The organism is Pseudomonas sp. GW821-FHT09E04 (assembly GCF_059416185.1).
The window spans coordinates 511865-567481 of record NZ_JBWKOR010000003.1 but is presented as its reverse complement, the minus strand read 5'-3'; the positions used below and the strand labels follow the sequence as shown (position 1 = coordinate 567481).

At 58.7% G+C, this 55617-nt stretch carries 54 protein-coding genes, 2 tRNA genes and 2 pseudogenes (2 of these 58 only partly in view); 45 read left to right on the top strand and 13 right to left on the bottom strand.

From position 1 onward, the window contains the following. The 4 genes in view from AC07N4_RS13770 to AC07N4_RS13755 are tightly spaced (at most 2 nt apart) and all read left to right on the top strand, a layout consistent with a single transcriptional unit that may run on beyond the window. Positions 1–1548: the 3' portion of a xanthine dehydrogenase family protein molybdopterin-binding subunit gene (locus AC07N4_RS13770; protein WP_493066648.1), read on the top strand. The gene continues 1284 nt to the left of window position 1, outside the view; the window shows 1548 of its 2832 coding nt (coding positions 1285–2832); its start codon lies beyond the left edge, outside the window; it ends in the stop codon at positions 1546–1548. Continuing rightward, positions 1541–2080, top strand: coding sequence for a (2Fe-2S)-binding protein (locus AC07N4_RS13765; protein WP_096821208.1), 540 nt, complete (start codon positions 1541–1543; stop codon positions 2078–2080). The genes AC07N4_RS13770 and AC07N4_RS13765 overlap by 8 nt, the downstream gene beginning before the upstream one ends. A 2-nt stretch (positions 2081–2082) precedes the next feature. Continuing rightward, positions 2083–3318, top strand: coding sequence for a c-type cytochrome (locus AC07N4_RS13760; protein WP_493066649.1), 1236 nt, complete (start codon positions 2083–2085; stop codon positions 3316–3318). Between the two features lie 2 nt (positions 3319–3320). Next, entirely contained in the window at positions 3321–4292 is a 972-nt protein-coding gene (locus AC07N4_RS13755) for an XdhC family protein (protein ID WP_273539242.1), read from the top strand. 52 nt (positions 4293–4344) lie between these two features. On the opposite strand, the gene AC07N4_RS13750 is transcribed toward AC07N4_RS13755, so the two are convergent. Beyond that, a complete protein-coding gene (locus AC07N4_RS13750; protein WP_273539243.1) occupies positions 4345–5628 on the bottom strand; it encodes an NAD(P)/FAD-dependent oxidoreductase in 1284 nt (427 codons plus the stop codon). A 184-nt stretch (positions 5629–5812) separates the two neighbouring features. Between AC07N4_RS13750 and AC07N4_RS13745 the strand changes: the two genes are divergently transcribed. The 4 genes and pseudogenes from AC07N4_RS13745 to AC07N4_RS13730 all read left to right on the top strand — a co-directional run. Further along, positions 5813–5889: transfer RNA gene (locus AC07N4_RS13745), tRNA-Val, on the top strand. A 381-nt stretch (positions 5890–6270) separates the two neighbouring features. Continuing rightward, a pseudogene (locus tag AC07N4_RS13740) lies at positions 6271–7410 on the top strand (polymorphic toxin type 44 domain-containing protein). Beyond that, the gene (locus tag AC07N4_RS13735; RefSeq protein WP_102621542.1) at positions 7397–7807 is read left to right on the top strand and encodes a hypothetical protein; all 411 of its coding nucleotides are present in this window, start codon (positions 7397–7399) and stop codon (positions 7805–7807) included. Before AC07N4_RS13740 ends, AC07N4_RS13735 begins: the two are co-directional and overlap by 14 nt. 204 nt (positions 7808–8011) lie before the next feature. Beyond that, positions 8012–8156: pseudogene (locus AC07N4_RS13730) on the top strand (integrase core domain-containing protein); the annotation flags it as partial. A 738-nt stretch (positions 8157–8894) separates the two neighbouring features. Here AC07N4_RS13730 and AC07N4_RS13725 read toward each other — a convergent pair. Further along, the gene (locus AC07N4_RS13725) at positions 8895–9152 is read right to left on the bottom strand and encodes a hypothetical protein (protein ID WP_493066650.1); all 258 of its coding nucleotides are present in this window, start codon (positions 9150–9152) and stop codon (positions 8895–8897) included. Positions 9153–9610: 458 nt separating this feature from the next. Here AC07N4_RS13725 and AC07N4_RS13720 point away from each other — a divergent pair, with 458 nt between their 5' ends. Beyond that, positions 9611–10066: a DUF2214 family protein gene (locus AC07N4_RS13720; RefSeq protein ID WP_102621543.1), complete on the top strand. Its 456-nt coding sequence runs from the start codon at positions 9611–9613 to the stop codon at positions 10064–10066. A gap of 218 nt (positions 10067–10284) precedes the next feature. Here AC07N4_RS13720 and csrA read toward each other — a convergent pair whose 3' ends face one another. Beyond that, complete coding sequence (gene csrA / locus AC07N4_RS13715) at positions 10285–10479, bottom strand: carbon storage regulator CsrA (RefSeq protein ID WP_003179932.1); 195 nt, start codon at positions 10477–10479, stop codon at positions 10285–10287. Between the two features lie 250 nt (positions 10480–10729). Between csrA and AC07N4_RS13710 the strand changes: the two genes are divergently transcribed. Further along, positions 10730–11098, top strand: a complete 369-nt coding sequence (locus AC07N4_RS13710; protein ID WP_102621544.1) for a penicillin-binding protein activator LpoB — start codon at positions 10730–10732, stop codon at positions 11096–11098. 87 nt (positions 11099–11185) lie between these two features. Beyond that, entirely contained in the window at positions 11186–12097 is a 912-nt protein-coding gene (locus tag AC07N4_RS13705) for a siderophore-interacting protein (protein ID WP_493066651.1), read from the top strand. A 54-nt stretch (positions 12098–12151) separates the two neighbouring features. Here AC07N4_RS13705 and AC07N4_RS13700 read toward each other — a convergent pair whose 3' ends face one another. From AC07N4_RS13700 to AC07N4_RS13690, 3 genes are all read right to left on the bottom strand, one after another. Beyond that, positions 12152–12841 (bottom strand): endonuclease, encoded by a 690-nt coding sequence (locus AC07N4_RS13700; RefSeq protein ID WP_493066652.1) that lies wholly within the window; start codon positions 12839–12841, stop codon positions 12152–12154. A 4-nt stretch (positions 12842–12845) separates the two neighbouring features. After that, positions 12846–13136, bottom strand: coding sequence for a DUF1654 domain-containing protein (locus tag AC07N4_RS13695; protein WP_273538191.1), 291 nt, complete (start codon positions 13134–13136; stop codon positions 12846–12848). 179 nt (positions 13137–13315) lie between these two features. Next, positions 13316–14404: an asparaginase gene (locus AC07N4_RS13690; protein WP_085712019.1), complete on the bottom strand. Its 1089-nt coding sequence runs from the start codon at positions 14402–14404 to the stop codon at positions 13316–13318. 348 nt (positions 14405–14752) lie between these two features. On the opposite strand from AC07N4_RS13690, the gene AC07N4_RS13685 reads away from it, so the two are divergent. The 8 genes from AC07N4_RS13685 (at position 14753) to AC07N4_RS13650 (ending at position 22386) form a co-directional block, all read left to right on the top strand. Further along, the gene (locus AC07N4_RS13685) at positions 14753–15202 is read left to right on the top strand and encodes a hypothetical protein (RefSeq protein WP_102621546.1); all 450 of its coding nucleotides are present in this window, start codon (positions 14753–14755) and stop codon (positions 15200–15202) included. A gap of 202 nt (positions 15203–15404) precedes the next feature. Next, the gene (locus AC07N4_RS13680) at positions 15405–16364 is read left to right on the top strand and encodes a sugar ABC transporter substrate-binding protein (protein ID WP_085712021.1); all 960 of its coding nucleotides are present in this window, start codon (positions 15405–15407) and stop codon (positions 16362–16364) included. A gap of 55 nt (positions 16365–16419) precedes the next feature. After that, on the top strand, positions 16420–17973 hold the full coding sequence (locus AC07N4_RS13675) for a sugar ABC transporter ATP-binding protein (RefSeq protein ID WP_085732496.1): 1554 nt from the start codon (positions 16420–16422) through the stop codon (positions 17971–17973). Continuing rightward, positions 17970–18947 carry an ABC transporter permease gene (locus tag AC07N4_RS13670; protein ID WP_102621547.1) on the top strand — a complete coding sequence of 326 codons (978 nt, stop codon included), beginning with the start codon at positions 17970–17972 and terminating at the stop codon, positions 18945–18947. Before AC07N4_RS13675 ends, AC07N4_RS13670 begins: the two co-directional genes overlap by 4 nt. Positions 18948–18950: 3 nt before the next feature. Continuing rightward, positions 18951–19970: a LacI family DNA-binding transcriptional regulator gene (locus AC07N4_RS13665; protein WP_102621548.1), complete on the top strand. Its 1020-nt coding sequence runs from the start codon at positions 18951–18953 to the stop codon at positions 19968–19970. A gap of 24 nt (positions 19971–19994) precedes the next feature. Further along, positions 19995–20912, top strand: coding sequence for a ribokinase (gene rbsK / locus AC07N4_RS13660; protein ID WP_102621549.1), 918 nt, complete (start codon positions 19995–19997; stop codon positions 20910–20912). After that, positions 20909–21313: a D-ribose pyranase gene (rbsD, locus tag AC07N4_RS13655; protein ID WP_096821273.1), complete on the top strand. Its 405-nt coding sequence runs from the start codon at positions 20909–20911 to the stop codon at positions 21311–21313. The genes rbsK and rbsD overlap by 4 nt, the downstream gene beginning before the upstream one ends. 44 nt (positions 21314–21357) lie before the next feature. Beyond that, positions 21358–22386, top strand: coding sequence for a nucleoside hydrolase (locus tag AC07N4_RS13650; protein WP_096821274.1), 1029 nt, complete (start codon positions 21358–21360; stop codon positions 22384–22386). Positions 22387–22419: 33 nt separating this feature from the next. Here the strand turns inward: AC07N4_RS13650 and AC07N4_RS13645 are convergent, their stop codons facing one another. Then, positions 22420–22632 carry a hypothetical protein gene (locus AC07N4_RS13645; RefSeq protein ID WP_085712027.1) on the bottom strand — a complete coding sequence of 71 codons (213 nt, stop codon included), beginning with the start codon at positions 22630–22632 and terminating at the stop codon, positions 22420–22422. A gap of 131 nt (positions 22633–22763) precedes the next feature. Between AC07N4_RS13645 and AC07N4_RS13640 the strand changes: the two genes are divergently transcribed. Both AC07N4_RS13640 and AC07N4_RS13635 read left to right on the top strand, forming a co-directional pair. Then, entirely contained in the window at positions 22764–23069 is a 306-nt protein-coding gene (locus tag AC07N4_RS13640) for a hypothetical protein (protein WP_493066653.1), read from the top strand. A 166-nt stretch (positions 23070–23235) separates the two neighbouring features. After that, the gene (locus AC07N4_RS13635) at positions 23236–23553 is read left to right on the top strand and encodes an I78 family peptidase inhibitor (RefSeq protein ID WP_102621551.1); all 318 of its coding nucleotides are present in this window, start codon (positions 23236–23238) and stop codon (positions 23551–23553) included. A gap of 72 nt (positions 23554–23625) precedes the next feature. Here the strand turns inward: AC07N4_RS13635 and AC07N4_RS13630 are convergent, their stop codons facing one another. Together AC07N4_RS13630 and AC07N4_RS13625 are read right to left on the bottom strand one after the other, a co-directional pair. Continuing rightward, positions 23626–23838: a cold-shock protein gene (locus AC07N4_RS13630; RefSeq protein ID WP_003179963.1), complete on the bottom strand. Its 213-nt coding sequence runs from the start codon at positions 23836–23838 to the stop codon at positions 23626–23628. 292 nt (positions 23839–24130) lie between these two features. Then, positions 24131–24430 (bottom strand): hypothetical protein, encoded by a 300-nt coding sequence (locus AC07N4_RS13625; protein ID WP_096821277.1) that lies wholly within the window; start codon positions 24428–24430, stop codon positions 24131–24133. 382 nt (positions 24431–24812) lie between these two features. On the opposite strand from AC07N4_RS13625, the gene thrS reads away from it, so the two are divergent. The 9 genes from thrS (at position 24813) to AC07N4_RS13580 (ending at position 32266) form a co-directional block, all read left to right on the top strand. Further along, positions 24813–26735 (top strand): threonine--tRNA ligase, encoded by a 1923-nt coding sequence (gene thrS / locus AC07N4_RS13620; RefSeq protein WP_096821278.1) that lies wholly within the window; start codon positions 24813–24815, stop codon positions 26733–26735. Next, on the top strand, positions 26735–27286 hold the full coding sequence (gene infC, locus AC07N4_RS13615) for a translation initiation factor IF-3 (protein WP_170929410.1): 552 nt from the start codon (positions 26735–26737) through the stop codon (positions 27284–27286). Before thrS ends, infC begins: the two co-directional genes overlap by 1 nt. Positions 27287–27346: 60 nt before the next feature. After that, complete coding sequence (gene rpmI / locus AC07N4_RS13610) at positions 27347–27541, top strand: 50S ribosomal protein L35 (RefSeq protein WP_002553160.1); 195 nt, start codon at positions 27347–27349, stop codon at positions 27539–27541. A gap of 28 nt (positions 27542–27569) precedes the next feature. Further along, entirely contained in the window at positions 27570–27926 is a 357-nt protein-coding gene (rplT, locus tag AC07N4_RS13605) for a 50S ribosomal protein L20 (RefSeq protein WP_007913489.1), read from the top strand. Between the two features lie 109 nt (positions 27927–28035). Further along, positions 28036–29052 (top strand): phenylalanine--tRNA ligase subunit alpha, encoded by a 1017-nt coding sequence (gene pheS, locus AC07N4_RS13600; protein WP_085712031.1) that lies wholly within the window; start codon positions 28036–28038, stop codon positions 29050–29052. A gap of 26 nt (positions 29053–29078) precedes the next feature. Then, the gene (pheT, locus tag AC07N4_RS13595; protein WP_493066654.1) at positions 29079–31457 is read left to right on the top strand and encodes a phenylalanine--tRNA ligase subunit beta; all 2379 of its coding nucleotides are present in this window, start codon (positions 29079–29081) and stop codon (positions 31455–31457) included. Between the two features lie 3 nt (positions 31458–31460). Further along, positions 31461–31763, top strand: a complete 303-nt coding sequence (ihfA, locus tag AC07N4_RS13590) for an integration host factor subunit alpha (protein WP_002553164.1) — start codon at positions 31461–31463, stop codon at positions 31761–31763. Continuing rightward, positions 31744–32100 carry a MerR family transcriptional regulator gene (locus AC07N4_RS13585; RefSeq protein WP_003179985.1) on the top strand — a complete coding sequence of 119 codons (357 nt, stop codon included), beginning with the start codon at positions 31744–31746 and terminating at the stop codon, positions 32098–32100. The genes ihfA and AC07N4_RS13585 overlap by 20 nt, the downstream gene beginning before the upstream one ends. 89 nt (positions 32101–32189) lie before the next feature. Next, positions 32190–32266 (top strand) — tRNA-Pro (locus AC07N4_RS13580). A gap of 143 nt (positions 32267–32409) precedes the next feature. Here the strand turns inward: AC07N4_RS13580 and AC07N4_RS13575 are convergent. Then, positions 32410–33531 (bottom strand): Gfo/Idh/MocA family protein, encoded by a 1122-nt coding sequence (locus AC07N4_RS13575; protein ID WP_493066655.1) that lies wholly within the window; start codon positions 33529–33531, stop codon positions 32410–32412. Positions 33532–33651: 120 nt separating this feature from the next. Further along, positions 33652–34572, bottom strand: coding sequence for a MurR/RpiR family transcriptional regulator (locus AC07N4_RS13570; protein WP_102621554.1), 921 nt, complete (start codon positions 34570–34572; stop codon positions 33652–33654). A 321-nt stretch (positions 34573–34893) separates the two neighbouring features. On the opposite strand from AC07N4_RS13570, the gene AC07N4_RS13565 reads away from it, so the two are divergent. The 11 genes from AC07N4_RS13565 (at position 34894) to AC07N4_RS13515 (ending at position 48913) form a co-directional block, all read left to right on the top strand. Next, positions 34894–36831, top strand: coding sequence for a bifunctional 5-dehydro-2-deoxygluconokinase/5-dehydro-2-deoxyphosphogluconate aldolase (locus AC07N4_RS13565; protein WP_493066656.1), 1938 nt, complete (start codon positions 34894–34896; stop codon positions 36829–36831). A 43-nt stretch (positions 36832–36874) separates the two neighbouring features. Continuing rightward, positions 36875–37768 (top strand): myo-inosose-2 dehydratase, encoded by an 894-nt coding sequence (gene iolE, locus AC07N4_RS13560; protein ID WP_102621556.1) that lies wholly within the window; start codon positions 36875–36877, stop codon positions 37766–37768. Continuing rightward, complete coding sequence (gene iolB, locus AC07N4_RS13555; protein ID WP_102621557.1) at positions 37765–38574, top strand: 5-deoxy-glucuronate isomerase; 810 nt, start codon at positions 37765–37767, stop codon at positions 38572–38574. The genes iolE and iolB overlap by 4 nt, the downstream gene beginning before the upstream one ends. A 30-nt stretch (positions 38575–38604) precedes the next feature. Next, positions 38605–40107 carry a CoA-acylating methylmalonate-semialdehyde dehydrogenase gene (locus AC07N4_RS13550; protein ID WP_493066657.1) on the top strand — a complete coding sequence of 501 codons (1503 nt, stop codon included), beginning with the start codon at positions 38605–38607 and terminating at the stop codon, positions 40105–40107. Between the two features lie 25 nt (positions 40108–40132). Next, the gene (locus AC07N4_RS13545; protein WP_493066658.1) at positions 40133–40954 is read left to right on the top strand and encodes a TIM barrel protein; all 822 of its coding nucleotides are present in this window, start codon (positions 40133–40135) and stop codon (positions 40952–40954) included. A 47-nt stretch (positions 40955–41001) separates the two neighbouring features. Beyond that, positions 41002–42933, top strand: a complete 1932-nt coding sequence (gene iolD / locus AC07N4_RS13540; protein ID WP_493066659.1) for a 3D-(3,5/4)-trihydroxycyclohexane-1,2-dione acylhydrolase (decyclizing) — start codon at positions 41002–41004, stop codon at positions 42931–42933. 35 nt (positions 42934–42968) lie between these two features. Next, positions 42969–43994: a bifunctional inositol 2-dehydrogenase/D-chiro-inositol 1-dehydrogenase gene (iolG, locus tag AC07N4_RS13535; RefSeq protein ID WP_102621561.1), complete on the top strand. Its 1026-nt coding sequence runs from the start codon at positions 42969–42971 to the stop codon at positions 43992–43994. A gap of 66 nt (positions 43995–44060) precedes the next feature. Beyond that, positions 44061–45110: a Gfo/Idh/MocA family protein gene (locus AC07N4_RS13530; protein WP_493066660.1), complete on the top strand. Its 1050-nt coding sequence runs from the start codon at positions 44061–44063 to the stop codon at positions 45108–45110. A gap of 160 nt (positions 45111–45270) precedes the next feature. After that, a complete protein-coding gene (locus AC07N4_RS13525; RefSeq protein ID WP_085732515.1) occupies positions 45271–46197 on the top strand; it encodes a sugar ABC transporter substrate-binding protein in 927 nt (308 codons plus the stop codon). A 70-nt stretch (positions 46198–46267) separates the two neighbouring features. After that, the gene (locus AC07N4_RS13520; RefSeq protein WP_102621584.1) at positions 46268–47833 is read left to right on the top strand and encodes a sugar ABC transporter ATP-binding protein; all 1566 of its coding nucleotides are present in this window, start codon (positions 46268–46270) and stop codon (positions 47831–47833) included. A 57-nt stretch (positions 47834–47890) separates the two neighbouring features. Further along, positions 47891–48913: an ABC transporter permease gene (locus AC07N4_RS13515; RefSeq protein WP_007956055.1), complete on the top strand. Its 1023-nt coding sequence runs from the start codon at positions 47891–47893 to the stop codon at positions 48911–48913. 107 nt (positions 48914–49020) lie between these two features. Here the strand turns inward: AC07N4_RS13515 and AC07N4_RS13510 are convergent, their stop codons facing one another. After that, positions 49021–49278: a hypothetical protein gene (locus AC07N4_RS13510; protein ID WP_493066661.1), complete on the bottom strand. Its 258-nt coding sequence runs from the start codon at positions 49276–49278 to the stop codon at positions 49021–49023. A gap of 342 nt (positions 49279–49620) precedes the next feature. Beyond that, the gene (gene rtcR, locus AC07N4_RS13505; RefSeq protein WP_493066662.1) at positions 49621–51222 is read right to left on the bottom strand and encodes an RNA repair transcriptional activator RtcR; all 1602 of its coding nucleotides are present in this window, start codon (positions 51220–51222) and stop codon (positions 49621–49623) included. Between the two features lie 205 nt (positions 51223–51427). Between rtcR and AC07N4_RS13500 the strand changes: the two genes are divergently transcribed. The 4 genes from AC07N4_RS13500 to rtcA all read left to right on the top strand — a co-directional run. Then, the gene (locus AC07N4_RS13500; RefSeq protein WP_493066663.1) at positions 51428–52975 is read left to right on the top strand and encodes a vWA domain-containing protein; all 1548 of its coding nucleotides are present in this window, start codon (positions 51428–51430) and stop codon (positions 52973–52975) included. A gap of 357 nt (positions 52976–53332) precedes the next feature. Next, positions 53333–54559, top strand: a complete 1227-nt coding sequence (locus AC07N4_RS13495; protein ID WP_493066664.1) for an RtcB family protein — start codon at positions 53333–53335, stop codon at positions 54557–54559. A gap of 37 nt (positions 54560–54596) precedes the next feature. After that, positions 54597–55385, top strand: a complete 789-nt coding sequence (locus AC07N4_RS13490; RefSeq protein WP_273539318.1) for a nucleotidyltransferase domain-containing protein — start codon at positions 54597–54599, stop codon at positions 55383–55385. Between the two features lie 8 nt (positions 55386–55393). Next, positions 55394–55617 carry the start of an RNA 3'-terminal phosphate cyclase gene (gene rtcA, locus AC07N4_RS13485; RefSeq protein ID WP_493066665.1) on the top strand. 808 nt of this gene lie beyond the right edge of the window, so only the first 224 of its 1032 coding nucleotides appear in the window; it begins with the start codon at positions 55394–55396; the stop codon falls past the right edge of the window.

Below are 55617 nucleotides of genomic sequence, written 5' to 3'. Positions count from 1 at the left end.
ATGCCGCAGAACGATCTGCAAGTTACCGCCTATCACTCCCGCGGGGTTGAAGCGGGTTCGATGCGCGGCTACGGCACGCTGCAGAGCATGGCTTCCACCGAAATGATGGTCGACGAAATCGCCGACCGCCTCGGTGTCGACGCCATCGATCTGCGCCGCAAGAACGCGCTGCGTTCCGGGATGAAAAACACCCAGGGCGCGATCCCGGCCGGTGCGTTGCGCCTGCACGAGATTCTCGACAAGGCTTCGCTGCACGAAGTCTGGAAGAACCGCGACGCGATCAAGAAACAGCGTGAAGCGGCGGATCCGGACAACTGGTATGGCGTGGGTTTCGCCATTTGCCAGAAAGACTTCGGCACCGGTTCCGAAGCGCCGATGGCCAGTATCGAATTCACCGCTGAAGGGCGCATTTCCCTGCGCCATATCGGCATCGAGATTGGTACCGGCATGTCCACTTCGCAAGCCCTGGTGGTCGCTGATTTCCTCGGCAGCCCGGCGCACGACGTGAAGACCGGCGAGACCGAATGGAAGGAAATGCAGCTGGTCACCGCCGGCAACCCTTACATTATGAGTCAGGCCGAGCAGGACAACTTCCTGCGCAACCCCCGTTGGGTCGGCAAACTGGCGTCGGCCTCGTCCGCGACCAACTCCGCCTATTACTTCAGCCATGCCACCCGTGAAGCGGCGCGCGTGCTGTTCAACCACGGTTTGTGGCCGGCGGCGCTGGAGATCTGGCGTCAGGGCCCGTACGGCGGCCAGGCCAACCCCTATGTGGTGCGTCGCGAAGATGCGCATTGGGTCGACGGCAAACTCACCGCCAACGGCATGCAGCCGCTCAGCTTCGAGGAACTGGCCAAACGCGCTCACGAGCGCGGTCTGGTCACGGCTGCCACGGTTCATGGTTTCAACCGCTGGAGTTGGGCTGAGGCCGAATACAGCATCGACGGCGTGCGCGAGCGTCTGCCGCTCGACGGTCTGGCCGTGAAGTACGGTGATGGCGCCCCGAAAGCCAAGAAAGCGCAGATGACCAGCGACGGTTTCCATCTGCTGGATCGGCAGAACATCGCCTATCCGGTGGTTCAACTGAACAACGCCGCTGTGACTTACTACAGTCCGGTCGCAACGCTGGTCGAGTTGAAGGTCAACAAAGGTTCGGCAGAAGTCGAAGTGCTCAACCATCACTCGTGGCTGGAGTGCGGTCGGGTGCTGGTCGAAGAATTGGTCCGTGGCCAGCTCGAAGGCGGGATCGCCATGGGCATCGGCCACGCCTTGATGGAAGAGATGCCGCTGTACGAAGGCGGGCCGGGGGAGGGTGACTGGAACTTCAACCGTTATCGCCTGCCGATGGCGCGCCATGTGGCGGTGTGGAAGCAGACGTCGGAAATCCTGCCGCCGCTGTCCCCGAGCGACCCGTCCAAAGGCATCGCCGAAGTGGTGATGATCCCGGTGGTCGGTGCCATCAGTAACGCCGTGGCGCACGCCATCGGTAAACGTGTTCGCGATCTGCCAATCACTGCTGCGCGCATCAAGGAGGCCCTCAATGGCTAACCGTCCGCTTCAACTGACCCTCAACGGTCAAACCGTCGGCCCGGTGGACATCCCTGATGACCTGCCGATGATCGATTACCTGCACGAATACAAAAACCTCACCGGTTCGCGCCTGGGCTGCGGCCAGGGCATCTGCCACGCCTGCGTGGTGATCGTCGACAACCCGGACGGCACCAGCGAAGAAGTGCGTACCTGCATCACCGGCGCGCATTACTTCGAGGGCAAGAAAGTCCGCACCATCGAAGGCCACGCCAAGCGTGACGAGCAAGGCCAGGTCACCGAGCTGAACCCGATCCAGCAGCGTTTCGTCGACGAATTCGCCTTCCAGTGCAGCTACTGCGCACCGGGCTTCGTCAACGCCGCGACCGTGCTGGTGGAAAAGCTGCAACGCCAGCCAATCGTCAAAAGCAAACTGGAACAAGTCATCGAGGACAGCCTCGGCCATCACGTCTGCCGTTGCACCGGGTACGTGCGTTACTACAACGCCACCCGCAACGTGCTGACCGATCTCGGCCTGGTCAAGGAGGGTTAAGCATGAAGCAATTACTGACCCGCCTGACCCTGGCGGTCGGGCTGGCTGTGCCTGTGTTGGCGGTGCACGCGGATGATCAGGTCAAGCGCGGCGAATACCTCGCCCGTGCGGCCGACTGCATGGCGTGCCACACGGCGCCCGGCGGCGCGCCGTTTGCTGGCGGCCTGCCGATCGTCTCGCCGTTCGGCACGATCTACGGCACCAACATCACGCCGAGCAAAGAGCACGGCATCGGTCTGTACAACGATGACGAGTTTTTCGCTGCGCTGACTGAAGGCAAGCGTCGTGATGGCGCCAACCTGTACCCGGCGATGCCGTACACCTCGTATCACTTGATGCCGCGTGCGGATTCGGATGCGATTCACGCGTATCTGAAAACCATCGAGCCGATCGAGCGTGCCGCACCGGTGACCAGTCTTAGCTTCCCGTTCAACGTGCGTCCGGGCTTGATCGGTTGGAACATGATGTACGGCAAAACCTTGAAGCTGGAGCCGGCCGAAGGCAAAAGCGACGCCTGGAAACGCGGTCAGTACATGGTCGAAGTGCTCGGCCATTGCGGCGAATGCCATACGCCGCGCGGCCTGCCGGGCGCGATGAAGCTGGACAAGCGCCTGACCGGCGGCATCCTCAACGGCTACCTGGCGCCGAGCCTGCTGGCAACGGATCTGGCGGCGCGCGGCTGGAACCATCAGGACCTGAGCACGTTCCTCAAGCACGGCATGAGCGCTCAGGGCACGATGTTCAACGAAATGTTCCCGGTGTTCCACAACAGCACCCAAGGCCTGAATGATCCGGATCTGGCGGCGATGGCAACATTCCTGCTCGGCGACAAGCCGCCAGCAGCGAAAGAGCTGGCCGAAGTGCCGGTGGAAAAACTCAGTGCCAGCGCTCAACGCGGTCGTCAGGAATACTTGAACGTCTGCGCCGGCTGTCACGCGGCTGGTGGCGAAGGCAAACCGCACATCGCGGTGGCCATGCGCGGCAACACCACGCTGCGTCTGGAAGACCCGCGCAACCTGTTGCGAGTGATCGAGGATGGCATCGGCGAACAGAAATTCGCCGGGTTCGAACACATGCAGCCGATGCCCGGTTTTGCCGACAAGCTCAGTGCCGAACAACTGACCGATCTGCTGAACTACCTGCGTCAGGGTTGGGGTGGTCAGTCTGCTGAATTGGCGGTGGGCGATGTGCAGAAGCTCAAGGCTGACGCACCGTCCATCGAGCACAAGGCGCACTGATCATGCAGCATCTCGATCTGCAGGTTGTGCGGCGGGCGCTGGAGTGGTCGATAGCGGGGCAGCGCATCTGGCTCTGCACCGTGCTGACCACCTACGGCTCGGCGCCTCGCGCGCCGGGTTCGCTGCTGGCGGTGAACGACGACGGACAGTGGATCGGGTCGCTGTCCGGTGGCTGCGTCGAGGAAGATTTTCTCGAGCGTGTCGCCGAAGGTGCATTTCTCGATGCGATCAACGTGGTGCGCTATGGCGAAGGTGACGATCCGCGCTCGCGGGTCAGCCTGCCGTGTGGCGGCATTCTCGATGTACTGGTAGAGAAATTTGACGCCGACTGCGATGTGCAGGCGCATCTGCGTGAGCTTGAATCGGCGTTGCTGGGTCAGCGCCGGTTGATTCGAGAGGTCGACCTGGCCACTGGCGCGCGCAGCGTGTTTGCAGATCGCGAGCAAGGTGCGCGGATCGAGCGTGAAATCGACCGGGTACGGATCCGTATCGGTGCTGCTCAGCGTTTGTTGCTGGCCGGCTATTCCAGCGTGGCGCAGGCGTGTGCGGAGTTCGCGGTGGGTCTCGGTTTCGAGGTGATTCTCTGCGACCCGCGTGAGGAGGTGCTGGAAGGTGTGGTGCTCAATGGCGTGGAGATTCGCCGGCAATTGCCGTCGGTGTTCATCGCCGATGGTGGTTGCCACCGTGATACGGCGGTGGTGGCGTTGACCCATGATCCGCGTATCGACGATCTGGCGATGATGGAGGCCGTGCGCACCGAGGCTTTCTATATTGGTGTAATGGGCTCGCAGCAGACGTCGCAGAAGCGCTTCGAGCGATTGCGCCGGATTGGCGGGTTGGGGGAGGGCGAGCTGGCGCGGATTCATGCGCCGATCGGCCTTAACCTCGGCAGCAAAACCCCCTCGGAAATTGCCTTGGCGGTACTGGCGGATATCCTGCGGATTCGTAGCGGGATTGCGCGAGACCAGCTGTAATCCGTTGTTGGATGTAAAAAGGGCCGCTTTTCAGCGGCCCTTTTTTTGCGCATTAGAAACCGAGCTTGTCGCGCAGTCCGTAATACCAGGCGCCCAGTGCGGCAAACGGTGTGCGCAGCAATTGCCCGCCGGGGAACGGGTAGTGCGGCAGGTCGGCAAACGCATCGAAGCGTTCGGCCTGTCCTCGCAGCGCCTCGGCCAGTACCTTGCCGGCCAGGTGCGTGTAGGTCACGCCATGGCCGCTGCAGCCTTGGGAGTAATAGATGTTGTCGCCCAGGCGTCCGACCTGGGGTAGGCGCGACAGGGTCAGCAGAAAATTGCCGGTCCAGGCGTAGTCGATTTTCACGTCCTTGAGTTGCGGGAAGGCCTTGAGCATTTTCGGGCGGATGATCGCTTCGATGTTCGCCGGATCCCGGGCGCCGTAAACCACGCCGCCGCCGAAGATCAGGCGCTTGTCGCCAGTAAGGCGGTAGTAATCGAGCAAGTAGTTGCAGTCTTCGACGCAGTAATCCTGCGGTAACAGGGTTTTGGCCAGTTCATCACCGAGCGGTTCGGTGGTGATGACTTGAGTGCCGCACGGCATCGATTTGGCTGCCAGTTCCGGCACCAGATTGCCGAGATAGGCGTTGCCGGCCACGATGATGAATTTGGCCCTGACCTTGCCCTGTGGCGTATGCACGACCGGGTTGGCGCCTCGTTCGATACGCACCGCAGGCGACTGCTCATAAATGGTGCCGCCGAGGGACTCCACGGCGGCGGCTTCGCCCAGCGCCAAGTTGAGCGGGTGGATGTGGCCGCCGCTCATGTCGAGCATGCCGCCGACGTATTGATCGCAGGCCACCACTTCGCGGATGCGGCGCTGATCGAGCAGTTCAAGCTGGGTGTGCCCGAAGCGTTCCCACAAGCGTTTCTGCGCTTCCAGGTGGCCCATCTGCTTGGCTGTGATTGCCGCGAATACACCGCCGTCCTTCAGGTCGCACTGGATGTTGTACTTGCTGACGCGATCACGAATGATCCGGCCGCCCTCGAATGCCATTTGCCCGAGCAATTGAGCCTGCTTTGGGCCAACGCTGCGCTCGATCACGTCAATGTCACGACTGTAGCTGTTGACGATTTGCCCGCCATTGCGCCCCGACGCGCCGAAACCGACTTTGGCGGCTTCCAGCACGGTCACGCGAAAACCGTTCTCCAGCAGGAACAGGGCCGAGGAAAGTCCCGTATAACCAGCGCCAATCACGCAGACATCCGTCTCCACATCATCTTGCAGGGCAGGGCGTGGTGGTACGGCGTTGGCCGACGCCGCGTAATAAGACTCTGGGTAAGGGGTGTTCGCCATCCTGCAGCCTCTGTTTAATATATTTTACGAGTGCGACGATCCTACCCGAGTTGAAAAACCTCCGCCAGCCACCGGGAAATCTTCTTGCGGCGGGGCGAAATTAAATATTTTGCATATTCATAGGGTTAGGTGAAAAAAAGGTGTTGACACCCCTCCGGAATTCCGTAGAATGCCGCCTCACAGCAGGCACGTAGCTCAGTTGGTTAGAGCACCACCTTGACATGGTGGGGGTCGTTGGTTCGAGTCCAATCGCGCCTACCAAACAAAATCCGCTCTGCTGGGCGGTCTAGAGGGGCTCACCGAAAGGTGGGCCCTTTTTTGTTGTCTGTCGTTTCTTCAGAACGTTCACAAAGTATCGGGTTCGTTCACACTGGGCAATGTGAACGCCTAAAGCGGATGATTTTGTGGCGGTTATACTTGATAACTGAATGTGCGATGTCATATCCGATATAAGCACATTGCCTCCACTCAGCATGCCTGGCTTGAGCCGGTATCCTCCGCATCTAGGTGAATGACACGGAACGCGGGAACATTCAGTAGGGCTTTTGGGATTTGTCCTACAGCCATTGCTCGAGCTTCCCGCTAGCGTCGACGCTGCCAAGCTACTGGCTGAGACTTTTCACAACGAGTCAAGGATGATCAATGATTTCCTCTGCACGATTGGGTGACAAGCATGTCTGCCCAATGCCAGGTCATGGCACCACCCCGATTGCCTCAGCTAGTGGCGACGTGAATATCAACTTCATGGGTTCTGCACGTGTTGGCGATACCTGTGGGTGTGGCGCTGTTATCACTACCGGGTTTCCCTCGATTCAAGTGAACGGGCGGCCTATGGCCCATTAGGGCAGTCCCACAAGCCATGGCGGAACAATCATCACCGGATCAGGCGATGTCGGTGGCGGATTTGTAATGGGGGACGCAGGCGGTGCAACAATCATCAACTTCATGGCGCTGGGAGCCTTCCGGCCAGATGGCTCAGTGGACGATGAGAAGATGGCGACCTTACTCGCTGATCCAAATTTGAAAGAAAAAGCCTTGGCGGCGAACGCCTTGGTTGATCCACAGGCAAAGGCAGAGAAACCTGAAGAAAAAGACCAACCGGAAGCGTCTACCACATGCAACGACCCGGACATGATGGAGCAACTGGCCAATTACATCGCTGGTGAAATGAACCGCAATATCAAAGACCCAGCAGTCTTGGAAATGAAAGAACTAAACAGCTTCGATCCAGAGGCGGAAAGCAAGAAATTTATGGAGTTGCCGCTCTACCTGCGTCTAGGCCAAGACCCGCAGTTCGACAGCATGGCACTCGGAAAGAAGGTCAAGGCATTCGCCATCTGGACGGAGCGAGTCGGGCAGGATCGCCCATGGGATCACAAACCGAAACTAATAAAGCTTTTTGGTGCCAATCCTTGGCACAAGCAGGGAGCCTATGACTATTTCTACGACATTTGGTCGAACATCCATTATGGGTATGTAGGTGTAGCCGGTGGTCTTTCAGATAGTGTGCTGCTGGATGGTGCCGGTGTTGAGCAAATAGGCTCCGACCTGTATCGGCAGGCGCGAAACTCTGAGAGATTCAAAGGCCCACGCAGAACAGAAGGCGTTGAAGGGATGCGGGCATGGGATGATGTTCCTGACAGGGTTTCCATTATCATCGGGATGAACCTCTACAAGGAGTACCCGAACGGTGGTGTCACCGCACAAATCGTCATGGACAAGGTGTTGGCGGTGCCAATAGCCGAATGGGCTACAGGGGTTCAAAAGCATGTCTGCAAGTAAGAAAAGACCGCTACACATAGGACGGTGGGGTGCCCTATTGCTGGTTGCAGCGGTTGTGGTCTGGTACTACGCACCGCCGAAGGTCTATGTCTTCTATTCGAAAGATGGCACCGAGGAAATGAGCTACGTCCTGAACACACAACATACTATTGTTCGGGGCGACTTGCGTCCGGGCGAGACAACTGGAGACGTTGGACACATCTTTCCCAATGAAGAGTTTTTTATGAGACTCGACTGGTGGAGCGACAATGGCCGTAGTCACTGTATCAACATCACGCCCAAATGGCCGACGACGGAAATTCACATCGACCGTAACGGCGATATCGACAACAGCGAAGGCAGTGGTACGGATTCTGATCGCTTGAGGCAGTGCGTTGCGGGCTCGGCGAAACCATAAGCTGATATTTTCAGAATCTGCCCCCGCCGTTTCGGGATGTTGCACAGGGTAGGGAGCGGTCTACGCGCCAAATTAAAAAGCATTTGGTGGCCCGCCCACACCAAAGGACTGTCATCCTGCTCGGCGGTTAAACTGAAGGTGTGAGCGAGCGAAGTGAGTCTGCCGTAATCGCTCCAGCCAGTTCCTGGCCCCCGCCAAACACAGGACTTGATGCAGGCGAAAAAGATGGTGAGAGAGTTGGTCTCGATCTACAACCACGAGCGTCCGCACCTGTCTTTGAAATACAAAACGCCCGATGCAACGCATCGGGCGTTGGGGTGAAAAAGGTGTAAACCTATTTCAGGACTAGACACTGCGATTTGCAAAGCGCCGCCTCGAGCGTCAGCTCGGAGCACATCTTTATGTGCTCCACCGCCTTATTCGTTTTCATCATTTTGGTTGTCGGCCGCGGTAGGCGAGGCCGACGATTAGCGCATGGCTAGTATTTTTCTGGGCATGTGAAGCCCCAGCCATTTATGACCAAGTCCTTTATTTCTTCGCCGGTCGTCGAGATGACCAGGCACCTATTGTTTTTTTTGTAATTGAATTCGCAGTACTGCACCCCTTGTGTGCATCGCTCTACCTCTACCACGCCTCTTCTTTTGAGCAGGATCTCAGTGCCAATTAGCTCTGTCTCGTTTGTGATATATGGTTTCCAGCCATGATTGATCAGCTCTTTTCGAGCACTTAAAAAAGACATTCCCTTTGTGATGGGTACATCCGTTGCGTTTGCAAATGAGCTTACGCAGCAAAGGATCATGCAGGAAATACGATGTGGCTTCATTTCGTGACACCGCAAAACTTTCTATAGATGGTTGACGCCTCGTCATATGGCATACGCCGCTGGCTTGGTCGAGGGTAAGTGGAAATGCTTCCCTGCGCTCGACTGTCTTGTGTGTCGTGGTTTCGAGATCACCTTCGACGATTGGATCAATTGCATGGACAACTCGAAGTATTTCAGTAGCGGTCAAATCCTGAGTGTGGGGTATAAAGCCAGCTAACCCCATTGCTTCAATACCCTACGTCTTCCATGCAGGCAGCGCCATCTTCACTGCTTTGGCTCTTTGGTGGTTTCTTTCGAGCCGCTTGAGCTGGCTGAATCCTTGTCGGTTTCATGCGACTCGGCTCCGGAGTTTGACCCGGATGCTTCTTCACCTTTTTTGTCAGCCCTGTCTTCTTTGGAATCTGATCCACCTTGGTTCACTCCGGGAATGGCGGCAGGTGGTACGGCAGATCCGGCAATGGAGACGATAGGGCTCGCCGACAAAAGACCAGCAAAGGCTAGTGCTGCGATTTTTCTGTTCATCGACCAATCCTCAGTTCAGGGTATCTGCTTGTTGGAGGGGTGGACGAGATGAGCGTGCGGCTTGGGTGACGGGCGGCTAAAAGGGTTTGCTTGCTGGCGATGGTTTTTCCACAAAGCCATACGGTGAGCCAGATCCTGGCAGACCATAAAAATAATGTGGATATTGAATGGCTTACGATTTTATTGAACCAACCGGTTATCAAAAATACGTTGTTACATAATGAAAATATCAGTAATATCCGCCCCGCGTTCACCACCACGGTTTATGCATTTTTAAATCCCAAGCTTCCATCAGCTGCTTGGGATTTTTTTTGCCTGCGATTTACCTCTCCCCAGGCTTTCGTCCTGCCGACTCCCTCAACCCGAGCGCCTTTCTGGCGCGGCATCGGGCAAGTCCACACTTTTTCGACTACTACTGTCTGGCCGATTTTTCATCTCAGTCTGACGGGGGTTCATCGATGCTGTTTCATTGGTTTCTTGCTGCGGTTCATCTGCTGGCATTTGCCCTGGGGTTCTGGGCCGTCCTGACACGCGGAACGGCATTCAGCCGCCTGGCTGCCGGGGCTGGTGAGGTTCGGCGGGTTCTGCTCGCTGACAACCTATGGGGGATATCTGCGCTGGTGCTGCTGATCACAGGTGGCATGCGAGCTTTTGGCGGTTATGAAAAGGGCGCCGATTACTACCTGCATCAGCCGCTGTTCCATTTGAAGATGACGCTGTTTGTGCTGATTCTGCTTCTGGAGCTCGCACCGATGATTACGTTGATCAAATGGCGCGTCGGTCAGGCGCGCGGAACGCCCCTCGACACTGGGCGGGCCAAGGTGTTTGCACGAATCAGTCATGCCGAAGCGCTGTTGCTGGTTCTGATGGTGATAGCAGCCACCGGGATGGCGCGTGGGGTGACGTTCGGCTAGGCGGGCGCGATTCCCTGCTTTTATTCGGAAACGTCCGACAGCCAGCCATTGAAATGATGGTTAGTATCGGTTGCGAAGAAGGAGGGGGAGGGAGTTGCAGCAGGAGGGGAAATAGCCTGCGCCGTCACCAATGAGGTGGGGGATGGCAATACGGCGCTCGGATCTTTAGCCAGTCATTACGCGAAGGTGAACGGACTGGCTACTGACTGCGGCAGGGCTCAGGGGGTTTGTGGCTTGTCCGGTGCGGTCAGGCCAGCCTGAATGCGCTGGTAGATCTCTTCGCGGTGTACGGCAACGTTCTTTGGCGCGTTGATGCCGATGCGAACCTGTTGGCCGCTTACGCCGAGGATGGTGATCGTAATGTCATCACCAATGTTTATGCTTTCACCGACTTTGCGGGTGAGTATCAGCATGGTCTTCTCCTTGATTGCTTTGTAGGGCACCTGATTCAGACAGTGCAGAGGTCGGTGGTACGTATAGATTAGTGCGAAGTCTCACGGTTTGGGTGCCTCTTTCTGACGCGCAGATGCGGCATTAATTCCCAGCGCGTAACTATACAGGTGCTGCATTCATCAATCTCGTTGTTTTGTGCCCATTTTGCGGGGCTCTGAAAGTATTCGCGAATGTTAAGATCTCCCTTTCGAGAATTCAGAGGGAAGCGTTGTGCGCAAATTGGTCTGGGTAGTCGCAGCACTGGCATTGGCGGGATGTGGTGAAGGCAAGAGCGTGGATGCGCAAAAGCCAAAATCGGTAGCGGTGGCAGCGCCGGCAGCCGTGTCCGGGCCGCAGTGGGACCTGGAGGTGCGCGGTGAAACGCCTCAGGCTGTCAGTGATCTTAGCGGTTGGTTGATCGAGCATGCGTTTATCGCCAATGTCATCAAGGATGCCAGCGGGAAAACCCGGATCCTGCTGGGGCCATTCAATTCCAAGGCCGAAGCCGATGCGAAACAGGCTGATGTGAATGCGGCGCTGATCAAGGCGAAAAAGCAGAACATCGAGACGCTGGTGATCGAACGTACCGCAGCGCAATAAGCATTCCTTTCAGCGGAGCTGACTAAAGGGAGTCCGGTGTGATTCGTTTTTACAGGAGTCACCGAAGATTCTCAGAAGGAGCTCCGCATGGCCTCCGCCAACCCCTACAAGTTGTTCGACGTCGTTTTACGTCACAAGCGTCAGCTGAGCCCGCATCTCATGCGGATTACGCTCGCCAGCCCGGCTGTTGCCGAGATGGCAACCTGGGCGCCTGATCAGCGCGTCAAACTGTTTTTCCCGGCTTCGGACGGTTCGCCAGCCCGGCTCTCTCAGGGTGAGGGTTGGTACGCTCGTTTCCGCTCAATGCTGGCGGATCGGCGCCCGGCGATGCGCACCTATACCATTCGTCATTTGCGTGCCGATCAGGGCGAAGTCGACATCGACTTTGTACTGCATGGCGAAACCGGGCCGGCTTCGCGTTGGGCTCTTCGGGCGCAGCTGGGCGAGTCGATGCAGATTCTGGCGCCCGATAGCCGGTTCTCGGCCGAAGAGGCGGGTGGCTTTGAATGGAAGCCTCCGCAAACCCTCCAGCAGCTTTTGCTGGTCGCCGACTCAACGGCATTGCCCGCCGCGATGGGGATTCTCGAGGAGCTGGCAGCGCTTGCACAACCACCCCAGACTCAAGTGTTCTTCGAGGTCGACAGTGCCCAGGATATGCTTGCAGTCCCGGACTGGCCTGGCCTTTCGGTGCAGTGGTTGATCCGAGAGCAGGCGGGAGCGACGGTTGCCGGGACGCTGATGGTGGAGGCGGTGCGAAAGGCGGCGCTACCTGTCGACGCATCGATGGTCAATCAGGCTGTAGAGCTGGCCGACGTCGATATCGATCAGGAGATTCTCTGGGAAATCGCTGAAACCGCCACTGACGGTTTCTATGGCTGGGTCGCCGGTGAGTCCGCTGCGGTCATGAATTTGCGCAGATACCTGATCAAGGAGCGCGGTATTCCTCGCGAATCACTCAATCTGATGGGCTACTGGCGTTACAACAAGCCCGGCAGCTAACCACAAAAAAGGCCTCGAGCTTGCAGCGCGAGGCCTTTTCTTTTGCGCGAACGATCAGCCGCAGGCTTTCATGTTCACCGGCCCGACAAACTCGTTGCCGCGACCCATCACACACGCCACGCTCTGATTGCGCTGGCGCTCCCAGTCTTGCACCGGGTACGTCTTGTCCCACGCTTCATACAATTGGCGATCCTGCTTCGACAGGCGCAAGCCGTATTGCTTGCTCATGTAGAAATAGGTGCGGGCGATCATGCCGCGAATCGAAGGGCGGGGCATGACCTTCTTCGCCTTGAAGTCGACCTGGGTCAGGCAGGAGCCATATTGACCCTTTTCAACGGGTAGCCAGCCGTAACTGAAGTTGCTGCGATCACCATTGACCTCGCCGATGCTGGGTACCAGGTTGTGCAGGTCGGCTTCGACTTTCTGGTAGCTCGGGTCATAGCGTGTGCAATTCTTGCGTCCACCTTCCTGCCAGCACTGGCGCTGATGGCCGAACTCCCAGGCCGGGACAATGTGTTCCCACTCAATGCGGGAGGCGCGCTTGGCATTTTTACGCGGTACATAACCGCAAGCGGCCAGGTCGACCTTGTTGCCTGTGTATTTGCACCCGCAATAAAACTCGGTGGATTGTGGGGCGTACAGCTTCCAGGCGACCTTCTTGGCCTCGTTGAATGTGCGGGGCGCGCCGGCCTGGGCGCCCAGGGAAATGAACAGTAAAAGCAAAGCAAAAAAACGGACAATCATTGAGTCAATCTTCCTTCGGTACAACCCAGAAAATCTGCACGCCACCATCGTCTCGATAGGCGAGGGTGACGTTGTCGTTCTCGTCGATCTCTTCCAGCAGGCGCTCCCACTCATCCATCGGTTCATCCGGGAGACGGAAGATCAGAGCGGCTTTGGCTTTTTGTGCGGTGGGGGAATTGATGATCTTTTGAACACGCATGCCCATGCGTTCGTAAGCATCGGGAGCATCAGAGGAAGTGGCCACGAGGTTATCCTTATTAAGCTGTACGTGCATACAGTATTTAACTGTAGGCATTTTCGCAACTGCTTAAAAATCAAGAAAATCCTCTGACAGCGGTTTTCCGGTTTTGATGTGGCTCATCCGAAATATTTGTGCAGGAAAGGTGCGAGGGCGGTGTAGGTAATTGCACCACTCGCCAGGACGGCGAGTGGTGAGGCAGGTGCCCGATCGAGATGCGACCGGGCGAGGGCGAATCAGTACTCCCAGAACATCCGTTGCAGCTCTTTGCTGTCGTTGGTTTTGGTCAGGGCGACCATCGCCAGGATGCGGGCCTTCTGTGGGTTCAGGTCATGAGCCACGACCCAGTCGTACTTGTCGTCCGGCTGTTCGGCGTTACGCAGAACGAAGCCGCCGGCATTGACGTGGGAAGAGCGAATGATCTGAACGCCATCCTTGCGCAGAGCCTGCAGGGCCGGGACGACGCGAGAAGACACCGAGCCGTTGCCCGTACCAGCGTGGATGATGGCTTTGGCGCCGGATTGAGCCAGGGCTTTGTAAGCGGTGTCGCCGACATTGCCGTAGGAATAGGCGATTTCTACGTCAGGAAGGCTCTTGATGTTCTTGATATCAAATTCCGAATCCATGGTGTGGCGCTTGGCTGGCAAGCGGAACCAGTAGGACTTGCCTTCGACCACCATGCCCAGCGGGCCCCATGGGCTCTTGAACGCTTCGGTCTTGATGTTGATCATCTTGCTGACGTCGCGGCCGGACTGGATTTCATCGTTCATGGTTACTAGCACGCCCTTGCCGTGGGCTTCTTTGCTGCTGGCGACGGCGACTGCGTTGTACAGGTTGAGCATGCCGTCCGCCGACATGGCGGTGCCTGGGCGCATCGATCCGACAACGATGATCGGCTTGTCGGTTTTCTCCACCAGGTTCAGGAAGTAGGCGGTTTCTTCCAGGGTGTCGGTGCCGTGGGTGATGACGATGCCATCGACGTCTTTGCTGTCGGCCAGTTCGGATACGCGGCGACCCAGTTGCAGCAGGTTTTCATTGGTGATGCTTTCCGACGCGATCTGCATGACTTGCTCGCCACGCACATTCGCCAGTTTGCTCAGCTCAGGGATGCCGGCGATCAATTGTTCGATACCAACCTTGGCGGCCTGATAGGTAGCGCTGTTGGCCGCACTGGCGCCAGCACCGGCAATGGTGCCGCCTGTGGCAAGGACCACCACGTTGGCCAGTTTGGTCTGGGTTTCGACTTCTTTTGCCTGAAGGGCGGAGGGCAGGAGCAGCAACAGGGCCAAAGCGCCCGGAACCAATGTGTTGAAAGCAGATTTCATTATTTTTCTCTCTAGTAGTGAGACGGTGCTGGTGCAGGTTCATCTAGATGCGCCCCGGGCCGATCTGAATGCCAGGGGTGCAGGGAGGGAGCAGGATCTGTACCAGCCGTACTTTGCTTTAGAGAAATGTTTAACTTGATGATTTATATCAATATTTTATGAGTTGACGAGTTTCTGGCTGAATCGTTTATCCGGTATTCCGAACAAGGAAGGTTTTCGTGTTCGGCTCTCCGAAAAGGACTACGTCTTTTGCAGGGCAAGTGAGGTTGCCGGATTTGGATTCTCTGCTAAAGAAAGCTTCCCACAGGCCGATGGGTGTTAAAGGAATCTGGAATTGAGGGAGTTCACATGTCACTGACGATCGGTTTTTCAAACCCCGGTGCCGTCACCATCGGCGGCAAAACCGCAGCAACGATCAATGCGATGAGTGAAGCGCAAGCGGATGCTTCAACCGAGGCGCTGGGCACAGAAAAACCAGAGAGCAATCAGGTCAAGACCGGCGGTCCCGCACAAGAAGGCAGCAAGGCTGAAGGGGAAGGCGATAACCTGAGCCTCACCGTCAAGATGTTGCTGAAGCGGATGCAGGAATTACAGAAGCAATTGCAAGAGCAGCAACAGCGACTGGCCGCGGCACAAGCCGCGAGCTATCCGACTCCGGAAGCGAAGTCGCAGGCGGTCATGGCCGTTCAGGGGGAGATCGCTCAAACAAGCGGTGCGCTGTTGGAAGTCTCGGCTGCTCTGGTCAAGGAAATGTCCAAGGGTTCGTCTGGCGGCAACTTGGTCAACACCACGGCTTGAGCATTCAAGGGGCGAATATGCAGATTCGCCCTACAATCAAAACCGATTTCTGATTGTTGACAAATAGGGGCAGGGTTCGCATAGTTCGGTCTACGCAAACGTTTGCGCGGCCTTCGCGATGAGTTGAACTCGTCGTGGAACGCAGCGAAGCTTACGCCAGCGCAAGCGTTGCTCACAATAATCATAAGATCGGAGTGAACTCATGAAGCTGCCATTCGCTGGACGTCTTCTCGCTGTCGCCATGTTGGCTGCCGCATCCGCCGCACTGCCCGTCTCTTCGGCTTTCGCCGAGTCCCCGGAAAAACCAAAAGTCGCACTGGTCATGAAGTCCCTGGCCAACGAATTCTTCCTCACCATGGAAGACGGCGCCAAGGCTTACCAGAAAGAACACTCCGCCGATTTCGACCTGATCTCCAACGGTATCAAGGACGAAACTGACACAGCAGGCCAGACCCGCATCGTCGAGCAGATGATTCTGGCGAAGGTCAATGCACTGGTGATCGCGCCTTCTGACTCCAAGGCCATGGTGCCGGTGATCAAGAAAGCCGTCGATGCCGGTATCACTGTGATCAACATCGACAACCAACTCGATCCGGCTGTCATCAAAAGCAAAAATATCTCCGTACCGTTCGTAGGCCCGGATAACCGCAAGGGTGCACGTCTGGTGGGCGAGTACCTGGCCAAGCAACTGAAGGCCGGTGACGAAGTCGGCATCATCGAGGGCGTTTCCACAACGACCAACGCCCAGCAGCGTACCGCTGGTTTCAAGGATGCGATGGAAGCCGCGCAGATCAAGGTTGTTTCCCTGCAGTCCGGCGATTGGGAAATCGACAAGGGCAACAAAGTAGCCGCGTCGATTCTCAGCGAGTACCCGGACGTCAAGGCACTGCTGGCCGGTAACGACAGCATGGCCGTCGGCGCTGTTTCCGCTGTGCGTGCGGCCGGCAAGGCCGGGCAGGTACAAGTGGTCGGTTACGACAACATCAACGCCATCAAGCCGATGCTGCAGGATGGTCGTGTCCTGGCAACCGCCGATCAGTTCGCCGCCAAACAGGCCGTGTTCGGCATCGAGACCGCGTTGAAAATCATCAAGGGCGAGAAAGTCGACAGTGGCGCCAACGGCGTCATCGAAACCCCGGTCGAGCTGGTCACCAAGAAGTAGTCCTTCGGCGACACAATGGCGCTCGTCCGTCCGGGCGAGCGCATGGAGAGTTTTTATGTCAGTTTCCGCCCCGAACGCTGTCCTCTCGGTCAGCGGTATCGGTAAGACCTATGCGCAGCCGGTGCTCACCGGCATCGACTTGACGCTGATGCGCGGTGAAGTGCTGGCGCTGACCGGCGAGAACGGTGCCGGTAAAAGTACCCTGTCGAAGATCATTGGTGGCCTGGTAACCCCGACCACCGGGCAGATGCAGTTCCAGGGCAAGGAGTATCGCCCCGGTAGCCGTACCCAGGCCGAAGAGCTTGGCGTGCGTATGGTCATGCAAGAACTCAATCTGCTGCCGACCCTTTCGGTGGCGGAAAACCTGTTTCTCGACAACCTGCCGAGCAACGGCGGCTGGATCAGTCGCAAACAACTGCGCAAAGCTGCAATCGAGGCAATGGCTCAGGTCGGCCTGGATGCCATCGACCCGGACACGCTGGTCGGTGAGCTGGGCATCGGTCACCAGCAAATGGTCGAGATTGCGCGCAACCTGATCGGTGATTGCCATGTGCTGATCCTCGACGAGCCGACCGCGATGCTCACCGCTCGCGAAGTCGAAATGCTCTTCGAGCAGATCACCCGGCTGCAGGCGCGCGGCGTTGCGATCATCTACATCTCCCACCGCCTTGAAGAGCTGGCTCGCGTTGCGCAGCGTATCGCCGTGTTGCGTGACGGCAACCTTGTTTGCGTCGAGCCGATGGCCAACTACAACAGCGAGCAACTGGTCACCCTGATGGTCGGTCGCGAACTGGGCGAACACATGGACATGGGCCCGCGCAATATCGGTGCCCCAGCGCTGACGGTCAAAGGCCTCACTCGCTCCGACAAGGTGCGTGATGTGTCCTTCGAAGTGCGCGCGGGTGAGATTTTTGGCATTTCCGGATTGATCGGGGCGGGGCGCACGGAGCTGTTGCGCCTGATCTTCGGCGCCGATCTCGCCGACAGCGGAAGCGTTGCTCTCGGTTCGCCGGCGCAGGTAGTGAGTATCCGCTCGCCGGTCGACGCGGTGCGTAACGGCATTGCCCTGATCACTGAAGACCGAAAGGGTGAAGGCCTGCTACTGAGCCAGTCGATCAGCGCCAACATTGCTCTGGGCAATATGCCGGAAATTTCCAGCGGTGGTTTCGTCAACAATGGTGACGAAATCTCTCTGGCCAAACGGCAGATCGACGCCATGCGCATCCGCAGTTCGAGCCCGACTCAACTCGTATCCGAATTGTCCGGCGGCAACCAGCAGAAAGTGGTGATCGGCCGCTGGCTGGAGCGCGACTGTTCGGTGTTGTTGTTCGATGAGCCGACTCGCGGTATCGACGTCGGTGCCAAGTTCGACATTTATAACCTGCTCGGCGAGTTGACCCGGCAGGGCAAGGCGCTGGTGGTGGTCTCCAGCGACTTGCGCGAGTTGATGCTGATCTGCGACCGCATCGGGGTGCTGTCGGCGGGGCGTCTGATCGACACGTTCGAGCGTGACAGCTGGACCCAGGATGACTTGCTTGCCGCCGCGTTCGCCGGCTACCAAAAACGTGATGCGTTGCTCAACGAAGCAGCGCCTAGGGATCTCCCATGAAAACTGCATCTTCTGCCGGTAAACGTAGTGGCAACTTCTACGGCCTGGGTACTTACCTGGGCCTGGCCGGTGCCTTGCTGGCGATGGTTGCGCTGTTCTCGGTCATGAGCAGCCACTTCCTGTCGTACAACACCTTCAGCACCCTGGCCAACCAGATCCCCGACCTGATGGTGTTGGCGGTGGGCATGACGTTCGTGCTGATCATCGGCGGGATCGACCTGTCGGTGGGTTCGGTGCTGGCGCTTGCGGCATCGACCGTCAGCGTGGCGATTCTGGGCTGGGGCTGGAGTGTCTTGCCGGCTGCGCTGCTTGGCATGGCAGTGGCGGCACTGGCCGGCACGGTGACTGGCTCGATCACGGTCGCCTGGCGAATTCCGTCGTTTATCGTTTCGCTCGGTGTGCTGGAAATGGCCCGGGGCCTGGCCTATCAGATGACCGGTTCGCGTACCGCCTACATCGGTGATTCATTCGCCTGGCTGTCAAACCCGATTGCTTTCGGCATTTCGCCGTCGTTCATCATTGCCTTGCTGGTGATCTTCGTTGCTCAGGCGGTGTTGACCCGGACCGTGTTCGGTCGCTACCTGATCGGTATCGGTACCAATGAGGAAGCGGTGCGGCTGGCGGGCATCAACCCAAAACCGTACAAGATTCTGGTGTTCAGCCTGATGGGGCTGCTGGCCGGCATCGCGGCGCTGTTCCAGATTTCCCGTCTGGAAGCTGCCGACCCGAACGCCGGTTCAGGCCTTGAGCTGCAAGTCATCGCAGCTGTGGTGATTGGCGGTACCAGTCTGATGGGCGGCCGTGGTTCGGTGATCAGTACGTTCTTCGGTGTATTGATCATCTCCGTGTTGGCGGCCGGTCTGGCGCAGATCGGCGCAACCGAGCCGACCAAGCGCATCATCACCGGTGCAGTGATCGTCATCGCGGTAGTGCTCGATACGTATCGTAGCCAGCGCGCAAGCCGGCGGGGCTGAGACATGGCAACGATCAAGGATGTGGCGGCGCTTGCGGGAATTTCCTACACGACCGTCTCCCATGTTGTGAACAACACTCGGCCGGTGAGTCAGGAGGTGCGGCTGAAAGTCGAGGCGGCGATCAAGAGCCTCGACTATGTGCCGAGCGCCGTCGCCCGATCGCTGAAGGCCAAGACGACTGCCACCATTGGTTTGCTCGTGCCCAATAGTCTCAACCCGTACTTTGCCGAACTGGCGCGCGGGATCGAGGATTACTGTGAGCGTAATGGTTACTGCGTGATTCTCTGCAACTCCGACGACAATCCGGAAAAACAGCGCAGCTATCTGCGGGTGTTGCTGGAGAAGCGCATCGATGGCTTGATCGTGGCCTCCGCTGGCGGTGACAGTGGTCTGGTGCAGGGGCTGGCCGGGGTGAAGACGCCGATGGTAATCGTTGACCGGGGTCTGGAAGGTGTGGACGCCGATCTCGTGCGCATCGACCATGAATATGGTGCCTATCTGGCAACGAGGCACCTGATCGAGCTTGGACATCGTGATATCGCCACCATTGGCGGTCCGGCGAGCACCAGTGTTGCGCAAATGCGTCAGGCCGGATTTTGCCGTGCCTTGAAAGAGGCGGGTATTGAAGTGCCGCCATCGCGGATGCTGGAAAGCGATTTCACCAGCACGGGCGGCTATAACGCAGCTGCGGCTCTGCTTGAACGCAGCCCTCCGAGCGCAATCTTTGCCGGCAACGACATGATCGGCATTGGTGTGCTGCGGGCGGCTGCCGAGCGCAATGTGCGCGTGCCCGCGGAGTTGTCGGTGATCGGCTTCGACGATATCCAGATGAGCCGTTACGTGTATCCGGCGCTGACCACTGTTGGTCAGTCGATCCTGCAACTGGGAGAGATGGCGGCAGAAGTGTTGCTGCGAAGAATTGCTACCCCGGATCTGGCCACTGATCAGCGGATCGTGACCCCGAGTATTGTCTTGCGAGAGTCGACTGCGCCGCTGGCTGGCGTGTTTACCGAATATCGCTGAAACCGAATTGATGAGTAGTGATGTATGCCCGCAAATGTAGTGGTAATTGGCAGCCTGAACATGGACCTGGTCACCCGGGCGCCTCGTTTGCCCCGGGGGGGCGAGACACTGATCGGTCATTCGTTCGCCACTGTGTCGGGTGGCAAGGGTGCCAATCAGGCGGTGGCCGCTGCCCGGTTGGGCGCGCAGGTGTCGATGATCGGTTGTGTCGGCAATGACGACTATGGCGTGCAATTGCGCGAGGCATTGCTGGCCGAGCAGATCGATTGCCAGGCGGTCAGCGTCGTCGAGGACTCCAGTGGCGTGGCGCTGATTGTGGTCGATGACAACAGTCAGAATGCGATCGTCATCGTCGCCGGGGCCAACGGCTCGATGACGCCAGCGGTGATCGACCAGTTCGACGCGGTGCTGCAGGCGGCGGATGTCATCATTTGTCAGCTGGAAATTCCCGATGCTACCGTCGGTCATGCGCTCAAGCGCGGTCGCGAACTGGGCAAGACAGTCATCCTGAACCCGGCCCCAGCCAGCCGTCCGCTACCGGCAGACTGGTTTGCCTCCATCGACTACCTGATTCCCAATGAAAGCGAGGCTGCCGCCCTCAGCGGTTTGCCCGTGGACTCGCTGCAAAGCGCTGAAAAAGCGGCTGCTCAGCTGATTTCCATGGGCGCCGGCAACGTAATCGTCACGCTGGGTGCTCAGGGAGCATTGTTCGCCAATGGTGCGGGTTACCAGCATTTTCCTGCACCCAAAGTGAAGGCGGTCGATACCACGGCTGCCGGGGATACCTTCGTCGGCGGTTTCGCGGCAGCGCTGGCCGCTGGCAAAACCGAAGCCGAGGCCATTCGTTTTGGTCAGATAGCTGCGGCGCTGTCGGTTACTCGAGCGGGTGCCCAGCCGTCCATTCCTACTTCATCTGACGTACAGGCGTTCAAACCCGCATGAAAAAGACTCCTTTGCTCAATATCGCGCTGTCCCGGCTTGTCGCCTCCCTTGGTCATGGCGACATGGTCGTGATCGGTGACGCCGGCTTGCCCGTGCCGCCGGGCGTCGAGTTGATCGACCTCGCGCTGACCCACGGTGTTCCGGATTTCGTCAGCACCTTGAAGGTCGTGCTCAGCGAAATGCAGGTGGAGAGTCATGTGCTCGCCCAGGAAATCTTCGACAAACAACCCACTGCGCTGGCTTCGCTGGACGCATTGAATGAAGAAGGTGCAATCGGGCGACGCGATCTGCTCAGTCACGAGCAATTCAAGGTTCTCAGCCGACAGGCGCGAGCGATTGTTCGTACAGGCGAATGTCAGCCGTACTGCAACATCGTGCTGGTGGCCGGGGTAACATTTTAATCGGGTTCAGTCCCTTTCAATTTCAAATGCACAAGGAATGCGCCATGCACCGCTATGCTCAAAAAATGCACCAACTGATCCGGAGTCTTCTGCTTTTGTCCGTGATAACCGCGACCGGCGCCCAGGCGGCGGAAAAGATCGATCTGATCATCGACACCGATCCGGGTGCCGATGATGTGGTGGCTCTGTTGTTTGCTCTGGCATCGCCAGAGGAACTGAATATTCGCGCGCTGACCACCGTGGCTGGCAACGTGCGTCTCGACAAGACCTCTCGCAATGCGCGACTGGCCCGTGAGTGGGCAGGACGCGAAGAGGTGCCGGTCTACGCCGGCGCACCGAAACCGTTGATGCGCACCCCGATCTACGCCGAGAACATCCATGGCAAGGAAGGCCTGTCGGGTGTCACCGTGCACGAACCGAAAAAAGGCCTGGCTGAAGGCAATGCGGTCAACTACCTGATCGACACCCTGAAAAAAGCCAAGCCGCACAGCATCACCATTGCCATGCTTGGGCCACAAACCAACCTGGCACTGGCGCTGATCCAGGAGCCGGAAATCGTTCAGGGCATCAAGGAAGTGGTCATCATGGGCGGCGCCCATTTCAACGGCGGTAACATCACGCCAGTGGCCGAGTTCAACCTGTATGCCGATCCGCAAGCGGCTGAAGTCGTGCTCAAAAGCGGCGTGAAACTGACTTACCTGCCGCTGGATGTGACCCACAAGATCCTCACCAGCGATGCGCGCCTGAAGCAGATCGCGGCGCTGAACAACAATGCGAGCAAGATTGTTGGCGACATCCTCAACGAGTACATCAAGGGCGACATGGAGCACTACGGTATTCCGGGTGGCCCGGTGCACGACGCTACGGTCGTGGCTTACCTGCTCAAACCAGAGCTGTTCACCGGCCGTTCGGTGAACGTGGTGGTCGACAGTCGTGAAGGTCCGACCTTCGGGCAGACCATCGTCGACTGGTATGACGGCCTGAAAGCCCCGAAAAATGCCTTCTGGGTGGAAAATGGTGATGCTCAGGGCTTCTTCGATCTGTTGACCGAACGCCTGAAGCGTCTGAAGTAAGCGACAGGCCCGCAGGTGCCAGCCTGCGGGCCTTTATTCTTTCTCGATGTCCGATGTGCCTTTGAAGTCATCCGGATACTTCTCGAACAGCTGTGCGATAAATGATTGCGCGGCTTGCGTTCCCAGTGTCTTGACCAGCAGGTCGATGCTGATCAATGCCAGTTCCTCCGGGCTGCCCGGACTGTAAGAACTGTGCCCTTGTGGCCAGTGGGCCTTGATGTCGGCTGAGATGCTTACGGTCGTCATGATGGGGCTCGGAAGGTCACGGGATTGGAGTCTTGAGTTAACCACTTTGTCCGGCGTTTGGCACTGCGACTTAGGCATGAGCGCAGGGCTATGCGACACTTGGTCGTCTCCGAAAAACCAAGGACTGAGCTGTGCAGATCGATTTGAATTCCCCCGGCGGCCTGACGCTGGACGCTGTGCGTCTGTTGCTGGCTTCAGCCAGTGACGACGAGCACACCCAGTTGCGTGTGACCAAGGGCGGCATTGCCTATATCTCTTCGGGCGTCACGGGTGGTCAGGATATCGACGGGCTGTCGTTTCGCCTGGAAACCTGGGCCAAGGGCTCGGGATACGTGGGCAACGTCGCGGCCAGCGACGAGGTCTGGGTGATGCAGATATTCAATGCGCTCAAGGACAACTGGCCGAACCCGCCCTATGACTACATTGACGTCTACTGAGCGCCGTTCATATTCAGTGACGATTGTGTGATGAAGTATCAGGCGTAGCTCAGGCAAACTCGCCGTTTTTCTGATCGTGGGGCAGGGGAGTGGCGCAAGTCATGAAACCAAACGCTGTATCGGCGGTCGCACGATGTTCGCTCAACTATTGAAAAAAGGAGGCTTCATGCCTTGGAAGCTCGCGTCACTGGGTACTCTGATGGCGGTTGCCATGCTGGCTGGCTGCAACACAACCTCCAGTGAGTCGCAGAAGGATCCCGTGGCGGCCGAAACCGGTCACAGTCGTTGCGAGGCAACAGCTGCAGAGTTCACCGTCGGCAAAAAGGCTTCGCCGGAATTGCTGGAGCAGGCGCGCAAAAAAGCCGGCGCGCAGAATGCCCGGTTCCTCAAGCCTGACGACATGATCACCCTGGAATACCGTTCTGATCGGCTGAACCTCAATACCGACAGCAATCTGGTGATTACCCGGGCCAGCTGCGGCTGAGTCGCACAGGCTTTTGTAGCGCCCATAAAAAACCCCGTCACATGGACGGGGTTTTTTTAGTGCGCCGAGAAATTACTCTGGGCGAACTTGTGCAGCTTGCATACCCTTTTGGCCTTTCTCAGCCACGAAGGAAACGGTCTGGCCTTCTTTCAGGCTTTTGAAACCGTCGGATTCGATAGCTTTGAAGTGTACGAACAGGTCGTCACCGCCACCTTGAGGAGTGATGAAGCCGAAGCCTTTTTCATCGTTGAACCATTTAACGGTGCCGGTTTGGCGATTAGACATGGTGTATCTCCAAGAAACATATATTTTCAGTAGTACTGTGCTGCTCAGGCCAACTGGGCACACCGGAGTATCATAGTCGAAATGTTCGCTTTGGTAGCCCCCCGGACGTGCTGTTTGCTTTCATATTGCGGATGTTTCGACATTCTGAATGGCTACAACCCCCGGTTTCAGCGGCTTTCAGCCGAAACGAAGGGGTGTAAAAAAAGCTATAAAACCTGCGTAAAATATCGGATTCAGGGTCATTTTGACCGATTCCGGCCTGCAGAGCGCCCGCAAATCCCTTCGTCACAGATTATTTCTGCACTCGGCAAACCGAGATTTCTTTCAGTGCGCGCTGGCCCAGCTCGCCGCTTGGCGGGGTGTTCTTGTCCATCAGTTGAGCGATTTCCTGGGAGGTGAATTTCTTCTCCAGGACGTCGGCACCGCAGGTGCAGTGCTGCTTGGCCACGGTCGGGTTGACGCTTTGGCTGGCGGCTTTGGTGCAGTCATTCATGTATTGCTCTTTCACGCCCGCAGGCCAGGCAGCCTGAGCGCTCAGCGGCAGCAGCATTGCCAGGGGAGCCGCGAAGGCGAAAAGTCGGATAAGGCGCATGTCTGAAACTCCTTGGTTTGAGTAATTCGGGGTAATTCTCAGCCCATTTGAGGTTAGTCGTACATCTCAAGTTCACCGCGCACCGTTAAAATGAGCAATCAGGGGCTGGCTCAATTCGTTCGCCGCTGTGACCGTTCATCTGTGCTAGGATGCCCGACTCGGGCGTTCGCAGGCTCCGGATGACCTTCAGTCCCGGAAGCGGCGGCGTACGAATACTCTGATTTGAATCCCAGTCACTCTGGTTCGGTTTTCCGGTTGGCCGCAAGGCTCCTGCCGCTGTAAGGCAGGCGTTCGTCATTGAATGGCCTGGATCGGATCTTGTACTGGCTCATCCCAACCCACGTGACCTTTGGTAGGGGTCACCACTAGGAGAGGAGGCGCCATGCCAACTATTACTCTTCCCGACGGCAGTCAACGTTCATTCGATCACCCGGTTTCCGTAGCCGAGGTCGCCGCCTCTATCGGTGCAGGCCTGGCCAAGGCCACCCTGGCCGGCAAGGTCAACGGCAAGCTGGTCGACGCCTGCGACATCATCGACAGCGACGCAACGCTGCAAATCATCACGCCAAAGGATGAAGAGGGGCTGGAGATCATTCGCCACTCTTGCGCCCACCTGGTTGGCCATGCGGTCAAGCAGTTGTACCCGACGGCCAAAATGGTTATCGGTCCCGTCATTGACGAAGGCTTCTATTACGACATCGCCTTCGAGCGTCCTTTTACGCCGGACGACATGGCGGCCATCGAACAGCGCATGCAACAGCTGATCGATACCGATTACGACGTCATCAAGAAAGTCACTCCGCGTGCCGAAGTGATCGAAGTGTTCAAGGCTCGCGGCGAAGACTACAAGCTGCGCCTGGTCGAGGACATGCCGAACGAGCAGGCCATGGGCCTGTACTATCACGAAGAATACGTCGACATGTGCCGCGGTCCGCACGTGCCGAACACCCGCTTCTTGAAATCCTTCAAGTTGACCAAGCTGTCCGGCGCCTACTGGCGCGGTGATGCCAAGAACGAGCAATTGCAGCGCGTTTACGGCACCGCTTGGGCTGACAAGAAGCAGCTGGCTGCCTACATCCAGCGAATCGAAGAAGCTGAAAAGCGCGATCACCGCAAGATCGGCAAGCGCCTGGGCCTGTTCCACACCCAGGAAGAAGCGCCGGGCATGGTGTTCTGGCACCCGAATGGCTGGACTCTGTACCAGGTACTCGAGCAGTACATGCGCAAGGTGCAGCGCGATAATGGCTATCTCGAGATCAAGACGCCGCAAGTCGTTGACCGTAGCCTGTGGGAAAAGTCCGGGCACTGGGCCAACTACGCCGACAACATGTTCACCACTGAGTCGGAAAGCCGCGATTACGCGATCAAGCCAATGAACTGCCCTTGCCACGTGCAGGTGTTCAACCAGGGGCTGAAGAGCTACCGCGAACTGCCGATGCGTCTGGCCGAGTTCGGTGCCTGCCACCGTAACGAGCCGTCGGGTGCGCTGCACGGCATCATGCGTGTACGTGCATTTACCCAGGACGACGCCCACATTTTCTGCACCGAAGAGCAGATGCAGGCCGAATCCGCCGCGTTCATCAAGCTGACCATGGATGTTTACCGCGACTTCGGCTTCACCGACGTCGAGATGAAGCTGTCCACTCGTCCGGAAAAACGCGTTGGCTCCGACGAGTTGTGGGATCGCGCCGAAGCTGCTTTGGCCGCGGCCCTTGATAGCGCGGGCCTTCCGTACGATCTGCAGCCAGGCGAGGGCGCTTTTTATGGTCCGAAGATCGAGTTCTCGCTGAAAGATTGCCTCGGTCGCGTGTGGCAATGTGGTACTTTGCAGCTCGATTTCAACCTGCCAGTGCGTCTTGGTGCCGAATACGTCTCCGAAGACAACAGCCGCAAGCATCCGGTCATGTTGCACCGTGCGATCCTCGGTTCGTTCGAGCGTTTCGTCGGGATTCTGATCGAGCACTACGAAGGTGCATTCCCTGCGTGGCTGGCGCCAACCCAGGCAGTGATCATGAATATCACTGATAAACAGGCAGATTTTGTTGCTCAGGTCGAAAAAACTCTCAACGAAAGCGGGTTTCGTGCCAAGTCTGACTTGAGAAATGAAAAGATCGGCTTTAAAATCCGCGAGCATACTTTGCTCAAGGTTCCATATCTCTTGGTTATTGGGGATAAGGAAGTCGAGATGCAGACTGTCGCTGTGCGTACTCGTGAAGGTGCTGACCTGGGCTCGATGCCCGTCGCCCAGTTCGCTGAGTTTCTCGCGCAAGCGGTTTCCCGGCGTGGTCGCCCAGATTCGGAGTAATTATTATTAAGCGTGAAATGAGACAAGATAAACGAGCTGCACCGAAAGCCCCGATCAACGAGAATATCTCGGCACGCGAGGTTCGGTTAATTGGCGCTGATGGCGAGCAGATTGGCATCGTCTCGATTGATGAAGCGCTTCGTATTGCTGAAGAAGCAAAGCTTGATCTGGTAGAAATCTCTGCAGACGCAGTCCCACCGGTTTGCCGTGTGATGGACTACGGCAAATCGATCTTCGAAAAGAAGAAGCAGATTGCTGCGGCGAAGAAGAACCAGAAGCAGATTCAGGTAAAAGAAATCAAGTTTCGTCCAGGGACGGAGGAAGGGGATTACCAGGTAAAACTGCGCAACCTGGTACGTTTCCTGAGTGACGGGGACAGGGCCAAGGTATCCTTGCGATTCCGCGGCCGTGAGATGGCCCACCAGGAGCTGGGGATGGAACTCCTCAAGCGGGTTGAAGCTGACCTGCTCGAGTACGGTTCGGTCGAACAGCATCCTAAGATGGAAGGACGCCAGCTGATCATGGTCATCGCCCCGAAAAAGAAGAAGTAATCAACAGGGCACGGCAGGCCTTCTGATTATGTTTATCAACTGAATGCGGAGTATCCGAACATGCCAAAGATGAAAACGAAAAGTGGTGCTGCTAAGCGGTTTCTGAAAACTGCTAACGGTATCAAGCACAAGCACGCTTTCAAGAGCCACATCCTGACTAAAATGTCGACCAAGCGTAAGCGTCAACTGCGCGGTAGCAGCTTGCTGCATCCGTCTGACGTGGCAAAAGTCGAGCGCATGCTGCGCCTTCGTTAATTTTAGTCAAGAATAGAGGAAGTAACTCATGGCTCGTGTAAAGCGTGGCGTCATTGCCCGTAAGCGTCACAAAAAAATTCTGAAACTTGCTAAAGGCTACTACGGTGCACGTTCGCGCGTATTCCGTGTTGCCAAGCAAGCGGTAATCAAGGCAGGCCAATACGCCTACCGTGACCGTCGTCAGAAAAAACGTCAGTTCCGCGCTCTGTGGATCGCTCGTATCAACGCTGGTGCTCGTGTTAACGGTCTGTCCTACAGCCGTTTCATCGCTGGCCTGAAAAAAGCGTCCATCGAGATCGACCGTAAGGTTCTGGCTGATCTGGCAGTGAACGAAAAAGCGGTGTTTGCCGCGATTGTCGAGAAAGCTAAAGCCACCTTGGCTTAAGTACCCCCGACAGTCACCCGGCCTCACCTCTGTGGGGTCAGGTGGTAAACGTCATAAATAGGGGAAGAGCCTTCAAGCTCTTCCCCTATTTTGTATCTGGAGTCTGTACATGGAAAACCTGGATGCGCTGGTCTCTCAAGCACTAGAGGCTGTGCAAAGCGCTGAAGATATCAATGCCCTGGAGCAAATCCGGGTTCAATACCTTGGCAAAAAGGGTGAATTGACTCAGGTGATGAAGACCCTGGGGAATTTGCCGGCAGAGGAGCGTCCGCAAGTCGGCGCCCTGATCAACGTTGCCAAGGAACGTGTCACAGGCGTTCTCAATGCGCGTATGGCTCTGTTTGAGGAAGCCGAACTGGCTGCCAAACTGTCCGCCGAGTCCATTGACGTAACCCTGCCGGGCCGTGGCCAGACCTCCGGTGGTCTGCATCCGGTAACCCGGACTCTGGAACGTATCGAACAGTTCTTCACCCGTATCGGCTACGGCATTGCCGAAGGTCCTGAGGTCGAAGACGATTATCACAACTTCGAGGCGCTCAACATCCCAGGCCATCACCCGGCCCGGTCGATGCACGACACCTTCTATTTCAATGCGAACATGCTGTTGCGCACCCATACCTCGCCGGTACAGGTCCGCACCATGGAATCGCAACAGCCGCCGATCCGCATCGTCTGCCCAGGCCGTGTGTATCGCAGCGACTCCGATATCACCCACTCGCCGATGTTCCACCAGGTCGAAGGCCTGCTGGTCGATCGCGACATCAATTTCGCCGACCTGAAAGGGACTATCGAAGAGTTCCTGCGGGTGTTCTTCGAAAAAGAACTGGCGGTGCGTTTCCGTCCTTCCTACTTCCCGTTCACCGAGCCATCCGCTGAAGTCGACATGGAATGCGTGATGTGTAGCGGCAAAGGCTGCCGCGTCTGCAAGCAGACCGGCTGGCTGGAAGTGATGGGCTGCGGCATGGTTCACCCGAATGTGCTGCGCATGTCCGGGATCGATCCGGAAGAGTTCTCGGGCTTTGCCTTCGGCATGGGCGTCGAGCGTCTGGCCATGCTGCGTTACGGCGTGAACGACTTGCGTCTGTTCTTCGACAACGACTTGCGGTTCCTCGCGCAATTTCGCTAGTCGTAACGAATTCTTAGGAGAGCAGGATGAAATTCAGTGAACAATGGCTGCGTGGCTGGGTTAGCCCGCAGGTAAATCGCGACGAGCTGGTTGCTCGTCTGTCGATGGCCGGTCTTGAGGTCGATAGCGTTACGCCGGCCGCCGGTGCATTCAGTGGTGTGGTGGTGGGCGAGGTACTGAGTACCGAGCAGCACCCTGACGCCGACAAGCTGCGTGTTTGCCAGGTCAGCAATGGCACGGAAACTTTCCAGGTCGTGTGCGGTGCGCCAAACGTGCGTCCGGGCCTGAAGATTCCGTTCGCAATGATCGGTGCCGAGCTGCCGGGCGATTTCAAGATCAAGAAAGCCAAGCTGCGTGGCGTCGAGTCCAACGGCATGCTGTGCTCGCAAACCGAGCTGCAGGTCGGTGAAGGTAATGACGGTCTGATGGAACTGCCGGCCGATGCACCGGTGGGCGAAGATTTCCGTGTTTATCTGGATCTGGAAGACGCCAGCATCGAGGTCGACCTGACCCCGAACCGCGGCGACTGCCTGTCTCTGGCTGGTCTGGCTCGTGAAGTCGGTGCGTTGTACGACGCTCCGGTTACTCGCCCGGTGGTGATGAGCGTTCCGGCGGTGCACGATGAAGTGCGTTCGGTAGAAGTCCTGGCACCCGCTGCCTGCCCGCGTTATCTGGGCCGAGTCATTCGCAACGTGGACCTGTCCAAGCCTACGCCGCTGTGGATGGTTGAGCGTCTGCGTCGCGCCGAAGTTCGTAGCATTGACGCTGCGGTCGACATCACCAACTACGTGATGCTTGAACTGGGTCAACCGCTGCACGCATTCGACCTCGCTGAAATCAACGGCGGCATTCGTGTGCGCATGGCTGAGGAAGGCGAGAAGCTGGTATTGCTCGACGGTCAGGAAGTCAGCCTGCGTAGCGATACGCTGGTAATCGCCGACCACACTCGCGCTCTGGCGATTGCCGGTGTGATGGGTGGCGAGCACAGCGGCGTGTCCGCGACCACTCGTGACGTGTTCCTCGAAAGTGCATTCTTCGATCAGATCGCTGTGGCGGGCAAGGCTCGCTCTTACGGTCTGCACACTGATGCTTCGCACCGCTACGAGCGTGGCGTGGACTGGCAACTGGCCCGTGAAGCCATGGAGCGCGCCACTGGCCTGCTGCTGGAAATCACCGGTGGCGAAGCGGGTCCGATCATCGAGACCGTCAGCGAGCAGCACTTGCCGTCGATCGCGCCGATCACTCTGCGCGCTCAGCGCATCACCCAGATGCTGGGCATGGAAATGGATTCGGCCGAAGTCGAGCGTCTGCTCAACGCTTTGGGCCTGAAAGTTTCCGCCGAGGGAGCAGGGCAGTGGCGCGTAGAAGTGCCAAGCCATCGCTTCGATATCAGCCTGGAAGTCGATCTGATCGAAGAGCTGGCGCGTCTGTACGGTTACAACCGTTTGCCGGTTCGTTATCCGCAAGCTCGTTTGGCGCCGCAGGCCAAGGCCGAAGCGCGTAGCGATCTGCCGGAGCTGCGCCGTCTGCTGGTCGCTCGTGGCTATCAGGAAGCGATCACTTACAGCTTCATCGATCCAAAACAGTTTGAGCTGTTCAGCCCAGGTGTTGAACCACTGCTGTTGGCGAACCCGATCTCCAATGACATGGCTGCGATGCGTTCGTCGCTGTGGCCGGGTCTGGTTAAATCGCTGCAGCACAACCTGAATCGTCAGCAGGATCGCGTCCGTCTGTTCGAGAGCGGTCTGCGCTTCGTCGGTCAGCTGGAAGGCCTGAAGCAAGAGCCGATGCTGGCTGGTGTTGTCTGCGGTAGCCGTTTGCCGGAAGGCTGGGCGCAAGGTCGCGATACCGTGGACTTCTTCGACGTCAAGGCCGACGTGGAAGCGGTGCTGGGTTTTGCCGGTGCGCTGGATTCGTTCACTTTCACTCCGGGCAAGCACCCGGCACTGCACCCGGGTCAAACCGCGCGCATTGAACGTGAAGGGCGTGAAGTCGGCTTTATCGGTGCGATTCACCCTGAGCTGTCGAAATCTCTCGGTCTCGACCGTCCGGTCTTCGTTTTCGAGCTGGTTCTGGCTGAAGTGGCACTCGGCAAAATGCCTAAATTCCACGAGTTGTCGCGCTTTCCTGAAGTGCGTCGTGACCTTGCACTGATTGCGCACAAAGACGTTGCGGCCTCGGCTGTACTGGACGTAATCCGTGAAAATGCAGGCGAATGGCTGACAGACCTCAGGCTATTTGACGTGTATCAGGGTAAAGGTATTGATCCTGATAGAAAAAGCCTTGCAGTCGGCTTGACCTGGCAGCATCCATCGCGCACTCTTAATGACGATGAGGTGAATTCGACGACGCAAAATATCCTCACCTCGCTCGAACAAAGGTTGAACGCCACGTTAAGGAAGTGACGTATGGGGGCTTTGACGAAAGCTGAGATGGCGGAACGTCTGTATGAAGAGCTGGGCCTGAACAAGCGGGAAGCCAAGGAATTGGTAGAACTGTTTTTCGAGGAAATCAGGCACGCTCTTGAAGACAACGAGCAGGTCAAATTGTCGGGTTTCGGCAATTTCGACCTTCGGGACAAACGCCAGCGGCCTGGCCGCAACCCGAAAACGGGGGAAGAAATCCCGATCACGGCTCGCCGTGTGGTCACCTTTCGTCCAGGGCAGAAGTTGAAAGCCCGAGTTGAGGCTTATGCTGGAACCAAGTCATAACGACGAACTACCCGTCATCCCGGGCAAACGCTACTTCACCATCGGTGAAGTCAGCGAGCTGTGTGCGGTAAAACCACATGTGCTGCGCTACTGGGAGCAGGAGTTTCCTCAGCTCAACCCCGTCAAACGCCGCGGAAACCGCCGGTATTATCAGCGCCAGGATGTGCTGATGATCCGGCAAATCCGCGCGCTCCTTTACGATCAAGGGTTCACCATCGGCGGCGCACGTTTGCGACTGTCCGGTGATGAGGCCAAAGACGACACAACCCAATACAAGCAAATGATCCGCCAGATGATCGCCGAGCTCGAAGATGTTCTGGTGGTTCTCAAGAAATAATTTCCTGCTTTTAAATACTTCCAGTTTTCAAAAGCTTGCGATATATTCTTGAGCGTTCTTCGAGATGAGGAGCGAGTTTCACGCCTAGTCGGGGCGTAGCGCAGTCCGGTAGCGCACTAGCATGGGGTGCTAGGGGTCGAGTGTTCGAATCACTCCGTCCCGACCATATAATTCAATGACTTAGCCCAACTTTAGCGAGTTGGGCTTTTTCATGCGCAGTGACTTTTGTAGGGAGACCCAGTTTCCTCTTCAATAAATTCAGACACTCAAGCCGATCAGCCAGATCGGCTTTTTTGTGCCCCCACAAAACTAGCCAGTGATTTCACTGACAGACACCCAGCGCCGCTCCTCAGCCGCGACCCGAATCGCTGTCGCCAGTCGCTCCACTTCAAATGCCTCCTCGAAATCAGTACCCGTTTGCCCATTCCCGGCCAACGCCATGATCAGTTCATGCACTTCCAGTGTTTTCAGCTCGTTGTAACCCAGCTGGTGCCCCGGCGCCGGGCTGAATGCTGCGTAGCCGGGCAAGTCCGGTCCGGCCAGTAAACGCTGGAAGCCGCCCTGGCCGGCGCGACACAGGCGTAGCTCGTTCAATCGCTCCTGATCGAACGCCAAGGTGCCTCGGGTGCCGCTGATCTCGAAGCTCAGATGATTCTTGTAGCCATGCTTGAGCCAACTGCTGCTGAAAGTGCCGCGCGCGCCGCTGGCAAAGCGCAACAGCGCTTGGGCCTGATCGTCGACCGCAATGCGGCGTTGTTCCTGGCTGCCGGGCGTGGCCGGGCGCTGGCGATGGACGGTCTGAGAGTCGGCGCACACCGCTTCGACATCGCCCAGCAGGTGGCGCGCCATGGCGAGCAGGTGACTGCCTAGATCCGCCAGGGCTCCACCGGCATGTTCGGGTTCGCAGCGCCACGACCAGGGGGAGGCTGGATCGGCCATGAAATCTTCGCTGAATTCACCTTGAAAGCTGATGATCTCGCCGAGTTCGCCACTCAGGGTCAGCTCGCGTGCCAGGCCGATGATCGGGTTGTGCTGGTAGTTGTAGCCGACCCGGGTGACGACGCCGGCGTGCTTCGCCGCCACGTGCATCGCATGAGCTTGTTCAAGATTCACCGCCAATGGCTTTTCGCAATACACCGGTTTGCCAGCGGCAAGCGCGGCCATGGCCATCGGGTAGTGCAGGTGATTGGGTGTAGTGATTGCGATCAGGTTGACCTTGGGGTCGTCGATCAATCGCTGCCAATCGCCATGGGCCTGATCGAAGCCCCAGGCGGTGGCGCAAGCTTGTGCGCGTGCGGGATCGGCGTCAGCCAGGGCGGCCAGGCGAAGGGTGAAGGGCAGTTCGAATGCCGCACTGACGTTGCGAAAGGCCAGGGCGTGTGCTCGCCCCATGAAACCCGTGCCGATAAGACCGATTCCGAGTTCACGCATGACAGGATCCTTTGAGTTCTTGTTTTCAGAGATCCTGTTTATAGAATAAAAATTCACTACGTTCAAATAATGGAATAAATATTTTGAATTTCCGCGCTCGGTGGAATGTCGGTTCTCCGGTCAGTCTTCGAACCCGACCTGCTCGTGAATCTCATCCACCTTCAACTCCAGTCGATAGGCCACGGCGATAAACAGCGCCTGGCAAAGGCACAGGGTCGCACTCAAGGAGCGGAACGCAAACGAGCTACCTTCATTGACCAGCAGCAAAGTGTTGGCGCGCTTGGCCAATGGCGAGAGATTGCTGTCAGTGATGATCAGGGTTTTCGCCTGATGGTGCTGGGCGATGCGCAGGCAGTGCTGGGTTTCCTTGCCGTACGGCGTGAAGCTGATGGCGATCACCAGGTCATTGGCGCGCACGCTGCGCATCTGCTCGCGATAACTGCCGCCGAGGCCCGAGACCAGGTGGATGCGCTTGTTGGTATGTTGCAGGTTGTAGACCAGATAGTCGGCCACCGCGAACGAGCGGCGCACGCCGACCACGTAGATATTGTCGGCATTGACCACCAGGTCCACGGCCTTCTCGAAGGCCTGGTCATCGAGTTCCTGCCCCAGTCGTTCGATGCCCGACAGGGTGGCGTCGATGCATTCGCGGGCCAGATCGCCGCCGCTGGCTTTCTGCGACTTGTTGGCGATCATGCTGCGAATGCGCTGTTGGTAGTTCTGCACCGGCGTGGCTTTGTGGGTGTACGCCTCGCGGAACAGCGCCTGCATTTCACTGAAACCGCTAAAACCGAAACGCTGGGAAAACCGCACGATGGCTGACGGGTGCACTTCGCACTCGCGGGCGATGTCGCTGATGCGGTCGACCATGATCCGATCGCTTTGCTGGCTCATGTAACTGGCGATGCGTTTGAGCTGGCGCGGCAGGCTTTCATATTCGCGGGTGATGAGCTGCAGCAAGCGCTCGGCATTGATCGGGGGGCTGGCAAGATCGCTCTCGGGCGTGCTCTCGGCGGTAGCCGGCTGATCGGTGCGGGACATAGATAATCCTTCTGGCTTGTTCTTGGCTTGTACTTATAGCGACGGTGGTTCACCGCGTCCCAGGACAATAGGTTGGCTGTGCGCAGTCTACAGGCTAGGCCCGGACAAAATCTTGGGCTTGCGCCAGCGGGATGCCTGCTGAAACGATGCACTGCGTCTGGAGCGCCTGCACTGAAGTTTATTGGAAAAAATATTCCACGTGAAAAATAATTGGAATATTTATTGATTATTCGATCCGGCTCGTTTTAGTCTGCATCCACCAAGAGTGTCCGGCGCCGTCATCGCCCCGGGTACAGGCTGATAAAAATAACAGGAGCCAGCATGGGCCAGACTCGTTTTGCCAGTGGACGTCAATTGGATCTGATTTGTCTCGGGCGCCTCGGCGTCGACCTCTATGCGCAGCAAGTCGGGGCACGGCTGGAGGATGTGAGCAGCTTCGCCAAATACCTCGGAGGCTCTTCCGCCAACATCGCGTTCGGCACTGCCCGGCTGGGGCTCAGGTCGGCGATGCTGAGCCGCACCGGCGACGATCACATGGGGCGTTTCCTGATCGAATCCCTGGCCCGTGAAGGTTGCGATGTCAGCGGCATCAAGGTCGATCCGGAGCGACTGACCGCCATGGTGCTGCTCGGTCTCAAGGATCGGGAAACCTTTCCCCTGGTCTTCTACCGTGAGAATTGCGCCGACATGGCGCTGCGGGCCGAAGACATCAGCGAAGCCTTTATCGCCTCCAGCAAGGCCTTGCTGATCACCGGCACCCATTTCTCCACCGACGGCGTCTACAAGGCGAGCATCCAGGCGCTGGACTACGCCGAAAAGCACAACGTCAAACGAGTGCTGGACATCGACTATCGCCCGGTTCTGTGGGGGCTTGCTGGCAAGGCGGACGGCGAAACCCGTTTCGTTGCCGATCAGAACGTCACTCACCATGTGCAGCAAATCCTCCCGCGCTTCGACCTTGTGGTCGGGACCGAAGAAGAGTTTCTGATGGCCGGCGGTTCAGAGGATTTGCTCACCGCGCTGCGCAATGTCCGACGGTTGAGCGCGGCGACCCTGGTGGTCAAGCTCGGTCCGCAAGGTTGCACGGTTATTCACGGAGAGATTCCGGTGCGTCTTGAAGATGGCGCGATTTATCCCGGTGTGCGGGTCGAGGTGCTGAACGTGCTGGGCGCCGGCGATGCGTTCATGTCGGGTTTCCTCAGCGGCTGGCTGGAGGACGCCAGCGACGAGCGTTGCTGCCAGTTGGCCAATGCCTGCGGTGGTCTGGTGGTATCGCGCCATGCCTGCGCGCCGGCGATGCCAACCCGTGCCGAGCTCGATTACCTGTTCAGCAGCCCGGTGCCGATTACCCGACCGGATCAGGACGTCACCCTGCAACGCCTACATCAGGTCAGTGTGCCGCGCAAACAGTGGAAGCAACTGTTCATCTTTGCCTTCGACCATCGCGGGCAACTGGTGGAGCTGGCCCAGAAGGGGGGGCGCGACCTCGGCGCCATCGGCGAACTCAAGCAACTGTTCATCAAAGCAGTGGAGCGGGTCGAAAGCGATCTGCGTGAGCAGGGCATCGAAGCCGATGTCGGGGTGCTGGCTGATCAGCGTTTCGGCCAGGACTCGCTGAACGCCGCCAGCGGTCGAGGCTGGTGGGTGGCGCGCCCGGTTGAAGCGCAGGGCTCGCGGCCGCTGGCCTTCGAACACGGGCGCTCGATCGGCAGCAACCTGATCGCCTGGCCGCAAGAACAAATCATCAAATGCCTGGTGCAATTCCACCCGGACGACGAACCGATGCTGCGGCTGGAGCAGGAAGCGCAGATCAAGGCGCTGTATCAGGCATCGCAAGTCAGTGGTCATGAACTGCTGCTGGAAATCATCCCGCCCAAAGATCACCCCTCACTGCATCCCGACGTGCTGTATCGCGCGCTCAAACGCCTCTACAACCTGGGCATCTACCCGGCGTGGTGGAAGATCGAAGCGCAAAGCGCCGAGGAATGGCAACAGCTCGACGAACTGATCCAGGCGCGCGATCCCTATTGCCGAGGTGTGGTGCTGCTGGGCCTGAATGCCCCGGCATCAGCGTTGGCCGAAGGCTTTCAACAGGCCAGTCAGAGCCAGACTTGCCGTGGGTTCGCCGTGGGTCGGACGATTTTTCAGGAGCCGAGCCGCGCCTGGCTGGCCGGGGAGATCGACGACGAGACGCTGATCCGCCAGGTACAGGGAACCTTCGTCGAGCTGATCGATGCCTGGCGCACGGCCCGGGCCTGAGCCGCAGTTGAACACTCTAGAAATAACAATAAAAGGTGCAGCCATGCCCGCTATCCGAATTGGCATCAACCCGATTTCCTGGAGCAACGACGACCTGCCGTCCCTCGGTGGTGAAACACCGCTGAGCACCGCCCTCAGCGAAGGCAAGGTCATCGGTTATGAAGGCTTCGAACTCAACGGCAAGTTTCCCAAGGACGCCAAAGGCGTTGGCGACGTGCTGCGCCCGTATGACCTGGCGCTAGTGTCCGGCTGGTATTCCAGTCGCCTGGTGCGCCGTTCGGTCGCCGAGGAAATCGACGCGATTGCCAGCCATGTCGAGTTGCTGGCGAAGAACGGCGCGAACGTGCTGGTTTACGGTGAAGTCGCCGATTCCATTCAGGGCCAGCGTATTCCGCTGGTCGAGCGCCCGCGTTTTCACACCGAACAGGCGTGGCAGCAGTACGCCGACAAGCTGACCGAACTGGCACGCTTCACCCTGTCCCAAGGCGTGCGTCTGGCGTATCACCACCATATGGGCGCCTACATCGAATCCCCGTCGGACATCGACACCCTGATGGCGCTGACCGGCAGTGAAGTCGGGCTGCTGTTCGATTCGGGCCATTGCTACATGGGCGGCGGTGAACCCTTGCAGGTGCTGCGCAAACACCTGTCGCGCATCTGCCACGTGCACTTCAAGGACGTGCGCAAACCGGTGGTGCAACTGGCGCGTAACAATCTGTGGAGCTTCCCCGACTGCATCATCAACGGCACGTTCACCGTGCCGGGGGATGGCGACATCGACTTCGCCGAACTGCTGGACGTGCTGCTGGCGGCCGATTACCACGGCTGGCTGGTGGTCGAAGCCGAGCAGGATCCGGCAGTGGCGCCGAGTTACGTCTACGCGAAAAAAGGCTTCGACACCTTGCGCGCGCTGCTCGACGAGAGGGCTGCACGATGAGCCTGCTGGTCAAAAGCAATGCCCGTGGCCGGACCATGGTCGAGCTGGCTGAAGGTGAGTTGCAATACGTCGGTTTCGCCGCCTACCGGTTGAGCCTGGGTGAAACCTTGCCTGTCGCGGCGGGCGACAAGGAGCTGTGCCTGGTGTTGCTCAGCGGTCGGGTCGGCATCCACGGCGAGGCACTGGGGCTGGGGACCTTCAACTGGGACAACCTCGGTGATCGCCAGTCGGTGTTCGAAGACAAATCCCCGTTCGCCGCGTACTTGCCACCCGGCAGTCAGGCGCAGGTGGTGGCATTGAGTGATGCGCAAGTGGCGGTTTGCGCGGCTCCCGGTTCGACCACCATGGGTCTCGGTCCGCGCCTGATCAGGCCTGAAACCATGAAGCGCAGCGTGCGGGGCAAGAGCGCCAATACCCGCTATGTCTGCGACATCCTGCCGGACAGCGAGCCGGCTCATTCGCTGCTGGTGGTGGAAGTGCGCACGCCATCCGGGCACTCGTCGAGCTACCCGCCGCACAAGCACGACACCGACGACCTGCCACACCAGAGCTTTCTAGAAGAAACCTACTACCACCAGATCAACCCGCCCCAAGGCTTCGTGTTCCAGCGGGTCTACACCGACGACCGCAGCATCGATCAAGCCATGGCCGTGGAAAACAGCGATCTGGTGGTCGTGCCCAAGGGCTATCACCCGGTCAGCGTGCCGTATGGCTACGAATCTTATTACCTGAACGTGATGGCAGGGCCGAAACGCGTCTGGCAGTTCCATAACGACCCGCAGCACAGCTGGCTGCTGGATCTCTGAATTCCAACTTTCGCACGGAGAACAAGAACAATGAGCGACGCCCCGGTCATAGGCCACTACATCGACGGTCAGGTGCAGGACAGCGGTAGCGAACGATTCAGCGATGTCTTCAATCCGGCCACCGGCGGCGTTCAGGCGCGGGTCGGGTTGGCCAGCCAGAAGACCGTGGACGCTGCCGTCGCATCGGCGCTCAAGGCATTCCCGGCCTGGTCCGAGCAATCGTCCCTGCGCCGTTCGCGGGTGATGTTCAAGTTCAAGGAATTGCTCGATCGTCATCACGACGAACTGGCCGAAATCATCAGTCGCGAACACGGCAAGGTCTTTTCCGACGCCAAGGGCGAAGTCACACGAGGCATTGAAATCGTCGAGTACGCCTGCGGTGCACCGAACCTGTTGAAGACCGAGTTCAGCGACAACATCGGCGGCGGCATCGACAACTGGAACCTGCGTCAGCCGCTCGGCGTCTGCGCCGGAGTCACGCCGTTCAACTTCCCGGTGATGGTGCCGCTGTGGATGATTCCGCTGGCGCTGGTCACCGGCAACTGCTTCATCCTCAAACCGTCCGAGCGCGATCCGTCCGCCAGTTTGCTGATGGCTCGCCTGTTGACCGAAGCCGGTTTGCCGGACGGTGTGTTCAACGTGGTCCAGGGCGACAGGGCGGCGGTCGACGCCTTGCTGCAGCACCCGGACATCGAGGCGATTTCGTTTGTCGGTTCGACGCCGATTGCCGAGTACATCCACCAGCAGGCAACCGCGCGCGGCAAGCGGGTGCAGGCGCTGGGCGGCGCGAAGAATCACATGATCGTCATGCCCGACGCGGATCTGGATCAAGCGGCGGATGCCTTGATCGGCGCCGCTTACGGATCGGCCGGTGAACGCTGCATGGCAATTTCAATTGCGGTTGCGGTCGGCGAAGTCGGCGATCAACTGATTGCCAAACTGTTGCCGCGCATCGATCAGTTGAAAGTCGGCAACGGTCTGCAAGGCGACAACGACATGGGCCCGCTGGTCACCGCCGAACACAAGGCCAGGGTTGAAGGCCTTATCGATCAGGGCGTGGCCCAGGGCGCGCAGCTGATTGTCGATGGCCGCCACTTCAAGGTGCCGGGGGCCGAGGCGGGCTTTTTCGTCGGCGCGACGCTGTTCGATCACGTCACCACCGACATGAGCATCTATCAGCAGGAGATCTTCGGGCCGGTGCTGGGCATTGTCCGTGTGCCGGACTTCGCCAGTGCCGTGGCGCTGATCAACGCCCATGAATTCGGCAACGGCGTGTCGTGCTTCACCAGCGATGGCGGGATAGCCCGTGCCTTCGCCCGCACCATCAAGGTCGGCATGGTCGGCATCAACGTGCCCATTCCGGTGCCCATGGCCTGGCATTCGTTCGGTGGCTGGAAGCGCTCGCTGTTCGGCGATCACCATGCCTACGGGGAAGAAGGCATTCGTTTTTACAGTCGCTACAAAAGCGTGATGCAGCGCTGGCCCGACAGCATTGCCAAGGGCCCGGAATTCAGCATGCCGACGGCCAAATAATTCACGTGCGCGGAGAACAACAAGAATGAGTACTCCCCTGCGTTTTGCCCTGAACCGAATGGTCGCTCCACGTTTATCCCTGCCGGCGTTCATCGAATTGGCGGTGACCCTCAAGGCTGACGCCATCGAGATCCGCAACGACCTCAAAGGCGTCGAGATCGATGACGGCACCGCACCCGAACACGTGCGTGAGTTGTGCGCGGCCCATGGCATCAGCGTGCTGTCGATCAACGCGCTGTATCCGTTTGATGTGTGGAATGACGAGCGCCGCGCGCAGGCCTTGAAGCTGGCTGCCTATGCCCGCGATTGTGGTGCGCGGGGGCTGGTGATGTGCCCGTTGAACGATCGCGCCGATCCGCGCAGCGTGGCCGAGCGTGCGTCGGGCCTGCGCACCGCGTTGAGCGAGCTGGCGCCGATCCTGCGTGATCACGGCCTTCTGGGATTCATCGAGCCTCTGGGTTTCAAAGCCTGCTCGCTGCGCCGCAAACGCACGGCGGTGGAGGCGATCAAGGCGGTCGGCGGGCTGGATATGTTCCGCCTGGTGCATGACACCTTTCATCACCACCTGGCCGGCGAGCAAGAGTTTTTTCCCGAGCTGACCGGGCTGGTGCACATCTCCGGTGTCGAGGAGTCCGAGGCGCCGCTGGCGACCCTTTGCGATGGTCACCGGGTGCTGGTGGGGGCGGACGACATTCTCGGCAACGCGGCACAAATCAACAGCCTGCTCGCTGGCGGCTACAGCGGCTACCTGTCGTTTGAACCATTCGCCGACAGCGTCCATGGCCTGGCGGATATCCAGACGGCGATTGGCGCGAGCATGGACCACCTGAGCAACTCCCTGAGTTGACAGTGCCCCTCGCAGAGGGGGCGGATCTGAATTTGAAAGGTGCGGTTATGACCACAACAAGACTGACCATGGCTCAGGCCCTGGTGAAATTCCTCGACAACCAGTACATCGAGGTCGATGGCGTTCAGAGCAAGTTCGTCGCCGGGATCTTTACCATTTTCGGTCACGGCAACGTGCTGGGTCTGGGGCAGGCGCTGGAGCAGGACAGCGGTGACCTGATCGTCCATCAGGGCCGCAACGAACAAGGCATGGCCCATGCGGCGATCGGTTTTGCCAAGCAGCACCTGCGACGCAAGATCTACGCCTGCACCTCGTCCGTGGGGCCGGGTGCGGCGAACATGCTGACTGCTGCCGCCACCGCGACCGCCAACCGGATTCCCTTGCTGCTGTTGCCGGGTGATGTCTATGCCTGTCGTCAACCGGACCCGGTGTTGCAACAGATCGAACAGTTCCACGACCTGAGTATCAGCACCAACGATGCGTTCAAGTCCGTGAGCAAATACTGGGATCGCATCAACCGCCCCGAGCAATTGATGAGCGCTGCGATCCACGCCATGCGCGTGCTCACCGACCCCGCCGAAACCGGTGCCGTGACCCTGGCCCTGCCGCAGGATGTGCAGGCCGAAGCCTACGATTATCCCGATTACTTCCTGCAAAAACGCGTGCACCGCATCGAGCGTCGTCCGGCCACCGAAGCGATGCTCGGCGATGCCGTGGCGCTGTTCAAAGGCAAGCGCAAACCGTTGATCATCTGTGGTGGCGGCGTCAAATATTCCGGCGCCAACGCGGCGTTGCAGGCGTTTGCCGAGCGTTTCGATATTCCTTTCGCTGAAACCCAGGCCGGCAAGAGTGCGGTGGTTTCCGGCCATCCGCTGAACGTCGGCGGTATTGGCGAAACCGGTTGCCTGGCGGCGAATCTGCTGGCCAAAGAGGCGGATCTGATCATCGGTGTTGGCACCCGCTACAGCGATTTCACCACCGCGTCGAAATCCTTGTTCCAGCACCCTGACGTGCAGTTTCTCAACCTCAATATCAGCCCGTGCGATGCCCTGAAACTCGATGGTGTGCAACTGCTGGCGGATGCCCGAACAGGTTTGTCGGCGCTGGCTGAAGCGCTGGGCGACTACCGTTCCGGCTGGGGCGATGAACCCCGTCAGGCCAGGGCGCAACTGGACGAGGAGGTGGATCGCCTTTATCAGATCGACTATCAGGCCCGGGATTTCCTCCCGGAAATCAACGACCACCTCGATTCGGCGGTGTTGCGCGAATTCATTGAGCTGACCGGCTCCTGCCTGACCCAGAGTCGCGTGCTCGGCGTGCTCAATGAAACCCTCGCCGATGACGCGGTCATCGTCGCCGCCGCCGGCAGCCTGCCCGGCGACTTGCAACGCAGCTGGCGCAGCAAGGGGGTGAACACCTATCACGTCGAGTACGGATATTCGTGCATGGGCTATGAGGTGAACGCTGCGCTGGGCGTGAAGCTCGCCGAGCCTGAGCGCGAGGTCTATGCGCTGGTGGGCGACGGCTCCTACATGATGCTGCACTCGGAGCTGGCCACCTCGATCCAGGAGCGGCGCAAGATCAACGTGGTGCTGTTCGACAACATGACCTTCGGCTGCATCAACAACCTGCAGATGGGCAACGGCATGGACAGCTTTGCCACCGAGTTCCGTTTCCGCAACCTGCAGACCGGCCAGCTCGACGGCGCTTTCGTGCCGGTGAATTTCGCCATGAGCGCGGCGGCCTACGGCTGCAAGACTTACAAGGTGAACACCGTTGAAGAGCTGCAGGCGGCGCTGGCCGATGCGCGCTTGCAGACGGTCTCGACCCTGATCGACATCAAGGTTCTGCCCAAGACCATGATTCACGGTTACCTGTCGTGGTGGCGGGTCGGCGTGGCGCAAGTCTCCACCAGCGCCCGTACCGAAGCGGCGGCCAAAACCCTGAACGAACGACTGGCCAAGGCCCGTCAGTACTGATTGCCCTGAATCGAACAACCACAAGGAATCCTTTCATGTCATTGTTTTCCCAAGCGTTGCGGCTAGGCGTCATCGGCACCGGTGCCATCGGCCAGGACCACATCCGTCGGTGCAGCCAGACCTTGCTCAACAGCCAGGTCGTCGCGGTTACCGACATCAATTTGCAGCAGGCGGCCAAGGTCGTGGCAGACCTGAAGCTGACCGCCGAGGTCTATCCCGACGGCCACGCGCTGATCCAGGCGCCGGACGTCGAGGCGATCCTCGTCACCTCCTGGGGCCCGAGTCACGAAGAGTTCGTGCTGGCTGCGATTTCGGCGGGCAAACCGGTGTTCTGCGAAAAGCCGCTGGCTGTCACCGCCGAAGGCTGCCGCAAGATCGTCGAGGCCGAAGAGGCCCACGGCAAGCGGCTGGTGCAGGTCGGTTTCATGCGTCCGTACGATGAAGGTTATCGCGCGTTGAAGTCGGTGATCGACAGTGGCCAGATCGGCGAGCCGTTGATGCTGCACTGCGCCCACCGCAACCCGACCGTAGGTGAAAACTACAAGACCGACATGGCGATCACCGACACGCTGATCCATGAGCTGGACGTGCTGCGCTGGTTGCTCGACGACGATTATGTTTCGGTGCAGGTGGTGTTCCCGCGCAAGAGCAGCAAGGCTCTCGCGCATCTGAAAGATCCGCAGATCGTGCTGCTGGAAACCGCCAAGGGCACGCGTATCGACGTGGAGGTTTTCGTCAATTGTCAGTACGGCTATGACATTCAGTGCGAAGTGGTGGGGGAGACCGGCATCGCCAGACTGCCGGAGCCGTCCCAGGTGCAATTGCGCAGCGGAGCGAAGCTGTCCAACGCGATTCTGATGGACTGGAAGGATCGCTTCATCGCGGCCTATGACGTCGAGTTGCAGGCGTTCATCGATGGCGTGCGGGCAGGGCAGGTGGGTGGGCCTTCGGCGTGGGATGGGTTCGCCGCCGCGGTTGCCGCCGATGCGTGCATCGAAGCGCAGAACAGCGGGGCGATCGTCAACGTTGCACTGCCTGATCGCCCGAGGTTCTACGGTTAACGCTGCTCCCACAACCACCGCGTTTTTCCGAGACGCGGTGACATAACAAGAAGAAGGAGTTCAGACATGCGCATCGGACTTGTCGGTTACGGCCATGGCGGCCGGTTTTTTCATGCTCCGCTGATCAGCAGTCTGCCGGCGGCGACGTTCGTCGGCGTGGTCACCCGTTCGGTGGAGCGCCGACAGTTGCTGGCGGCGGAGCATCCCGGTGTGCCGGCCTTCGACAGCATCGGCCAGTTGGTGGAAGCCGGGATCGATGTCCTGGTGGTGTCGACACCCCTAAAGGGGCGGCCGGCGCTGGTGCTCGACGGCATCGAACACGGGGTGGCGGTGGTCAGCGACAAGCCGTTCGCCGCCGATTGGCAGCAGGCGCAAACCCTGATCACCATGGCCGAGCGCCAAAGTGTGCGGCTCAGCGTCTATCAGAACCGACGCTGGGACTCGGACTTTCTAACCGTGCGCAAACTCATCGAATCCGGCGCGCTGGGCCAGGTCAGCCGTTTCGAATCGCGGATCGAGCGTTACTCGCCCTCGTCGGTTCACAACGGCAGCGGCGGTGGTTTTCTGCGCGATCTTGGCAGTCATCTGGTCGATCAGGCGCTGTTGCTGTTCGGCCCGGTGACACGGGTTTACGCCGAACTGGACTACCTGGAGAAAGACCAGGCGTTCGATCACGGCTTCTTCATGTCCCTGACCCATGCCAGCGGCGTAACCTCGCACCTGGGCGGCAGTTGCCTGGAAAACAGCCCCGGCCCGCGCTTTCGGGTGAGCGGCACGCTGGGTTGTTACAGCGTCGAGGGGCTCGATGGGCAGGAGGCCATGGCGCTGGCCGGGCTCTCGCCGAAAACCGAAGGCGAGCGCTGGGGCGTCGAGGAGCACCGGCGTTGGGGCTGGTTCGAGCACGGAGAAGAGCGCGAACGGGTTCCTTCCGAACGAGGATGCTGGAGTCAGTTCTATTTACAGCTACAAATCTCGTTGCAAAACGGTGGCCCACTGCCCGTGGACGCCCGTGATGCACTGGCGACAACCCGCGTGCTAGACGCTGCGCGCCTGAGTTTCAAACGTCATCAAGTGGTGGAGCTGAGTGAGTTTGCGAGCCATGGAATAAAATCATAATAAAATTCTAAAATAGGTTGATATGGAAAATATTTTCCAATAAAGTCGATTCCAGATTTACTGTCTCGCGATACGTTCCAACGCCTCGACTGCTTGTCCGCTTACTGAAATCGTCATGCCTCATCCATAAAACCAACAAGAATGTGGAGAAAGACTTTTCATGAAGACCAAGACCCGTTTTGCTTCACTGGCCTTGTCCCTGATGTTTGCCAGCGGCGCTGTGCTGGCCGATATGAAGATCGGTGTCAGCATGTCCCAGTTCGATGACACCTGGCTGACCTACCTGCGTGAATCCATGGACAAGAAAGCCAAGTCCTATCCCGACGGCGTCAAGCTGCAGTTCGAAGACGCCCGCAGCGACGTGGTCAAGCAATTGAGCCAGGTCGAAAGCTTCATCAGCCAGAAGGTCGACGCCATCGTGGTCAATCCGGTGGATACCGCCGCCACCAAGAAGATCACTGAAGCGGCGGTGAAGGCCGGGATTCCGCTGGTCTACGTCAACCGTCGTCCCGATGACTTGAACCTGCCCAAAGGTGTAGTAACCGTTGCTTCCAACGACCTGGAGGCCGGCGAGATGCAGATGCAGTACCTGGCCGACAAGATGGGCGGCAAGGGCGACATCGTGATTCTGCTGGGTGATCTGGCGAACAACTCCACCACCAATCGCACCAAGGGCGTCAAAGAGGTGCTGGCCAAATACCCGGACATCAAGGTCGAGCAGGAGCAGAGCGGCGTCTGGCTGCGGGATAAAGGCATGACGCTGGTCAACGACTGGTTGACCCAGGGCCGCAAGTTCGACGCGGTCGTCTCCAACAACGACGAAATGGCGATCGGTGCCGCGATGGCCCTGCAGCAGGCCGGCGTCGCAAAAGGCAGCGTGCTGATCGCGGGTGTCGACGGTACGCCGGATGGCTTGAATGCTGTGAAGAAGGGCTCGCTGGCCGCTTCCGTGTTCCAGGACGCCAAGGGTCAGGCCGACGGCTCCATCGATACCGCAGTGAGAATGGCGAAGAACGAGCCGGTCGAGCCGGCGGTCTGGGTGCCGTTTCGTCTGATCACGCCGCAAAACGTTGACCAGTTCAAATAGTCCGTCCGTTCAATAACAACAATAAGCCCGCAAGGTGGCGAACGCGACCTTGCTGATGGAGTACCTGATCATGTTCGCTTCAGCGACTGCTTCGAGCACCCCTTTGACGGGGAGCCCGCCCACTTCAATACCTGTCGAAGAGCCGTACTTGCTGGAGATCCTCAATGTCAGCAAGGGTTTCCCCGGTGTGGTGGCGTTGTCCGACGTGCAACTGCGGGTACGTCCCGGTTCCGTGCTGGCGCTCATGGGAGAAAACGGCGCGGGTAAATCCACCCTGATGAAAATCATCGCCGGCATCTACCAGCCAGACGCCGGCGAGCTGCGCCTTCGGGGCAAGCCGGTGGTGTTCGAAACGCCGCTGGCAGCGCTTCAGGCCGGGATCGCGATGATCCACCAGGAACTCAACCTGATGCCGCACATGAGCATCGCCGAAAACATCTGGATCGGCCGCGAGCAACTCAACGGCTTTCACATGATCGACCACCGGGAAATGCACCGCTGCACGGCGAAACTGCTGGAGCGTCTGCGGATCAATCTCGACCCTGAAGAGCAGGTCGGCAATCTGAGTATCGCCGAGCGGCAGATGGTCGAGATCGCCAAAGCCGTGTCCTACGACTCCGACATCCTGATCATGGACGAACCGACGTCGGCCATCACCGACAAGGAAGTCGCCCATCTGTTCTCGATCATTGCCGACCTGAAAAACCAGGGCAAAGGCATCATCTACATCACCCATAAAATGAACGAAGTGTTCGCGATCGCCGATGAAGTGGCGGTATTTCGCGACGGCGCCTATATCGGTCTGCAACGGGCTGATTCCATGGACAGCGACAGCCTGATTTCGATGATGGTCGGTCGCGAATTGAGCCAGTTGTTTCCGGTGCGCGAAAAGCCGATTGGCGATCTGCTGCTGTCAGTGCGCGACCTCAAGCTGGATGGCATTTTCAAGGGTGTCTCCTTCGACCTGCACGCCGGGGAAATCCTTGGCATCGCCGGGTTGATGGGCTCCGGCCGGACCAACGTGGCCGAAGCGATCTTCGGCATCACGCCCAGCGATGGTGGCGAGATCCGTCTCGATGGTGAGGTGGTGCGCATCAGCGACCCGCACATGGCGATCGAGAAGGGCTTCGCGCTGTTGACCGAGGATCGCAAGCTCAGTGGTCTGTTCCCGTGCCTCTCGGTGCTGGAAAACATGGAAATGGCCGTCCTGCCGCACTACACCGGCCACGGATTCATCCAGCAAAAAGCCTTGCGCGCCTTGTGCGAAGACATGTGCAAGAAGCTGCGGGTTAAAACCCCGTCGCTGGAGCAGTGCATCGACACCCTGTCAGGTGGCAATCAGCAGAAAGCCTTGCTGGCCCGCTGGCTGATGACCAATCCGCGCATCCTGATTCTCGACGAGCCGACCCGTGGCATCGATGTAGGCGCCAAGGCCGAGATTTACCGGCTCATCGCCTACCTCGCCAGCGAAGGCATGGCGGTGATCATGATTTCTTCGGAGCTGCCGGAAGTGCTCGGCATGAGCGACCGGGTGATGGTCATGCACGAGGGCGACCTGATGGGCACCCTCGACCGCAGCGAGGCGACTCAGGAGCGGGTGATGCAACTGGCTTCGGGCCTGTCCTCGGTTCATTAATGGATGCCGGTGGTGGCCGAGGCCGCCGTCGATGATGCGATAGAAAGGTGAGTGGTTATGAACGCGATACTGGAAAACAAACCGGCCACGGCACCGGTCAAGAGTCGCCGGCGCTTTCCGACGGAACTGAGCATTTTCCTGGTGCTGATCGGCATCGGCCTGGTGTTCGAACTGTTCGGCTGGATCGTACGCGACCAGAGCTTTCTGATGAACTCCCAACGGCTGGTGCTGATGATTCTGCAAGTGTCGATCATCGGCCTGCTGGCGATTGGCGTGACCCAGGTGATCATCACCACCGGGATCGACCTGTCGTCGGGCTCGGTGCTCGCCTTGTCGGCGATGATCGCAGCCAGTCTGGCGCAGACATCGGATTTCGCCCGTGCGGTGTTCCCGTCACTGACCGATTTGCCGGTCTGGATTCCCGTGATTGCCGGGCTCGGTGTCGGGTTGCTGGCGGGGGCGATCAACGGCAGCATCATCGCTATCACCGGGATTCCGCCGTTCATTGCCACGCTGGGCATGATGGTTTCGGCCCGTGGCCTGGCGCGTTACTACACCGAAGGCCAGCCGGTGAGCATGCTCTCGGATTCCTACACGGCCATCGGCCACGGCGCGATGCCGGTGATCATCTTTCTGGTGGTGGCAGTGATCTTCCACATTGCGCTGCGCTACACCAAATACGGGAAATACACCTACGCCATCGGCGGCAACATGCAGGCGGCGCGTACGTCCGGTATCAACGTCAAGCGCCATCTGGTCATCGTCTACAGCATCGCCGGGTTGCTGGCGGGTTTGGCAGGCGTAGTGGCTTCGGCCCGAGCGGCCACCGGGCAGGCCGGGATGGGCATGTCCTATGAGCTGGATGCGATTGCTGCCGCGGTCATCGGTGGTACGAGCCTGGCAGGCGGGGTGGGGCGAATCACTGGCACGGTGATCGGCGCTCTGATTCTTGGGGTGATGGCCAGCGGTTTCACGTTCGTCGGGGTCGATGCCTACATTCAGGACATCATCAAGGGGCTGATCATCGTGGTCGCGGTGGTGATCGACCAATACCGCAACAAGCGCAAGCTCAAGCGCTGAAATTCATCGTCCTGGCCTGCTAAAGCGGGATGAGCGTCACACAAAAAAGCCGATCGGAGAGATCGGCTTTTTTGTGCCTGAGAAAACTGCTGAGGCGGCAAAGTCGTTCAGGGTTTCTTTTCTTCTACCCCATCCTTTGACCCGCTGGATGTTTGCGCACCCTTCTCTGTCTCGTGGGACTCTGCACCGGAGTTTGAACCCGAGGCCTCTTCACCTTTTTTGTTGGCCTTTTCTTCCTTGGATTCGGTGCCGCCCTGGTTGACTCCGGGAATACCGGTGGGCGGGACGGTGCTTCCCGCCATCGCAAGCGGTGCGGTGGCAGATAAAAGACTTCCAAGCATAAGGGCTGCAATGGTTCTGTTCATCGTCGGGGCTTCCGCGTCAGGTGGGCATACGTTGGAAGAGCAGAGGCGGGTAAGGTGCCCGTCGGGTGACGGGCGGAATCTCGTATCTATTCGTTCATGGATGCCCGCTATAGATGTGGCTCAGTATGAACAGCTCGATGATCGCCACAAAGACGCAGACCACGACAAATCCGCGGGTGAAGACTCTGCGAGGCTTTTGGCCGGACGTCTCGAAGCTGCCCAGGGCCGATAGCAGGTTTGAGAAAAACTCCAGTAACTCCGTCCGTGTCTGTCCTTCGCTCGGTGCTTGTGTTGCGCTGTGGTGCGGTTTATCTCAACGGTACAGAGGATTGCGGCCATGCTTCACGGCTCGCGCAGCTGGCTCCATTCAATCCCAAACCGTCCCAGATACTTTCTCAATCGGTCGGCATCATTGGGCTGCGCCTTCGCCTGTCGGGACACGCCGAACAAGCGCCTGCCAGCATCCGACAAGCTATCTGACTCTCTACACACTGCCAGTACGGCCTTCAATTGCAATCGGTCAAACAGGTCCATGCCTTCGGCATCTCCCGGTAAATCGTCCGTCACTCCTGTCGGATGCTTCAGCCCCCAGGCATAACGAAGTCGATCAATTTCTTCCTGCACTTGCGTTTCATCAATTCGGCCGCTGTCGGCCAGTGTTGCCATGCGTGTGATCGAGGCTGAAAGTTCGCGAAAGTTGCCTAGCCACGCCGCTTCGCGTGAACTGGCGAAGGCCAGATAGCGCCTGCGCGCTTCAAGGTTGAAACGTACCAGTTGACCGTGCTCGCGTGCGTGGCGCTCGAGCTCGAAATCGATGTTGGGTTCGATGTCTTCTCGACGGCCGGCCAGGCCGGGCAGATCAAATGTCCAAAGATTGATTCGTGCGTACAGGTCTTCCCGGAACAGGCCTTCGGCGACACGACTACGCAGGTCGCGGTGAGTGCCGGCAATGATCAGGAAGTCACTGTCGACTTCCTTGTCCGAGCCGAGCGGGAAGAAGCGCTTCTCTTCAATGGCCTTGAGCAGCATGGCTTGTTCGTCTGCGCCCAGTTCGCCGATTTCATCGAGAAACAGCATGCCGCCGTCGGCGGCGCGCAACAGGCCGTCGCGGGCATTCTGCGCGCCGGTGAAGGCGCCTTTGACGTGGCCGAACAGCGCGGACATCGCGCCGTCGCCGCGCAGGGTGGCGCAGTTCACTTCAACGAAGCGTCCTTGCATTTGATGGCGGCCGCGCTTGAGTTCGTAGATCCGTCGAGCGAGGAAGGATTTGCCGGCCCCGGTCGGGCCGATCAGCAACATCGGCGCTTTCGAGCGCACGGCGACGCGTTCGATCTGTTCGATGGAGCGGTTGAACGCGGCGTTGCGTGTGGCGATGCCGGATTTAAGAAACTCCAGGCCTTCGAGGCGCTTGTTGGTAAAGCGAGTGGCAATGCGATCGTAGCGCGACAGGTCGAGATCGATCAGCGCGTGAGTGCCGGTGGCCGGCTCATCTTCGCTCTTGCGGCGGGCGGGGGAGGTCTGGATCAGTCGTGCCGGCAGGTAGCGCGCCTCGGTCAGCAGGAACCAGCAGATCTGCGCCACATGGGTGCCGGTGGTGATGTGGACCAGATAGTCCTCGCGTTCGGTATCGAAGGTGTATTCGGTGGTGAAGTCATGCAGCGCGCCATAAACCTCTTCGAAATCCCACGGGTTGCGCAGCGTCATCGGGTGCAGGCAGACCTCGGTTTCGGGCGATACCTGGCGAATGTCTTCGCGAACTCGCTCGGCAAGGCTGGCGTCTCGGGCGTCTGTGCCGTGAATCAGTTCCAGTCGATGAATCAACACATCCGGCTGCTGGCACAGGCCCACGCTCGGGCGCCAGTGGTTCCAGCGATTGGCACCTTTACCCACGCGATCGAGGGTTGCTCCGATAAAACCGATGGCAACAGTGCGCTTGTTTTGCATGGCTATCTCAAAAGATAAAAGACGATATTCAATGATAGTGTTCTGCGAATCGGTTTGTCGTGCTTAACGTTATGAGATCATCGCAATAAAAATAAATATCTATATAAATCAAATAGTTAAATTATTTTCTGATGCTTTTTTCAAAGCTGGCACGGCGGCTGCAATACCTCTTGCAACGAACAGGACAACACAGCGAGACGCCACGATGGCCAATTTCAACCTCTTCAACACACAATCGAACAACCTGCCGGCGTGCGACACCTTGAATGCTTCTGGAGCGGCCGCCTATGCCTATACGCCCAAGCATCAATTGGCCCAGTTGGCAGTGACCGGTTGTCTGAACCAGACCTTTTACGCAACGGCTGAAAACCAGCTGGATCAGGTGTTGAAGCTGGTGGCTGAACTGGACAGCCGTTTTGTGGCCAACGCCGCAATATACGCCCGCCAAAAGGGCCATATGAAAGACATGCCGGCCTTGTTGTTGGCGGCGCTGACCGCCCAGCGTTCGGTGCTGGTACCGGAGGTGTTCGGAGGGATCGTCGACAGTGGCAAGATGCTGCGCAACTTCGTACAGATCCTGCGCAGTGGTGCCACGGGGCGCAAATCCCTCGGCTCGCAGCCCAAGCGGCTGGTGCAGAACTGGCTGAACAGCGCGACCGAGCGGCAACTGCTGCAAGCGTCGATCGGCAATCAGCCCTCGTTGGCGGACGTGGTGAAAATGGTTCATCCCAAGCCTTCCGAAGCCTGGCGCGAAGCATTCTTCGCTTGGCTGATCGGCAAACCGGTGGATGTGCAGGCATTGCCGGAACTGACCCGCGATCTGCTGGCGTTCCGCAGTGGTGCAAGTGATCAGGTACCAGAGGTGCCTTTTCAATTGCTCGGCAATGAAACCCTGAGCAAAGAGCAGTGGGCTGCTCAAGCGCGAAACATGGGCTGGCAGGGGCTTCGAATCAACCTCAACACCCTGGCGCGCCATGGTGCTTTTGAAGTGCCGGGTTGCACCGAATACGTGGCCGCACGCTTGGCGGATCCCGAAGCAGTCGCCAGGGCGCGGGTGTATCCGTACCAGTTGCTGACGGCGTATCGAATGATCGGTGATGACGTCCCGGCGCCGATACGCGAGGCGCTGCAAGATGCACTTGAGTTGTCGTTGAGCAATGTGCCGAAGATTGAAGGCGCGGTGGTGGTCTGCCCGGACGTCTCCGGCTCGATGGGCAGCCCGTTGACCGGATACCGGCAGGGCGCGACCACGGCGGTGCGCTGCATCGATGTGGCGGCGTTGATCGCGGCAGCGGTGTTGCGCAAGCAGCCGGCCGCGCGAGTGATGCCGTTCGAGGTCGACGTGGTGGATATCACGCTCAACCCGCGGGACAGTGTGATCAGCAATGCCGAAAAGCTTGCGGGCATTTTCGGTGGTGGAACCTGCTGTTCGGCGCCGCTGAAGAAGCTGGCGGACAGCAAGGCCAAAGTCGATACGTTGATCATGGTGTCGGACAACGAATCCTGGATCGATGCGCGACGTCGAGGAGCGAGTGAAACGATGCTGCAATGGGAGCGGATAAAGCGGCTCAACCCGCAAGCACGCCTGATCTGTATCGACCTGCAACCGGGTTGGGCGACACCGGCGGCGGATCGCGACGACATCCTGAATGTCGGCGGTTTCAGTGACGCGGTGTTTGATGTGATCGAGCAATTCACTGCCGGCCGGTACGGCCCGCAGCACTGGGTCGAAGCGATCGAACGTATGGAATGAAGCTGAATAATTGATTTGTCACGGGCACTGAATGCCGGTGGGACTACATCCAAGACGTCTCATCAAACCCTTGTCAGTGCGCGTGACGGCACGAATGCCGATGGCTGTACATCTGAGGCCGGCTAACCCCGGTGCGCGGCGACGCGCAACAGTCATCAACCTTTGTCGTGCCACCTTTTTCGAATTTGCCCGGCGAATGCCGGTGGAACTACAGGACGGCGTGGGGACGGGTTCGAATCCCGTCGACCGAAAGGTCGTAGCTCAGCGGTAGAGCGCGCTGCATGTTTCACCCAACCTTGTCGCCGAAGGCTGTGTAACCGCGCCGAATCATCGGCCAGACAATAAAGAATCGAGATGATGAAACAACACACTTACCAACTGCTGGAAGTTGCCAACGGCAAGCCGATCAAGCTTTGGACGGAAGGCGTTCCGGTGGAAAACGAAGCCCGCGAGCAACTGATGAATACGGCGAAGATGCCATTCATTTTCAAGCACCTCGCCGTGATGCCGGATGTCCACCTGGGCAAGGGATCGACCATCGGCAGCGTGATTCCTACGGTAGGCGCGATCATCCCGGCGGCGGTCGGAGTCGATATCGGATGCGGCATGATTGCTGCGCGAACTTCTCTGACTGCTGCTGATTTGCCGGACAACCTGCATGGCCTGCGCAGTGCCATCGAACAGGCGGTGCCCCATGGCCGCAGTTCGACCCGATCACGGCGGGACAAGGGCGCCTGGGACGAGATTCCGGTGCAGGCCGATCAGGCGTGGGCGGCGCTGCATCCACGGTTCAAGACAATCACCGACAAGTATCCGAAACTGGCCAACACCAACAACCGTGGGCATCTCGGAACATTGGGCAGCGGCAATCACTTCATCGAAGTGTGTCTGGATGAGGCGAATCGGGTCTGGTTCATGTTGCACAGCGGCTCGCGGGGTGTCGGCAACGCCATCGGCAACCTGTTTATCCTGATGGCACAGGCGGATATGCGTCAGCACATCGCCAACCTGCCGGACCGTGACCTGGCGTACTTCGAAGAAGGCAGCCAGCACTTTGATGATTACGTGGAGGCGGTGGGCTGGGCCCAGGACTTCGCCAAGCAGAATCGCGCGTTGATGATGCAGGCCGTGATTCAGGCCACGCGGCAGATTATCCGCAAGCCGTTCGAAGTGGCGCTGGAGGCGGTGAATTGCCATCACAACTACGTGCAGAAAGAACGGCATTTCGGCGAAGACATTCTGGTCACCCGCAAGGGCGCGGTATCGGCGAAGAAGGGCGAGTTGGGGATCATTCCCGGTTCGATGGGTGCCAAGAGCTTCATTGTGCGCGGTCTGGGCAACGAAGAATCGTTTTGCTCCTGCAGCCACGGTGCCGGTCGGACCATGAGCCGTACAAAGGCAAAAAACACCTTCACCGTTGAAGATCAGATTCGTGCCACCGCGCACGTTGAATGCCGCAAGGATGCTGCGGTGATCGATGAAATTCCGATGGCCTACAAGGACATCGACAAAGTCATGCACGCCCAGCGCGAGCTGGTGGAAGTGCTGCACACCTTGCGTCAGGTAGTGTGCGTCAAGGGATAGCGCGTGCCACGGCACGCTGGAACAAGGATTGAAAGACATGAAATTCGAAGAACGTCACCCGCTGTGCAGCGCCATGCGCGCCCGGGTGCGGGAAGAGCTGGCGCGCATAGAGCGCGAGCGTAATGTCACGGTGTTGTATGCCTGTGAATCGGGCAGTCGGGCCTGGGGATTCGCCTCGACCGACAGCGATTACGATGTGCGCTTTGTTTATGTGGAGAAGCCCGAGTGGTTCGTCCAGGTCGACGCGCCTCGGGACGTGATCGAACGGCCGCTGGATGATGAACTCGACGTGAGTGGCTGGGAGCTGCGCAAAACCCTCGGACTGTTGCGAAAGTCCAATCCGACCTTGCTGGAGTGGCTCGACTCACCGCTGGTGTACCGCAGCGAAACCGCGGCGGTCTCTCAACTGCGGGCACTTGCCGAGGCGTTTTACAGCCCGCCGGCCGCGCGTAATCACTACCTGTCGATGGCGAAGAAGAACTTCCGTGGTTATTTGCAGGGCGACAGCGTGAGGTTCAAAAAGTACTTCTACGTATTGCGGCCGCTGCTGGCCGTGCGCTGGATCGACCAGGGCCGTGGCCGGCCGCCGATGACGTTTGCCGATCTACTGAGCACCGTCGATGACCAAGCGTTGCTCGACGAAGTCGATGAACTGCTCGCGCTCAAGCGCAATGCCGATGAGAGCGCCTATGGTCCTCGTCGCCCGGCGCTGCATCGATTCATCGCCGCTGAACTTGAGCGCGAAGTACCGACATTGGCCAGAACCCGGGAAGACTCCGGTCAGCTCGATCGATACCTCAGAGAAACCGTCGGGTTGTACGCATAAGGAAGAAAATGAAACAGGACGTGATTGAACTGGACGGCGCTATTGGTGGCGGCCAGGTGTTGCGCAGTGCCTTGAGCCTGTCGATGGTGACGGGGCGGGCATTTCGCATCGAACGGATTCGTGCCAAACGTAGCCGACCGGGTTTGTTGCGCCAGCACCTGACCGCCGTGATGGCGGCGGCACAGGTCTGCGGTGCAAGGACTCAAGGCGCAGAGTTGGGGTCGCAAGCGTT

What these genes read in the sequence shown, in the direction of transcription:
- AC07N4_RS13765 (WP_096821208.1), top strand. Translation starts at nt 1,541, where the DNA reads ATGGCTAACCGTCCGCTTCAACTGACCCTCAACGGTCAAACCGTCGGC.
- AC07N4_RS13760 (WP_493066649.1), top strand. Translation starts at nt 2,083, where the DNA reads ATGAAGCAATTACTGACCCGCCTGACCCTGGCGGTCGGGCTGGCTGTG.
- AC07N4_RS13755 (WP_273539242.1), top strand. Translation starts at nt 3,321, where the DNA reads ATGCAGCATCTCGATCTGCAGGTTGTGCGGCGGGCGCTGGAGTGGTCG.
- AC07N4_RS13750 (WP_273539243.1), bottom strand. Translation starts at nt 5,628, where the DNA reads ATGGCGAACACCCCTTACCCAGAGTCTTATTACGCGGCGTCGGCCAAC.
- AC07N4_RS13735 (WP_102621542.1), top strand. Translation starts at nt 7,397, where the DNA reads ATGTCTGCAAGTAAGAAAAGACCGCTACACATAGGACGGTGGGGTGCC.
- AC07N4_RS13725 (WP_493066650.1), bottom strand. Translation starts at nt 9,152, where the DNA reads ATGAACAGAAAAATCGCAGCACTAGCCTTTGCTGGTCTTTTGTCGGCG.
- AC07N4_RS13720 (WP_102621543.1), top strand. Translation starts at nt 9,611, where the DNA reads ATGCTGTTTCATTGGTTTCTTGCTGCGGTTCATCTGCTGGCATTTGCC.
- csrA (WP_003179932.1), bottom strand. Translation starts at nt 10,479, where the DNA reads ATGCTGATACTCACCCGCAAAGTCGGTGAAAGCATAAACATTGGTGAT.
- AC07N4_RS13705 (WP_493066651.1), top strand. Translation starts at nt 11,186, where the DNA reads ATGGCCTCCGCCAACCCCTACAAGTTGTTCGACGTCGTTTTACGTCAC.
- AC07N4_RS13700 (WP_493066652.1), bottom strand. Translation starts at nt 12,841, where the DNA reads ATGATTGTCCGTTTTTTTGCTTTGCTTTTACTGTTCATTTCCCTGGGC.
- AC07N4_RS13695 (WP_273538191.1), bottom strand. Translation starts at nt 13,136, where the DNA reads ATGCCTACAGTTAAATACTGTATGCACGTACAGCTTAATAAGGATAAC.
- AC07N4_RS13690 (WP_085712019.1), bottom strand. Translation starts at nt 14,404, where the DNA reads ATGAAATCTGCTTTCAACACATTGGTTCCGGGCGCTTTGGCCCTGTTG.
- AC07N4_RS13685 (WP_102621546.1), top strand. Translation starts at nt 14,753, where the DNA reads ATGTCACTGACGATCGGTTTTTCAAACCCCGGTGCCGTCACCATCGGC.
- AC07N4_RS13680 (WP_085712021.1), top strand. Translation starts at nt 15,405, where the DNA reads ATGAAGCTGCCATTCGCTGGACGTCTTCTCGCTGTCGCCATGTTGGCT.
- AC07N4_RS13675 (WP_085732496.1), top strand. Translation starts at nt 16,420, where the DNA reads ATGTCAGTTTCCGCCCCGAACGCTGTCCTCTCGGTCAGCGGTATCGGT.
- AC07N4_RS13670 (WP_102621547.1), top strand. Translation starts at nt 17,970, where the DNA reads ATGAAAACTGCATCTTCTGCCGGTAAACGTAGTGGCAACTTCTACGGC.
- AC07N4_RS13665 (WP_102621548.1), top strand. Translation starts at nt 18,951, where the DNA reads ATGGCAACGATCAAGGATGTGGCGGCGCTTGCGGGAATTTCCTACACG.
- rbsK (WP_102621549.1), top strand. Translation starts at nt 19,995, where the DNA reads ATGCCCGCAAATGTAGTGGTAATTGGCAGCCTGAACATGGACCTGGTC.
- rbsD (WP_096821273.1), top strand. Translation starts at nt 20,909, where the DNA reads ATGAAAAAGACTCCTTTGCTCAATATCGCGCTGTCCCGGCTTGTCGCC.
- AC07N4_RS13650 (WP_096821274.1), top strand. Translation starts at nt 21,358, where the DNA reads ATGCACCGCTATGCTCAAAAAATGCACCAACTGATCCGGAGTCTTCTG.
- AC07N4_RS13645 (WP_085712027.1), bottom strand. Translation starts at nt 22,632, where the DNA reads ATGACGACCGTAAGCATCTCAGCCGACATCAAGGCCCACTGGCCACAA.
- AC07N4_RS13635 (WP_102621551.1), top strand. Translation starts at nt 23,236, where the DNA reads ATGCCTTGGAAGCTCGCGTCACTGGGTACTCTGATGGCGGTTGCCATG.
- AC07N4_RS13630 (WP_003179963.1), bottom strand. Translation starts at nt 23,838, where the DNA reads ATGTCTAATCGCCAAACCGGCACCGTTAAATGGTTCAACGATGAAAAA.
- AC07N4_RS13625 (WP_096821277.1), bottom strand. Translation starts at nt 24,430, where the DNA reads ATGCGCCTTATCCGACTTTTCGCCTTCGCGGCTCCCCTGGCAATGCTG.
- thrS (WP_096821278.1), top strand. Translation starts at nt 24,813, where the DNA reads ATGCCAACTATTACTCTTCCCGACGGCAGTCAACGTTCATTCGATCAC.
- rpmI (WP_002553160.1), top strand. Translation starts at nt 27,347, where the DNA reads ATGCCAAAGATGAAAACGAAAAGTGGTGCTGCTAAGCGGTTTCTGAAA.
- rplT (WP_007913489.1), top strand. Translation starts at nt 27,570, where the DNA reads ATGGCTCGTGTAAAGCGTGGCGTCATTGCCCGTAAGCGTCACAAAAAA.
- pheS (WP_085712031.1), top strand. Translation starts at nt 28,036, where the DNA reads ATGGAAAACCTGGATGCGCTGGTCTCTCAAGCACTAGAGGCTGTGCAA.
- pheT (WP_493066654.1), top strand. Translation starts at nt 29,079, where the DNA reads ATGAAATTCAGTGAACAATGGCTGCGTGGCTGGGTTAGCCCGCAGGTA.
- ihfA (WP_002553164.1), top strand. Translation starts at nt 31,461, where the DNA reads ATGGGGGCTTTGACGAAAGCTGAGATGGCGGAACGTCTGTATGAAGAG.
- AC07N4_RS13585 (WP_003179985.1), top strand. Translation starts at nt 31,744, where the DNA reads ATGCTGGAACCAAGTCATAACGACGAACTACCCGTCATCCCGGGCAAA.
- AC07N4_RS13575 (WP_493066655.1), bottom strand. Translation starts at nt 33,531, where the DNA reads ATGCGTGAACTCGGAATCGGTCTTATCGGCACGGGTTTCATGGGGCGA.
- AC07N4_RS13570 (WP_102621554.1), bottom strand. Translation starts at nt 34,572, where the DNA reads ATGTCCCGCACCGATCAGCCGGCTACCGCCGAGAGCACGCCCGAGAGC.
- AC07N4_RS13565 (WP_493066656.1), top strand. Translation starts at nt 34,894, where the DNA reads ATGGGCCAGACTCGTTTTGCCAGTGGACGTCAATTGGATCTGATTTGT.
- iolE (WP_102621556.1), top strand. Translation starts at nt 36,875, where the DNA reads ATGCCCGCTATCCGAATTGGCATCAACCCGATTTCCTGGAGCAACGAC.
- iolB (WP_102621557.1), top strand. Translation starts at nt 37,765, where the DNA reads ATGAGCCTGCTGGTCAAAAGCAATGCCCGTGGCCGGACCATGGTCGAG.
- AC07N4_RS13550 (WP_493066657.1), top strand. Translation starts at nt 38,605, where the DNA reads ATGAGCGACGCCCCGGTCATAGGCCACTACATCGACGGTCAGGTGCAG.
- AC07N4_RS13545 (WP_493066658.1), top strand. Translation starts at nt 40,133, where the DNA reads ATGAGTACTCCCCTGCGTTTTGCCCTGAACCGAATGGTCGCTCCACGT.
- iolD (WP_493066659.1), top strand. Translation starts at nt 41,002, where the DNA reads ATGACCACAACAAGACTGACCATGGCTCAGGCCCTGGTGAAATTCCTC.
- iolG (WP_102621561.1), top strand. Translation starts at nt 42,969, where the DNA reads ATGTCATTGTTTTCCCAAGCGTTGCGGCTAGGCGTCATCGGCACCGGT.
- AC07N4_RS13530 (WP_493066660.1), top strand. Translation starts at nt 44,061, where the DNA reads ATGCGCATCGGACTTGTCGGTTACGGCCATGGCGGCCGGTTTTTTCAT.
- AC07N4_RS13525 (WP_085732515.1), top strand. Translation starts at nt 45,271, where the DNA reads ATGAAGACCAAGACCCGTTTTGCTTCACTGGCCTTGTCCCTGATGTTT.
- AC07N4_RS13520 (WP_102621584.1), top strand. Translation starts at nt 46,268, where the DNA reads ATGTTCGCTTCAGCGACTGCTTCGAGCACCCCTTTGACGGGGAGCCCG.
- AC07N4_RS13515 (WP_007956055.1), top strand. Translation starts at nt 47,891, where the DNA reads ATGAACGCGATACTGGAAAACAAACCGGCCACGGCACCGGTCAAGAGT.
- AC07N4_RS13510 (WP_493066661.1), bottom strand. Translation starts at nt 49,278, where the DNA reads ATGAACAGAACCATTGCAGCCCTTATGCTTGGAAGTCTTTTATCTGCC.
- rtcR (WP_493066662.1), bottom strand. Translation starts at nt 51,222, where the DNA reads ATGCAAAACAAGCGCACTGTTGCCATCGGTTTTATCGGAGCAACCCTC.
- AC07N4_RS13500 (WP_493066663.1), top strand. Translation starts at nt 51,428, where the DNA reads ATGGCCAATTTCAACCTCTTCAACACACAATCGAACAACCTGCCGGCG.
- AC07N4_RS13495 (WP_493066664.1), top strand. Translation starts at nt 53,333, where the DNA reads ATGAAACAACACACTTACCAACTGCTGGAAGTTGCCAACGGCAAGCCG.
- AC07N4_RS13490 (WP_273539318.1), top strand. Translation starts at nt 54,597, where the DNA reads ATGAAATTCGAAGAACGTCACCCGCTGTGCAGCGCCATGCGCGCCCGG.